Origin of the sequence: Virgibacillus dokdonensis, assembly GCF_900166595.1 — a bacterium.
In the GTDB taxonomy this organism is placed as follows: Bacteria; Bacillota; Bacilli; order Bacillales; family Amphibacillaceae; genus Virgibacillus; species Virgibacillus dokdonensis.
Genome location: NZ_LT745763.1, coordinates 1,672,474 through 1,730,144 on the forward strand (window position 1 = coordinate 1,672,474; position 57,671 = coordinate 1,730,144).

The 57,671-nt window shown below is 35.3% G+C and carries 60 protein-coding genes and 2 pseudogenes (1 of these 62 running past the window's edge); 45 read left to right on the plus strand and 17 right to left on the minus strand.

Annotated elements, in window-relative coordinates; translation table 11 throughout:
• Nucleotides 1–84: the 3' portion of a serine hydrolase gene (locus B2C77_RS09280; RefSeq protein ID WP_077703358.1), read on the plus strand. Its footprint begins 993 nt before the window's first position; the window shows 84 of its 1,077 coding nt (coding positions 994–1,077); the start codon falls outside the window, past its left edge; the stop codon is at nt 82–84.
• 124 nt (nt 85–208) lie between these two features.
• Here the strand turns inward: B2C77_RS09280 and B2C77_RS09285 are convergent, their stop codons facing one another.
• Together B2C77_RS09285 and B2C77_RS09290 are read right to left on the minus strand one after the other, a co-directional pair.
• Nucleotides 209–1,180: an IS30 family transposase gene (locus B2C77_RS09285; protein WP_077702006.1), complete on the minus strand. Its 972-nt coding sequence runs from the start codon at nt 1,178–1,180 to the stop codon at nt 209–211.
• 115 nt (nt 1,181–1,295) lie between these two features.
• Nucleotides 1,296–1,682: a YhjD family protein gene (locus tag B2C77_RS09290; protein ID WP_077703359.1), complete on the minus strand. Its 387-nt coding sequence runs from the start codon at nt 1,680–1,682 to the stop codon at nt 1,296–1,298.
• Nucleotides 1,683–1,839: 157 nt separating this feature from the next.
• Between B2C77_RS09290 and B2C77_RS09295 the strand changes: the two genes are divergently transcribed.
• Both B2C77_RS09295 and B2C77_RS21645 read left to right on the plus strand, forming a co-directional pair.
• Nucleotides 1,840–2,649: a hypothetical protein gene (locus B2C77_RS09295; RefSeq protein ID WP_077703360.1), complete on the plus strand. Its 810-nt coding sequence runs from the start codon at nt 1,840–1,842 to the stop codon at nt 2,647–2,649.
• 229 nt (nt 2,650–2,878) lie between these two features.
• Complete coding sequence (locus tag B2C77_RS21645) at nt 2,879–3,043, plus strand: hypothetical protein (RefSeq protein WP_170875258.1); 165 nt, start codon at nt 2,879–2,881, stop codon at nt 3,041–3,043.
• A 233-nt stretch (nt 3,044–3,276) separates the two neighbouring features.
• Here the strand turns inward: B2C77_RS21645 and B2C77_RS09300 are convergent.
• From B2C77_RS09300 to B2C77_RS21650, 3 genes are all read right to left on the minus strand, one after another.
• A protein-coding gene (locus B2C77_RS09300) for an IS3 family transposase (protein WP_101933566.1) occupies nt 3,277–4,637 on the minus strand; the annotation gives its coding sequence in 2 pieces (ribosomal slippage) (nt 3,277–4,181 and nt 4,181–4,637; 1,362 coding nt in all).
• Between the two features lie 140 nt (nt 4,638–4,777).
• A complete protein-coding gene (locus tag B2C77_RS09305; RefSeq protein ID WP_077703361.1) occupies nt 4,778–5,512 on the minus strand; it encodes a Fic family protein in 735 nt (244 codons plus the stop codon).
• A gap of 297 nt (nt 5,513–5,809) precedes the next feature.
• Nucleotides 5,810–5,959, minus strand: coding sequence for a hypothetical protein (locus B2C77_RS21650; RefSeq protein ID WP_176087306.1), 150 nt, complete (start codon nt 5,957–5,959; stop codon nt 5,810–5,812).
• 542 nt (nt 5,960–6,501) lie between these two features.
• Here B2C77_RS21650 and B2C77_RS09310 point away from each other — a divergent pair.
• Nucleotides 6,502–7,296 (plus strand): ArdC-like ssDNA-binding domain-containing protein, encoded by a 795-nt coding sequence (locus B2C77_RS09310; protein ID WP_141130713.1) that lies wholly within the window; start codon nt 6,502–6,504, stop codon nt 7,294–7,296.
• Nucleotides 7,239–8,183 carry an ImmA/IrrE family metallo-endopeptidase gene (locus B2C77_RS09315; RefSeq protein WP_077703363.1) on the plus strand — a complete coding sequence of 315 codons (945 nt, stop codon included), beginning with the start codon at nt 7,239–7,241 and terminating at the stop codon, nt 8,181–8,183. Before B2C77_RS09310 ends, B2C77_RS09315 begins: the two co-directional genes overlap by 58 nt.
• Nucleotides 8,184–8,233: 50 nt before the next feature.
• Here the strand turns inward: B2C77_RS09315 and B2C77_RS09320 are convergent, their stop codons facing one another.
• Together B2C77_RS09320 and B2C77_RS09325 are read right to left on the minus strand one after the other, a co-directional pair.
• Nucleotides 8,234–8,512, minus strand: a complete 279-nt coding sequence (locus B2C77_RS09320; RefSeq protein WP_077703364.1) for a hypothetical protein — start codon at nt 8,510–8,512, stop codon at nt 8,234–8,236.
• 92 nt (nt 8,513–8,604) lie between these two features.
• The gene (locus B2C77_RS09325; protein ID WP_077703365.1) at nt 8,605–9,663 is read right to left on the minus strand and encodes a ParM/StbA family protein; all 1,059 of its coding nucleotides are present in this window, start codon (nt 9,661–9,663) and stop codon (nt 8,605–8,607) included.
• Nucleotides 9,664–9,928: 265 nt separating this feature from the next.
• On the opposite strand from B2C77_RS09325, the gene B2C77_RS09330 reads away from it, so the two are divergent.
• From B2C77_RS09330 to B2C77_RS09345, 4 genes and pseudogenes are all read left to right on the plus strand, one after another.
• On the plus strand, nt 9,929–10,825 hold the full coding sequence (locus tag B2C77_RS09330) for a ribonuclease YeeF family protein (protein WP_077703366.1): 897 nt from the start codon (nt 9,929–9,931) through the stop codon (nt 10,823–10,825).
• Nucleotides 10,826–11,278: 453 nt separating this feature from the next.
• Nucleotides 11,279–11,653 (plus strand): annotated as a pseudogene (locus B2C77_RS09335) (polymorphic toxin type 50 domain-containing protein); the annotation flags it as partial.
• A 23-nt stretch (nt 11,654–11,676) separates the two neighbouring features.
• Nucleotides 11,677–12,009, plus strand: coding sequence for a YxxD family cognate immunity protein YxxD (locus B2C77_RS09340; RefSeq protein WP_077703367.1), 333 nt, complete (start codon nt 11,677–11,679; stop codon nt 12,007–12,009).
• A 267-nt stretch (nt 12,010–12,276) separates the two neighbouring features.
• Nucleotides 12,277–13,800 (plus strand): recombinase family protein, encoded by a 1,524-nt coding sequence (locus B2C77_RS09345; RefSeq protein ID WP_077703368.1) that lies wholly within the window; start codon nt 12,277–12,279, stop codon nt 13,798–13,800.
• Nucleotides 13,801–14,482: 682 nt separating this feature from the next.
• Here B2C77_RS09345 and B2C77_RS09350 read toward each other — a convergent pair.
• Complete coding sequence (locus B2C77_RS09350) at nt 14,483–15,712, minus strand: IS4 family transposase (protein WP_077702295.1); 1,230 nt, start codon at nt 15,710–15,712, stop codon at nt 14,483–14,485.
• A gap of 340 nt (nt 15,713–16,052) precedes the next feature.
• On the opposite strand from B2C77_RS09350, the gene B2C77_RS09355 reads away from it, so the two are divergent.
• The 5 genes and pseudogenes from B2C77_RS09355 (at nt 16,053) to B2C77_RS09370 (ending at nt 20,006) form a co-directional block, all read left to right on the plus strand.
• Nucleotides 16,053–16,502 carry a hypothetical protein gene (locus tag B2C77_RS09355; protein ID WP_077703369.1) on the plus strand — a complete coding sequence of 150 codons (450 nt, stop codon included), beginning with the start codon at nt 16,053–16,055 and terminating at the stop codon, nt 16,500–16,502.
• 711 nt (nt 16,503–17,213) lie between these two features.
• Nucleotides 17,214–17,387, plus strand: a complete 174-nt coding sequence (locus tag B2C77_RS21655) for a hypothetical protein (RefSeq protein WP_176087307.1) — start codon at nt 17,214–17,216, stop codon at nt 17,385–17,387.
• Between the two features lie 47 nt (nt 17,388–17,434).
• A complete protein-coding gene (locus B2C77_RS09360) occupies nt 17,435–17,701 on the plus strand; it encodes a CPCC family cysteine-rich protein (protein ID WP_077703370.1) in 267 nt (88 codons plus the stop codon).
• A 71-nt stretch (nt 17,702–17,772) separates the two neighbouring features.
• Nucleotides 17,773–17,862: pseudogene (locus B2C77_RS09365) on the plus strand (helix-turn-helix transcriptional regulator); the annotation flags it as partial.
• A 533-nt stretch (nt 17,863–18,395) separates the two neighbouring features.
• The gene (locus B2C77_RS09370) at nt 18,396–20,006 is read left to right on the plus strand and encodes an IS1182 family transposase (protein ID WP_077703372.1); all 1,611 of its coding nucleotides are present in this window, start codon (nt 18,396–18,398) and stop codon (nt 20,004–20,006) included.
• Nucleotides 20,007–20,176: 170 nt separating this feature from the next.
• Here the strand turns inward: B2C77_RS09370 and B2C77_RS22360 are convergent, their stop codons facing one another.
• The 4 genes from B2C77_RS22360 to B2C77_RS09385 form a co-directional block, all read right to left on the minus strand.
• Nucleotides 20,177–20,311, minus strand: a complete 135-nt coding sequence (locus tag B2C77_RS22360) for a hypothetical protein (protein ID WP_257790346.1) — start codon at nt 20,309–20,311, stop codon at nt 20,177–20,179.
• A gap of 27 nt (nt 20,312–20,338) precedes the next feature.
• The gene (locus B2C77_RS09375; RefSeq protein ID WP_077703373.1) at nt 20,339–21,400 is read right to left on the minus strand and encodes a methyltransferase domain-containing protein; all 1,062 of its coding nucleotides are present in this window, start codon (nt 21,398–21,400) and stop codon (nt 20,339–20,341) included.
• Nucleotides 21,401–21,418: 18 nt separating this feature from the next.
• Nucleotides 21,419–22,303, minus strand: a complete 885-nt coding sequence (locus B2C77_RS09380) for a permease (RefSeq protein WP_077703374.1) — start codon at nt 22,301–22,303, stop codon at nt 21,419–21,421.
• A gap of 88 nt (nt 22,304–22,391) precedes the next feature.
• A complete protein-coding gene (locus B2C77_RS09385; protein WP_077703375.1) occupies nt 22,392–22,703 on the minus strand; it encodes an ArsR/SmtB family transcription factor in 312 nt (103 codons plus the stop codon).
• Between the two features lie 1,813 nt (nt 22,704–24,516).
• Here B2C77_RS09385 and B2C77_RS09390 point away from each other — a divergent pair.
• The 4 genes from B2C77_RS09390 (at nt 24,517) to adhP (ending at nt 28,419) form a co-directional block, all read left to right on the plus strand.
• On the plus strand, nt 24,517–25,080 hold the full coding sequence (locus B2C77_RS09390; protein WP_077703376.1) for a hypothetical protein: 564 nt from the start codon (nt 24,517–24,519) through the stop codon (nt 25,078–25,080).
• A gap of 232 nt (nt 25,081–25,312) precedes the next feature.
• Entirely contained in the window at nt 25,313–25,579 is a 267-nt protein-coding gene (locus tag B2C77_RS09395) for a hypothetical protein (protein ID WP_077703377.1), read from the plus strand.
• Nucleotides 25,580–25,909: 330 nt separating this feature from the next.
• Nucleotides 25,910–26,881, plus strand: coding sequence for an IS30 family transposase (locus tag B2C77_RS09400; RefSeq protein WP_077703378.1), 972 nt, complete (start codon nt 25,910–25,912; stop codon nt 26,879–26,881).
• A gap of 515 nt (nt 26,882–27,396) precedes the next feature.
• Nucleotides 27,397–28,419, plus strand: coding sequence for an alcohol dehydrogenase AdhP (gene adhP, locus B2C77_RS09405; RefSeq protein WP_077703379.1), 1,023 nt, complete (start codon nt 27,397–27,399; stop codon nt 28,417–28,419).
• A 215-nt stretch (nt 28,420–28,634) separates the two neighbouring features.
• Here the strand turns inward: adhP and B2C77_RS21660 are convergent, their stop codons facing one another.
• Nucleotides 28,635–28,805 carry a hypothetical protein gene (locus tag B2C77_RS21660; RefSeq protein ID WP_164085515.1) on the minus strand — a complete coding sequence of 57 codons (171 nt, stop codon included), beginning with the start codon at nt 28,803–28,805 and terminating at the stop codon, nt 28,635–28,637.
• A gap of 219 nt (nt 28,806–29,024) precedes the next feature.
• On the opposite strand from B2C77_RS21660, the gene B2C77_RS09410 reads away from it, so the two are divergent.
• The 6 genes from B2C77_RS09410 (at nt 29,025) to B2C77_RS22060 (ending at nt 32,589) form a co-directional block, all read left to right on the plus strand.
• Entirely contained in the window at nt 29,025–29,423 is a 399-nt protein-coding gene (locus B2C77_RS09410; RefSeq protein ID WP_077703380.1) for a GntR family transcriptional regulator, read from the plus strand.
• Entirely contained in the window at nt 29,404–30,249 is an 846-nt protein-coding gene (locus tag B2C77_RS09415; protein WP_077703381.1) for an ABC transporter ATP-binding protein, read from the plus strand. The genes B2C77_RS09410 and B2C77_RS09415 overlap by 20 nt, the downstream gene beginning before the upstream one ends.
• Nucleotide 30,250: 1 nt before the next feature.
• Complete coding sequence (locus tag B2C77_RS09420) at nt 30,251–30,898, plus strand: ABC-2 transporter permease (protein WP_077703382.1); 648 nt, start codon at nt 30,251–30,253, stop codon at nt 30,896–30,898.
• Nucleotides 30,899–31,197: 299 nt separating this feature from the next.
• Nucleotides 31,198–31,611, plus strand: coding sequence for a DUF4064 domain-containing protein (locus B2C77_RS09425; RefSeq protein ID WP_077703383.1), 414 nt, complete (start codon nt 31,198–31,200; stop codon nt 31,609–31,611).
• 148 nt (nt 31,612–31,759) lie between these two features.
• Nucleotides 31,760–32,353 (plus strand): apurinic/apyrimidinic endonuclease family protein, encoded by a 594-nt coding sequence (locus tag B2C77_RS09430; protein WP_254843964.1) that lies wholly within the window; start codon nt 31,760–31,762, stop codon nt 32,351–32,353.
• Entirely contained in the window at nt 32,332–32,589 is a 258-nt protein-coding gene (locus tag B2C77_RS22060; RefSeq protein WP_254843965.1) for a hypothetical protein, read from the plus strand. The genes B2C77_RS09430 and B2C77_RS22060 overlap by 22 nt, the downstream gene beginning before the upstream one ends.
• Nucleotides 32,590–32,955: 366 nt before the next feature.
• Here B2C77_RS22060 and B2C77_RS09435 read toward each other — a convergent pair whose 3' ends face one another.
• A complete protein-coding gene (locus tag B2C77_RS09435) occupies nt 32,956–34,149 on the minus strand; it encodes an IS256 family transposase (protein ID WP_077703384.1) in 1,194 nt (397 codons plus the stop codon).
• Between the two features lie 194 nt (nt 34,150–34,343).
• On the opposite strand from B2C77_RS09435, the gene B2C77_RS09440 reads away from it, so the two are divergent.
• The 8 genes from B2C77_RS09440 to B2C77_RS09475 all read left to right on the plus strand — a co-directional run bounded on the left by B2C77_RS09440 (nt 34,344) and on the right by B2C77_RS09475 (nt 42,191).
• Nucleotides 34,344–34,751 (plus strand): MarR family winged helix-turn-helix transcriptional regulator, encoded by a 408-nt coding sequence (locus B2C77_RS09440; RefSeq protein WP_077703385.1) that lies wholly within the window; start codon nt 34,344–34,346, stop codon nt 34,749–34,751.
• A 76-nt stretch (nt 34,752–34,827) separates the two neighbouring features.
• Complete coding sequence (locus tag B2C77_RS09445) at nt 34,828–35,409, plus strand: hypothetical protein (RefSeq protein WP_077703386.1); 582 nt, start codon at nt 34,828–34,830, stop codon at nt 35,407–35,409.
• Nucleotides 35,410–35,676 (plus strand): hypothetical protein, encoded by a 267-nt coding sequence (locus B2C77_RS09450; RefSeq protein WP_077703387.1) that lies wholly within the window; start codon nt 35,410–35,412, stop codon nt 35,674–35,676.
• Between the two features lie 377 nt (nt 35,677–36,053).
• Nucleotides 36,054–36,935, plus strand: a complete 882-nt coding sequence (dsrO, locus tag B2C77_RS09455) for a sulfate reduction electron transfer complex DsrMKJOP subunit DsrO (protein WP_176087308.1) — start codon at nt 36,054–36,056, stop codon at nt 36,933–36,935.
• Between the two features lie 12 nt (nt 36,936–36,947).
• The gene (gene nrfD / locus B2C77_RS09460; protein ID WP_077703389.1) at nt 36,948–38,240 is read left to right on the plus strand and encodes an NrfD/PsrC family molybdoenzyme membrane anchor subunit; all 1,293 of its coding nucleotides are present in this window, start codon (nt 36,948–36,950) and stop codon (nt 38,238–38,240) included.
• Nucleotides 38,230–41,331, plus strand: a complete 3,102-nt coding sequence (locus tag B2C77_RS09465; RefSeq protein WP_077703390.1) for a molybdopterin-dependent oxidoreductase — start codon at nt 38,230–38,232, stop codon at nt 41,329–41,331. Before nrfD ends, B2C77_RS09465 begins: the two co-directional genes overlap by 11 nt.
• Before the next feature lie 24 nt (nt 41,332–41,355).
• On the plus strand, nt 41,356–41,946 hold the full coding sequence (locus B2C77_RS09470; RefSeq protein ID WP_077703391.1) for a molecular chaperone TorD family protein: 591 nt from the start codon (nt 41,356–41,358) through the stop codon (nt 41,944–41,946).
• Between the two features lie 65 nt (nt 41,947–42,011).
• Complete coding sequence (locus B2C77_RS09475) at nt 42,012–42,191, plus strand: twin-arginine translocase TatA/TatE family subunit (RefSeq protein WP_077703392.1); 180 nt, start codon at nt 42,012–42,014, stop codon at nt 42,189–42,191.
• Between the two features lie 184 nt (nt 42,192–42,375).
• On the opposite strand, the gene B2C77_RS09480 is transcribed toward B2C77_RS09475, so the two are convergent.
• On the minus strand, nt 42,376–43,080 hold the full coding sequence (locus tag B2C77_RS09480; protein WP_077703393.1) for a Crp/Fnr family transcriptional regulator: 705 nt from the start codon (nt 43,078–43,080) through the stop codon (nt 42,376–42,378).
• A gap of 521 nt (nt 43,081–43,601) precedes the next feature.
• Between B2C77_RS09480 and B2C77_RS09485 the strand changes: the two genes are divergently transcribed.
• The 7 genes from B2C77_RS09485 (at nt 43,602) to catA (ending at nt 49,060) form a co-directional block, all read left to right on the plus strand.
• Complete coding sequence (locus tag B2C77_RS09485) at nt 43,602–44,621, plus strand: ThiF family adenylyltransferase (protein WP_077703394.1); 1,020 nt, start codon at nt 43,602–43,604, stop codon at nt 44,619–44,621.
• Between the two features lie 28 nt (nt 44,622–44,649).
• Nucleotides 44,650–45,906 (plus strand): molybdopterin molybdotransferase MoeA, encoded by a 1,257-nt coding sequence (locus B2C77_RS09490; protein WP_077703395.1) that lies wholly within the window; start codon nt 44,650–44,652, stop codon nt 45,904–45,906.
• Complete coding sequence (gene mobB, locus B2C77_RS09495) at nt 45,903–46,415, plus strand: molybdopterin-guanine dinucleotide biosynthesis protein B (RefSeq protein WP_077703396.1); 513 nt, start codon at nt 45,903–45,905, stop codon at nt 46,413–46,415. Before B2C77_RS09490 ends, mobB begins: the two co-directional genes overlap by 4 nt.
• Entirely contained in the window at nt 46,409–46,849 is a 441-nt protein-coding gene (locus B2C77_RS09500) for a molybdenum cofactor biosynthesis protein MoaE (RefSeq protein ID WP_077703397.1), read from the plus strand. The genes mobB and B2C77_RS09500 overlap by 7 nt, the downstream gene beginning before the upstream one ends.
• A 145-nt stretch (nt 46,850–46,994) precedes the next feature.
• Nucleotides 46,995–47,432 (plus strand): Dps family protein, encoded by a 438-nt coding sequence (locus B2C77_RS09505; RefSeq protein ID WP_077703398.1) that lies wholly within the window; start codon nt 46,995–46,997, stop codon nt 47,430–47,432.
• Between the two features lie 191 nt (nt 47,433–47,623).
• Complete coding sequence (locus tag B2C77_RS09510) at nt 47,624–47,944, plus strand: magnetosome magnetite crystal formation protein family (protein WP_077703399.1); 321 nt, start codon at nt 47,624–47,626, stop codon at nt 47,942–47,944.
• A gap of 462 nt (nt 47,945–48,406) precedes the next feature.
• Nucleotides 48,407–49,060 (plus strand): type A chloramphenicol O-acetyltransferase, encoded by a 654-nt coding sequence (gene catA / locus B2C77_RS09515; protein WP_077703400.1) that lies wholly within the window; start codon nt 48,407–48,409, stop codon nt 49,058–49,060.
• A gap of 217 nt (nt 49,061–49,277) precedes the next feature.
• Here the strand turns inward: catA and B2C77_RS09520 are convergent, their stop codons facing one another.
• Complete coding sequence (locus B2C77_RS09520) at nt 49,278–50,108, minus strand: YitT family protein (RefSeq protein WP_077703401.1); 831 nt, start codon at nt 50,106–50,108, stop codon at nt 49,278–49,280.
• A gap of 538 nt (nt 50,109–50,646) precedes the next feature.
• Nucleotides 50,647–52,029 (minus strand): metallophosphoesterase family protein, encoded by a 1,383-nt coding sequence (locus tag B2C77_RS09525; RefSeq protein ID WP_077703402.1) that lies wholly within the window; start codon nt 52,027–52,029, stop codon nt 50,647–50,649.
• A gap of 302 nt (nt 52,030–52,331) precedes the next feature.
• On the opposite strand from B2C77_RS09525, the gene B2C77_RS09530 reads away from it, so the two are divergent.
• The 6 genes from B2C77_RS09530 (at nt 52,332) to B2C77_RS09555 (ending at nt 57,193) form a co-directional block, all read left to right on the plus strand.
• Complete coding sequence (locus B2C77_RS09530; protein ID WP_077703403.1) at nt 52,332–52,568, plus strand: glutaredoxin family protein; 237 nt, start codon at nt 52,332–52,334, stop codon at nt 52,566–52,568.
• Between the two features lie 425 nt (nt 52,569–52,993).
• Nucleotides 52,994–53,653, plus strand: a complete 660-nt coding sequence (locus B2C77_RS09535; protein ID WP_077703404.1) for a Crp/Fnr family transcriptional regulator — start codon at nt 52,994–52,996, stop codon at nt 53,651–53,653.
• 74 nt (nt 53,654–53,727) lie between these two features.
• A complete protein-coding gene (locus B2C77_RS09540) occupies nt 53,728–54,222 on the plus strand; it encodes an OsmC family protein (RefSeq protein ID WP_077703405.1) in 495 nt (164 codons plus the stop codon).
• A gap of 564 nt (nt 54,223–54,786) precedes the next feature.
• Nucleotides 54,787–55,191: a MarR family winged helix-turn-helix transcriptional regulator gene (locus tag B2C77_RS09545; RefSeq protein ID WP_101934289.1), complete on the plus strand. Its 405-nt coding sequence runs from the start codon at nt 54,787–54,789 to the stop codon at nt 55,189–55,191.
• A 21-nt stretch (nt 55,192–55,212) separates the two neighbouring features.
• The gene (gene racE / locus B2C77_RS09550; protein ID WP_077703407.1) at nt 55,213–56,040 is read left to right on the plus strand and encodes a glutamate racemase; all 828 of its coding nucleotides are present in this window, start codon (nt 55,213–55,215) and stop codon (nt 56,038–56,040) included.
• Nucleotides 56,041–56,128: 88 nt separating this feature from the next.
• Complete coding sequence (locus B2C77_RS09555; RefSeq protein ID WP_077703408.1) at nt 56,129–57,193, plus strand: GerMN domain-containing protein; 1,065 nt, start codon at nt 56,129–56,131, stop codon at nt 57,191–57,193.
• Nucleotides 57,194–57,671: the final 478 nt, after the last annotated feature.

The following is a 57,671-nucleotide window of genomic DNA, read 5'->3' on the forward strand; positions in this document are numbered from 1 at the left end:
ATCTTTAATAATTTCATATTCAGTATAGCCACCGACATTGATTTTAAGAATAAAGTAAAATCAATATTTAAAGAAAATATGTGAGTGAATACAATTCAAAGCTCAAGAAAAAATAAAAAAGAGAAAAACTTAGTCTTTCTCTTTTTGCAAATCTTAAACATAGATTCTTTTGGAAAAAAATGAAATAATAATTTTTAATTTTGATTTGTCAAATTAAGCGAGACAACATGCTTTTATCAAAATCCTGACCGACATAATCTATGAAACACTCCATTGGTGTTTTGTATTTCAATGATTTCCTTGGTATGTTATTCCGTCGGAGTGCAACCTCAGAAATATACTCTTGTGACACAGGATTAAAGTCCATTTCTTTTGGTAGCCCATTCTTTCTCAGAAGACCGTTGGAATGCTCATTTAGCCCCCTTTGGGATGGCGTTCCAGGATCTGCAAAATAAATATCAACATCTTGTTCATTGCTGATGGATTTCCAATTGGAAAACTCTTTCCCGCAGTCAAAGATAATGGACTTAAATAAGTGTTTAGGTAATCGCTCAAACCATTGATTGAGCGATGTTTCAATATTGGTTGCCTGTCTACCAGCTGGTTTAATTGCGATGATGCATTTTGTTAAACGCTCAACAAGCGTGATGACAGCGCTCTTGTGATGACGTCCCACAATGGTATCTCCTTCTAGATGACCAAATTCTTTCTTGTAATTTGGGTGATCGTGATCACGATCAAGGATGGTGCGGCGAAATTTTTGTTTTCCTCTTCTTTCCTGGTGACCATTTGGTTTGCGTTTGCCTTGCATAGGTAAATCATTTTGGTTAAATTCGCCTGATGAAAACTTTCGATAAAGCGTGCGCATGCTGCAGGAGATAGTCTTTTCGTTTCGTCCGATTATTACATCAGGCGTCCAGCCATCGCGGACTTTTTCATGAATATAGGCTTTTTCGTTAGGTGTTAATTGAATCTTTTTACGACCACATGTCGCTTTATTCGCTTGATATTGTAGATAAACGTCTATCGCAGTAAGTCCTTCTTTCAGTTGTCTAATAACACGATAAACAGCTTCATGGCCACGCTTTAATTTATTGGCAATTTTTCGACCAGAAAGGCCGAATTCATGATATTCCTCTATGAATACCAGTTCTGTTTTGGTAAGATGGGTGTAGGACATGTCAGATACACTCTCCTTAACTTTGGTTGGTTATTCGTTGAGTATATCATGACATGTCTTTTTTGGTGTCTCGCTTAATTTTACAATCTAGGAATTTATTAAATACACCATTTTATTACTCCACATCCGGCGGTATAAAATTAACATAAGTCGCTCTCTTTTGCTCAAAGCCCACAGCCTTATATAAATATCTGGTACAAATTTTAGCGGTCATTTCTCGCAGTTGATGTGGCGTATATTCCCAAACCCCGGTTTTATTTTTATGCTGCCACTTATATGTGGCTTTGCCAATCCTTTTAATATCCAAATGGTATTGGCTATACAGTTGCCTTTTAGTGGCAGCTAAATCTATTCCAATAAGTCTAATGGCTTCATCCGTAAAGTCCAGATAAAAGTCGGGATCTTGAAAACCATCAAAATATTGTTGGTCGTGTTTAAATACAGCTATTGCAAGAGGCATGGCTATAAAGTTCACAGCGAGTTGTTTGAGTTCTCTATTCATTTTATCACCTTTTAGAACGTTTGTTCTTATTATAAGTAACTAATTAATTTTTATCAATTACAATAAATGGTATACGTAAAGTATGAAGCAAATTAACGTGGTATCATTTTCATAAAATATGGATCTTGAGTAAGATGATGGAGAGGAATATGTAAAAATGAATAGAAAACTAAATATTTTGATGTTTTATAATACAGTTTTTCATATAAACAATTTTATTCTGATCCTACTTGTATATCTCTTTGGATTAAATAGCATTGCAGCTCTGTGGTTTTTTACCCCTTTTATCTCTATTCTCTTTACAACTTCAATGATAGAGAATTCAAAGAAGATACTAAGTGGAACGGTTAGGAAATTGTCCATTATAGATTTTATGTCACGGTGTTTTGTTTTATTTTTTAATTTTTTTGCACTAAGTAACTTAGTTCATATCCCATATATTTATCTATTTGGTGTAGGCATCATTTTCATGATGATAAATATTTATGTTGAAGTGAGGATGAAAAAGCTGTTAAGTCATTTTCAACAAAAAGATGTAGAAGAGGATTGCTTAACAAAGGAAGAATTTAATGATTTGATTGATGATTACTTTAATGATAAATCTTCTAGTGAAACTAGTAAAAGTGTTCAATCTGTTGTTTATATGGGGTATTCTAAAGTTTTAATAATTGTATTAGTATTTGGAGGCATTATATCGTTTGATTTATTCGGAGTAAAAAACAGGTGGATTGTTCTTTTAATTGTATTTCTATTTTTGGCGATTTATTTATATTTAACAGCAAAAAAGATTAGATCTTATTATAACGATGAAAAAAGAATAAAAGCAATAAATATAAGAGATAATATCACGCTTGTAGTAGGATTATCAATCATCTATATATTGCACGGAGTGGTTTATATCGGGGAATCAACCTTTAATTTTCTTTGGTATTTTTCTGGCTTGCGCATTCTTTTTGCCAACCTTTAAAACAAATCAAGCGATTCGGTCTAATTTTCATAAAACAAATAAAAATAAACATGAGTAAAAACTCAGGATGAAAATCGTGTTTCTAAACATTCAATACATAGCAAGCTTTTGCTCATAATAAAAACACCTCCTGCAATCATAATCGAGACGAGTTAAAGGCATGTGGTGATCTTTGTAAGAAAAGAAAGATTTCAATTGTTACAATTAGGGAAAAAGGAGGTGATTAACATTGAAAGAGGGTTCTATACAAGCGATTCTAGGAAATGGTACTTTTATTATATTTGCGTTTTTAACTGTTAAATTAAGCGGTAGAACCTTGCTAGAAAGTTTTATAGTATCTTTAATGGCGTGGGGCATTTTCAAATTAGTGACATCCAAGAAAATGAAATTATAATTTTTAAGCTAGTGATTGTTTTACTACTTCACATCCCACGGCACAAAATAACATAAGTCGCCCTCAATGGTAGGTGAACATGATACACGTCTTTCGCTAGTTTTTAAACATTATGTTGATAAAACTAGATACCCTTGCTTATTTTAGATGAAAAAGCCTATTCATTTATGTATAGGGCTGGGTCAAACCACCAGTTTCTGAAGTGACCCCATAAAGTTAGACAGATAATTTTACTAAGCAGCTATTAAAGTCTGAATTCGGTATTGTACCGGGCTCAGGCCTTTTAGTTTTGCCTTGATTCGTTTGTTGTTATAGTATTCTATATATTTTTCTAGCTCTTGCTTAAAATGCTCTATACTTTCGAATTCATTTAAATAAAGAAATTCTGATTTCATAATGCCAAAGAAGTTTTCAATAACGGCATTATCATAACAGTTGCCTTTACGTGACATACTTTGCGTAATCAATCTTTCTCTCAAGGCGTGCTGATATTGTTTCATTTGATAATGCCAGCCTTGATCCGAATGAATAAGCAGTGCATCTTCCTCTGATAACCGTTTAAATGATTTCTCCAACATTTCCGATACAAGTGAATAAGTAGGTCTAGAGTCGATTGTATAGGCAATGATTTCCCCATTATATAAATCCAGTATAGGTGAAAGATAGAGTTTCTCCCCAAATAATTTAAACTCTGTAATATCCGTTACCCATTTTTGATTTGGCTTTTCGGCATTAAAGTTCCGATCTAAAATATTTGGTGCGATATTGCCAACCTTTCCTTTGTAAGAGCGATATTTTTTCATTCGAACTAGGCTTTTTAAACCTAATTCTTTCATGATGCGTTGGACTTTTTTATGGTTTACCTTATGCCCTCGATTCCATAGCTCGTCCCGGATACGGCGGTATCCATAACGTCCTTGATGCTCATCGTAGATAGCTTGAATCAGCTTTTTCAACTCCACATCTTTATCCGGAAGTCCGAATTTACTTACTATATAGTAGTACGTGCTACGTGGAATCTCTGCCAGCTGCAGAAGTGCCTTCACAGGGAATTCATGCCTTAGTTCATAGACTACTTGCGCTTTGTCCTGTTTGGTAATTTCTCCTTGTTTTGAACTAAGGCATTCAACTTTTTTAAATAGGCATTCTCCATGCGTAAACGATCTATTTCTGCTTGTAATGCTTCCGGAGTCCCTTCATCCGGCTTTTGCTTTTTAGATGTATGATCAGAACTTTTTTTCATGGATGGACGCCCCTTTTTCTTTGGTTCTAGGGCATCTATTCCTTCTGCTTCCAATTGCTTTTTCCATTGTAAAAGCGTGGAATGTGTAGAAATATTAAAGATCGCTGCTGTTTCCCGGATAGATGTCCCTTGTTCGTTCATATAATTAAGTACATCTAGTTTATACTGCAATGTGTAAGATGTATAGCATTTTTCAAAAGCTTTTTCTCCGTGATATTCATATTGTTTAATCCAATTTAAGAGGACTGAATGGTCAACTCCTATGGATTTAGCCATTGACTTTACGCCTTCTGCACCACTTTGATAGCGAATGACTGCTTGTATTTTTTCAACATTGGTGAATTTAGCCATAAAAAACTGCACCTCCATTTATTAGAGTTGTGTCTAAAAATTGGGGTGCAGTTCAGAACGGGTGGTCTGTAATTATATGTTGTATATATTTAGAATGCGTTTTGTATGCAATCAAAAACGTTTTTGAAGCTTTTTACACGCTATAATTCTAAATCATGATTCTTTGTACTTTTTGGATCGCTTATTGCCTTTTCATTCATATTCATGAAACGTTCTAAACGTTTAGACTCTTCTTGTATTCTTTGAGTAGCAAACTGAGTAAACTTAGCTATATCACTATTAGCTAGTATATTTACATATTCCGCCTTGTCTTCTGCTCTTATAATTAATGGAGGACTCCCCTTTTCAAGTAGCGAATAATTCATTAACATTCGACCTGTTCGGCCATTACCATCAGAAAAAGGATGTATGCGTTCAAATTGGATGTGAAAGTCACCAACAACACTTATTATATCTTTCTGTTTCAACTGGTAATTCAAGTTATCTACCCATTGTTTCATTAATGTAGGAGTTTCCCGGGGGCTTGCTGTAGGGAATTCAGCCCCCAAAATAGCATTCTCTGATTGTTTAAATTGTCCTTTATCTACTAATAAGCGATCCGTTAGTCTTTCATGTATGTCCTTAATAACGGTAATAGACATCTCTACTCCATTTGCAACATGATCAATGACATATCTAAATGCTTCTCGATGGTTTTCTATTTCAAAATATTCTCTTTTTGAAGTGTTTCCTGGTATTGTATCGTGAAGAATAATGGAAACTGTATCAGCTAAACTAATTGTGTTCCCCTCTATTGCAGATGAATGATGAGCCAACCTCACTAAGACATCTTGTAAATACTCATCAGTTAAAATGTATTTTTTACTTTTTTTCATATGTTACACCACCTTGTATCCATATTTACAAGCCTAACTCCAATTCAATTCCTCTATCTGTATCACTAACTCTAGGGTTTCGATCAATATGTCGGAACGCCATCTCCGTCCGTATCAGGTTTTACTGGATCTGTTCCCATTCTTATTTCTTGTAAGGATGTGATACGAATGAAACTTTTTATTTCAACAATTTTTATTATCACAATTATACTATTAGGAGGTTGTGTTGTGAACTCAAACCATGAAGATTTTGATGATGAAACAATTCGTAAAGCTGAAGAATCAGTTGAATGTGAACTACTCACCACTTAGCTTCGCTTGAAGTGGGAGCTTCTCATTTCCACGACGAAAGCAACCTTTCGTCTCCATGAGCGTTACTTCGGGAAGTTCCTGCCCTAGATGTCCGACGAATCGGAGTTTCTTTCGTACCTTGGATATTTTACGCATGGAAGGATTCGCTTGGTTTTCGCATTATTAGTTTCTCCATGCAACCTCATATATCCAGTTTTCAAAGAACACTTCATGCTCTTATGGTAACTTGTGTTCGGTCAATTAGCACGTCTAAAGACGTACTTGACCGAAAGCCAATTCATCTCCACCTTACCGCTGGGATTTCACCCTTCACACGCTTGAAGATGACGACTTCTTGGCTAAAAACGTTAAAAAGTTAAATTAACAAAAGTAAAAATAGATATATTATCCCCCTAAAAAGCTGTGAGCAAGGTACTTCCTGTTCACAGCTTTTTTTCACAAAATGCAGGGATGAAATTTTAAAGGAGATTTTTATCTTTAATAACAATGAAAGGGAGAGTAAGGATATGAACACAGAAAAAAATTTAAGAAGAAAGTATAGCGAGCTTCTATTTGCCAAGCAAAATGAACAGAGGTATCCAGAACAAAAAGGCTATGTAAAAGAGCGTGAGAAAATAGAAAGGCAGTATTGGGATGCCGTACTTAAATCGAAGTTACCAAAAGAGCAGTTAGAAACAATGGAAAAACAGGTGATCAATGAGCTTGAAGAATTTGCTGGCTTGTACAAGCAAAATGTGGAGAATGATTTAGACAGTGATAAAGACAGAGAAGCTTTTAAAAAGCTGTTCATGCAAAAAGTTTTGGAAGAGTTAAGTGAGCCTGAACCAAATCAGCAAAAAGAAGCGACTCCATTTAACAAGCAGCAATACGAAGCCAAAGCGAAGGAATTCGAACAAAAATATGGTTATGATGTTGTTTATGCGCTTAAGAGAGAAGTATTGGATGAAATCAAAGAAATGGATCTATCGCCAGCTCAACGGGAAAAACTTCAGCATATAGAAACAGAATTAGAAAAAGAAAGAAAAATGCATCAAGAATTAGCGGAAAAGCAAAAAAACAGCAAAAAAGAAGCAAGTACTCAAAGGACTAATAATAGAACGATGGAAGCTCGTTACAAGCAGAGCGAGTTTTTAACTGGAGTTGAAAATAATTATACGCGTAATAATAAAATAGATAAAAAGCAACAAGTTGAACATTTGACGAATGAAATAGAGCAGGATATTGAAGATTATTTTGCAACTCCTGAACGTCTCAAAGAATATTTATCATTTATAGGAAATTTTCATCAGTATTCCTTTAGAAACACAGCATTGATTCACAGCCAATTTCAGGGAGCAACAGCAGTAGCCAGTGCTAAGTTTTGGAAGGATAATGGTTTTCCGGTAAAGAAAGGGAAAAAGGGATTCAAATCCTCGTGCCAAATAAAACGGATCCCAAGTTTAAAACAGAGGATGGGAAATGGAAACGTATAGAGGATGCAACAGATGAAGAAAGAGAAAAATTAGAAGCAAATCAATTGGAGAAGAAAAGAAGCCGTCTTTCTTTTTCAGTGGGACATGTATTTGATATTAGTCAAACAGAAGCTACATCAAGTGATTTACCTCATATCTTTCCAAATAAACGGTTAGACGGACAGGTGGAAAACTATAAAGCTACCCTGGATAGTCTCAAAAATATGGCCAATGAAATGAATATATCAGTCGGAGAACCTTTTGAGGAACTAGGTGCTGCAAAAGGAGCTTTTTACTATGACAATTCTGGTAAAAAAAATGGGCACATTGGTTTAAATCCTCGGAATAGTGAATTGCAGAATGTTAAAACATTGCTACATGAATTAGCACATGCAAAATTACATCACGTAAAGCATAAAAATCACCAGAAGCTTTCTACTGCTGAAAAGGAATTCCAAACAGAAATGACTGCTTATACTGTAGCAAGTTACTTTGGTATGGATACAAGTGACTACTCCCTTAGTTATTTAGCAAATTGGACTCAGGGCAAGGATTTACACGACAAGGAAAAACTTTTACAAGAAGTAAGAGAAACAGCGACAGAATTTATTGGAGCAATGGAAGAAGGGTTTAATAAGCAAAAAACTAAGCAGCATGAATTTGAAGAAAATAAGGACACAATGAACAACTTATTCTGGTATGAAATGAAAGAAAGACCGATAGGGGACAACTCTCAACCCAAAGGATTTGTGGATTGGAAAGAAGGTGAAGGAAAGCATGGTATTGTAGCTTATGAGAGAAAGCTAACAGCTGATGAATTAGCTGAATTTGGGATGCAACCTTATGAAAAAAAGAAAACAAAAGAAAACAACAAACAAAAAGAAGCAGCTCTTTCTATGGAAGCTTAAAAGTATATTGTGCTACTGCTATATTAAACAGTAGTAGCACAATATACATCTTATTTTCCTAAATTAAGAATATCGTCGTTGTTTATAAAGGTATCATTACTTGATTCCTGATGTTGCGCTTTTGTATTCTCTTCTTTGCTTTCTGTGGAAGAGGTAGAGGATTTTGAAATGGGGCTGATTTCCCCTTTTTCCTCCATTTCCTTCATTAGTTTCCTAATAGCGATGCGAATATATTTGGAAGCTTGGCGATCGGGTAAAGATTGAAAGAATTCATGAATATCAGCATCTTCTAAGCTGTCATAGGAGAATAATTTCCGATGTGTAGTCATGCGTTTACCCCTTTCATTTTAATATGTAATACGTTTAATAGTATATACTATAGTTCATCCTAAAGCAAAATAGGGGAGAGATATCCCCTATTTTAACTAGCTTTTTCTTTACGACTAATGGTAGAAGCTAACTTGTAAAAGCCACTTAGATTTGCTTCCTGAGAGTTTTCTACTATAAGAACGGAATCCTCACCAAATGTGTCTTGAAAATAAGTGGATACGATGTGAACACCGCCTCCGGTTAATATGAATTTATCGATACTATCTCGATTTGTTAGTACAGCGTCCATATCAGAGATAAGCTTCTCGATAAAGTTTGTAATGATGTCTTTTGCTATGTCTTCAAAAGAGTATTTTTTTCGCTCGGATACGGTGGCAACCATTGTGTTATTGCGAAAGCCCTCTTCTACAAAGCTTGCATCTAAACCTTTAATGCCATGTTCACGCTCGATTCGTTTAGCAATTCGTTTATGAATATCGTTCATACCCACATAATATGTTTCAGATTTATCTTCTAGGCGCTTTACATTTTTAAAGGTGTCCATGATGGTTGTGCCTGCGCCGAAGTCAATGACGGTTAATGTGTTGTTTAAAAATTCCTTATGAACTTGTCCAGATTCATTCATGTATTGGTGAAGTAGAGTGCCTAAGGGCTGCTCAATAATACGTACATCAGTAACATGGATGAATAACTGTTTGCCATTAATCTTCACAATGTGTTTTTGTTGTAAAAAGCGCTTAAACTCTTCGGCCTCTGTTGTTCCTACTTCTTGTGACGGAAGCCCCGTTACAACAATAACATCACGTAGTTCATCTTCTTCATAATCGCTAGCAAGCTCAGCAAGAATGAAAGAGCACAGAAGTTTGAAACGCTTTTGCGTATAACGGTGGTTATGTGTATATGTAGGAAGTAATGAACATGGATCCACGACATCAGCAATTTCTTCTCCCCAAATATATGTTGTTCCGTCATCTAAGCTAGATTCAAATTCACGGTAACCAAATGAGACGTCAAAGCTCGAAGACATGCCTGTAATGCTTGAACTTCCCATGCTTTCTTTTTTAGCAATAGAACTTGGAGCAATCATACTCCTTTTATCATTTCTTGCCTTTACAAAACCATTCCCCACATCAAACGAAAAAGCTAACATATAAATTCCTCCCATGTCATTTATTTTTTATATACATTATAATATTCTGTAATATATAATTCAATATATAAAAGAAATAAAATATATCACAGTATATATTTAAAGGGATAAAGATTGTTGGTTTTAGTCGTTTATAACCAGTAGTATATATTGTTTGTTGCATAGAAAATGAATTGCAGATCAACCGTTTCATATTCCTTGTGCATTTAGTATAATGCAACTAAAAGGGTTACATTGAAATTATTACCAATGGGGATGGGAGGGGATGTTCATTAAGGCGCTTTATGTGAGCGACCTCCATAGCTATATTGACAAAACGATATCACGCCTAGAACAAATACATACACAAGTGAAAAACATCCAGAAGAGTATAGAAGCTATGATAGCTTTGGAGGATGAATTTAAAGGGAAACTGGCTAATTCCATTCGTGCCTTTTATCAAGAGGTGCACATGCCGTTTCTGTTGTTTCTAGAAGGATTTATTACGAATTACACCGATACTTTACAGAAAATGAAAAAGTCGATTCAGTACATGGAGCCAGATAAAGACGGGGTTATTCGAGAAGATTTTATTTCTCAAGATGTACGACGGGGATTAGAACGAATGGAACAAGTTACGATGGATTTAACAGATGAAGCGAATGCTATTATCCAATCGGTAAGTGATATTGTGGACTTACCTAAGATAGATGATAGCGAGTTCTTGAATAATGTACAACATGGAAAGAAAAAGACCCATAAGACTCTAGAAAAGTTGTATGAATTGGATCGTCATAATACAGCTAAGTTGGAACCGATTGAACAAGATATTCACATGATGAAAAACTACATTAGCCAAATCCGCGAGTTAGGAAATAATGGCCAAATACATATTGGCAGTTACCAAGCACGGCAATTAGCAGATCAAAGGTTTCATAAAGATCTAATAAGCGGCATTAGGAGTAAGGCTGTTCGAAATGCCGTTGGGCTAGAGACGGTGCTTGGTGAGGTTGGCAAGTATCTATTATCTCAGCATTTGCCACCAGCAAACTTGTTCGTGCATTATCTACAGAAAAAATTTGGGCTACAAACAATGGATTATAGCTATCGGGCAATGCAAGCAGCTGTGGCAGCATCAGGAGATAGTTTAACTACAAGGGAATTTACTACCATTGAACATTAAGTAGTTTCCTCAGTAAACATCTCCGACTATAAAAAAGTACACCAGGGAACTTACTATACGTTGACAGATGGTAGAATTATAAGGAAATATCAATCAGAATCCGGAAACGCTGAGTATGAACTAGTGGATGCTATTCCTTCTGATCGACACAAGCCAAAAGATCCGGAAAAGAATTGGATTGAAAAGACAACACAAGGAATAGCTAAAGCAGGTTTACACGTAGGTTTAGCAGGATATAAGACAGGAAAAACAGGCTTAAAACTTTCCAAGAAAGCGTTAGACTTTGTTATTGTAGATGATATAAAAACCGTTCTGGACTCAGAGGCCTCTACAGGTGAAAGATTATGGACTGGCGCTTCTATTATTCCAGCGGGCAAAGTCTTAAAGCTAGCTAAGGCTGGTGGAGTTATTAAATTTGCGGATAAGGGTAAGCAGACTGCGAAGAAAGTTAGGGATACGGAGAATAGAGCACCTTCTTATGGAAAGAAATCAGTACCTGCAGGACCTTATCGTGAAGTAAATGGCTTTCCAGTTAAAGTAAAGTCAGGAGCTCAGGAGAAGCATATTCTTAATACCCCAAACTATAAACAAGAATTAGCAAATGGGAAAAATAAGAGTATCTTCTACGGGGATAATAAAACTGTACAGGAAATGCTCGATAAGTTTGCGGGGAAGGGAACTTCGATTAACAAAAATAAAGAAAGAATAAACTTTGGTGAACCAATAGGCAAATACTATGATCGCAATACTGGTGAATATCATGAGACTACTAAAGGATTGATACATTATGGGAAAGACGGTGCTCATATAGTACCATCCAGACCATAAAAACATAAGAAAAGAGGATGTATATGGGGTATGACTTTTTAATAGGAGCATTAATAAATTATGAAGATAGAGACATGATACTAGAATGGGAAAATGGATTGAGGATTATTGGCGAACTAGATACAGTATTCGAAACAGACAATGGTTTAGAAGAGGATGATATAAATTATACAGAATATGATGCAGCTGTATTTAAAGTAAATAAAATTTTAACATATCCTTCTACTAATGAAAGTAGTATATATAATTGGTTAAAACAAGAGAAAAGTTCATTGGTTGAAATCTCTCTCTACGATGACCCACCAAGTGCGGTTTATTTAACTGACGAGCAATGTGTGTGGAAAAGAGATAGCTAAAAATAATACCGTAGTTAACATAGAACCTTGATTGGCCAATCCTTTCAAGGTTTTTCTTTTTCATAAATTCTCTTTATAAGTATTGGAACATTCGTTTGTAGCCTAAATAGAGTACAGAAAAAGTGTCCTCTACGTAGGATACAGAAAAAATAGTTTCTCCATTTATCATTTTGTGAAATAATAAACCTGTTACCGCAACTGCAATCATAACTCTTCCCGTAATGTTATAATGGAAGTACGCATATTTTGGTATGGGGGAGGGGCAATATGTTTAAACAGTCCGATGTAGAAATAACTAAATATAATGACTATAAATATTTAATTTACACTCGTGTTTCCAGTGATAAAGATAGCCAAAAAGAATCTGTTCCTAACCAAATTGATATATGTCGATACTGGCTGGAACAGAACCATTATGAATTTAATGAGAACGCTGTGTTAGTTGATGAAGATAAATCAGGGACACTATTCCTGGAAAGAACGGCCATGCAATTAATTCTCCAAAAAGCTAGAAATCGTGAAATAAAGATGGTTCTTTTTAAATCTATACATAGATTAGCTCGTGATTTAAAGGATGCTTTGGAAATTAAAGAAGTGTTGCTTGGTCATGGTGTAAGAGTAGTAACCATCGAAGAAGGCTATGATAGCTATGTAGAAGGAAAAAACGACATGAAATTTGAAATGTTTTCGATGTTTGCTGCACAATATCCAAAGTCTTTATCTGTTTCCATTAGCTCTGCTCTTGCAGCTAAAGTACGGAGAGGGGAGCATATAGGGAAAATCCCATACGGTTATGACCGTATTGATCAGAAGTTAGTTATTAAAGAAGATGAGGCAAATGTAATTCGGCAAATCTACAAATGGTATAACGAAGAAGGATTTGGCTTTAAAAAAATCACACACTTGTTGAACAAGGGTGTTCAACAAGGGGAGATTCTTCCGCCGAGAAGTGGAAAAGCATGGCAGATTACGTCTATTCAACGAATTATTAAAAATCCAACGTTTTGTGGAACTTTCATACTCAATCAATATACCACAATTAAAGTAGATGGCCGTAAAAAACAGATACGCAACCCAGAAGAAAAATGGATTGTTTTTGAAGATCATCACCCTGCAATTGTTAGTAAAGAAGATTGGAAACTAGCAAATAATAAAAAGAAGGTCAACATTAAAACGAAAATCACGCCATGGAATGAATTTCGTGGTCTTCTCAAATGTGGGAAATGTGGATCTAATATAGTGATTATTCAATCTTGGAACCAAAAACTAGATGGAACGAAAACCCATTGGCGATATTTAAAATGTAGTGCTTATAGGAGAAGTGGGAAGAGTGGATGCGACAATCATGTACCTATTCGCTATGAAGAATTTCGCCGTTTTATAGTTGAGCGCCTATTAGAAACTGGACAAAAAGTTTCGCTTGATTTTAACAATACTTTAAATAATCACTCTAAGCAGCAAGTGAAGCAATTGGAAAATAGTATTGCGAAGTATCAAGAGAAAAGCGAAGGTCTTGTTGATCTTTACCTTGATAGATTGATTGATAAAGTAGAATTTCAAGTTAGAAGAAAAGAATTTGAACAACAGATAAAAGAAGCCCAGGATAAACTGTTCTTGTATAAAAATGAAGAAGTACAGGAAGTATCTGTGAAAAACATCCAACAAGCTTTTAAAACGATCGAAAAAAAGGATCAGGATTTATACCATGTTTTAAAGGTAATCATTGATTATATAACAGTAAATATAGATGGCAGCGTGGATATCAAATATAATTTTGATTTGAATAAGTAGATTATAAAATCATGATATAAAGTACTGCATGTTAAATAATCAGAAGGGATGGGAGACCGTTTTATATTAAGTTAATATGTTACGTTATTAACTGTAGTTTCAGGTATGCTAAATAAGCCTTAATGATTGATGCGAAAGGAATGCTACTATCTATTATTAAAATGCGTCAGTATTAAGTGTTGACTTTTGAAAAGTAAAGCAATTCGCTGAAAAGCTATCTGGAATTTATTAAGTTGTTTGTCAGTAAGAGGATATCCGTTATGTCATGGTTGGTCGAGTTACCAATGGCAAAACTGATATCCTCTATCTCGATATAGCATACGTAGATGAGGTTGGAATAGATTTTTTACTAAAAGGAAAACGAAAATTTTCTGATCTTCACCAAAATTATAAAAACCATGACAAACGCCAAATCAATACATATTATCAGTTAATATACTAAAGAAGATTGTAATAAGAAAGGAGTGTTTAGAATGAATAAAATTTATAAAAAGCCTTGTAGTACTTCTTATATAAAATGTCACTAGCGTTGCATAAAAAGTAATGCTTCAAGTCAAGCGTTAATTTTCCATTTGAGACATAGGTAACAGAATTTTCTGATATATGTTATTTGTACACAATGAAAAAAAGACAACAGGCATGAGAGGTAGCCCTTCATCCATTTTTTGAATAGTATATACTTTTAAACGAATGGATCGTATGTTAAATCATCTAAGTGTAACACGTCTCCTGTCTCATATTGTGCTAGGGTCTCTGCAAAAATTCGCTCATTGTCCCACCTTCGTCGTCCACTGGACTCTCGCTCTGGTTCTTTACGTACTTTCAAAATAAAGGTTGCCATGGATTGATCGTAACCATCCTTTATCCAACGCAACATTTCCAACAAGGTTCCTTTGAAACCTATTTTATTTTTCATTAGGATGATCAGGCAAAAGGTAATCATTGCAAGATAGACTTGATTATAAACGGCATTTTCACTCTTACCATATAATGTTGTAATGACCAAGTGTTGCTTGATCCATTTGAAAAACAACTCTATTTTCCAGCGGTTTCGGTAGATATCGCTGATTTCTTGCGCACTGCGCTTGGCGTCGTTACACACAATCCGAATAGGCTTGCCATTACTATCTGTTGTCTCTATCAATTGTAATGGATGTTTCATGTTTCCGATTGTCACCATGGCATGGCGTGTGATGGGAGAAGATGGATCCACGAGTAACTCTTCCACGACGTGTACCACTGTATTGGCTTTGATACGCGTTGCAAATTTTATTCCTTTTTCCGAATAGGCATCGAACTTCGCAAAGTTGAAGTACCCGCGATCGAATACATGAAGCACATCTAACTGATAAACAATTAATTCATCCAGCTGTGTCTCATCCGCTGGTCGGGCTGGCGTTAGAATCATCTTATCTAGCGAGAGCGTATCATTGCACAACCTAATTGAAGTGTGCATTTTAATCCCGGCTTTTGTTTCTCGAAAATCAGCCCATTCATAGCCACTAAGACACATGGAAATAGTCGATGAATCAATCAAATGCAGCTGAAGCAATGCCTTTCCTGCTTTCACAGGTCCTAGTGTATACTGTACCTTTTGAATGAGATGACGAAGAATAGCTTCTGGTATTTCATGTGGGATTTGTCTATTCTTACGCGAGAGTTGTGACTTACTGATACTGTCTATACCTACTAATCGCTGCACCGTTTTTTTGCGTGAAACAGACTGACTGATTACTGCAAGATTTTCTGATTTTTTAAGTTGTGCGTAAATAAATAAGCGAATATAGGCAATGGTATCTAGCTTTTTCACATACTTGTCTACCCCTTCTATATCAATCATTTTTTGAATAACTTTTGTATCTAATGGATGAATGTATTCCTTGAATACCATTTTTATGGTATGATTGTCCATGAAAGACTCCTTATAATTTGGGATTTGGACAGGACTACCATTCCCTTATTATAAGGTTTTTTTATGCGTTTTTGTATTGATAATTCCTATTATTCTTAGTATTGACACAAGTTGTTTTTTCTTGACTACTTTATAAAAAGTTTATGCAACGCTAGTGATAAAATGTAAAAAACGGAAGAATTACCATTCTTGCTGTTTCCCATGTTCGTCTAAAAAAGCATGTACTTCAAAATTAGATAATCACCATTGTTGTTATCAAAAGAAAAAATGCACAAGTGATTTTGATTGCTCTCATTGCTGTAAAAAAGAAACTTCTTCTGCTTTTAGAGCTGTTAATAATATGTCTAATCAGACCGTAACAGCTGATACAATACTAAAAGTTATGTACCCAAATGAACAATACGATTTTGGAAATGAGTATAATCCTGGCGCTTCTACTTTCATCCCAAATTGTAGTGGTATTTATTCATTAATAGCTAGTATTCAATTTGACGTTGCGGAAGGTGTTCTTGAAGATTACAGGGTACGAATAATAATACGTGTAAATGGTGTAGATGTAGCTAGAGATAATGATTTTTTTACTTCAATTGACCTTGATTTTGATAATGATATAGCCGTTTCGACTATTATACAGCTTAATGCTGGTGACATAGTAGAGGTGTTCATAGATAGTTCAGAGACAGGCGATATAATGAATGAACCAGCGACCACAAGATTTGAAGGAGCTAAAATCAGTAACACCATTGATAACTGTCCTCCATATCATCAATCAATTAATTATTGTTATTAACTTTTTAATTAAAACAAGAGGAATTGATATATTCTATATAAAGCGCTATAGACTCCTTCTAAAATAATTAGTCAAATTATCAGTAATCAAACCACCAGTTCTGAACGGCACCCCAATTTTTAGACACAACTCTAATAATTGGAGGTGCAGTTTTTTATGACTGACAGCCTTTATTATGGCTTTATGACCCACGATCGTGGGTCCCTCTTATATTACATTTAATGCTGATTCTACAGAAGATATCTATTTTTGTCCTGTAAACTATTTCTATATAATAATTAAGAATCATCTGTAAAAAATATCCAACAAATTTTTAAAGAAATCGAAAAGAGGGATAGAGTTTACCATGCTTTAAAGGTAATCATTGATTATATAACAGTAAATATAGATGGTAGTGTGGATATCAAATATAATTTTGATTTGAATAAGTAGATTAGTGGAACATGAAAAAAGTGCTGCATGTAAGAGGTTCAGAAGTGAGAAGGGATGAGGAATGTTTTATATTAAGTTACTCTGTTATGTTATAGTATTTATAGTAGTGGACGTTTTGTTATTCAATCTGTTGCCTGATGATAGCCTTCTTTAAATATTTTTAAGTTTAGCCATCATACTAATTACAGTAGGCTTATTAATATGGCTTATAGAGAAAGGCACCCATAAAAAATAATTGTCGTTTCGGCGATGTTATACGTTTTAATGGAGAGGGATATCATGAATAAAAATTTATATTTGATTGTTTTAGTGATAGTTGCAGGTTCATTTTTTATAAATATTTTCGTAGACAATGAGTTTATTTCAACAATAATAAATACTATTGCATTAATTGTACTAATTGCTGTGGCTATTTATTTACGGTTTACGCTTGGTCGTAAATCCAGCAAGTAACTCCTAAAAAAACAAAAATATTTAGAAAGAGTTGGTAAAGGTTTGAAATGAAATATACTTGTCCTTGTTGTGGCTACAAAACACTAAACGAAGAACCACCGGGTAATTTCCAGATATGTGAAATATGCTTTTGGGAAGATGATTATACTCAATTTGATGACCCTGATTATGAAGGAGACGCTAATGCCCCTTCATTAAAGCAAGCGCAAAGGAATTTTATTTTAGTGGGAGCTTGTGAAGAAGAGTTTGTTGAGCACGTGCGGAAACCTAATGAAAAAGACCTCAAAGATCCTCGTTGGAAACGTATTGTATAAGAGCAATATTCACCTGGAATCAGTTCATGGCTTAAACAATGATAAGTAAATACTTCTATTTGCAATTGGTACACATAGCAAATGCTATGCAGAAGCTAGGTGTCAAGGGGCGATCACAGGCTGTTGTAGAGCTCCTTCGTATGGGGGAATTAAAGCTCTAATCGGCTCGGCTTTCCGTAATGGGAAGCCGGGTTTTCGTGTTTAGCGACTTTATATGTAGACGAAGGAATGTATAGAAAACCAAGGATGGATTTTGTTAGTATATAAGGATATGATTACCGAGAAGAGCAAGATGTCAATAATAAGATATCCCTTTTATCACAATTCTGTTCTGTTAGAAACAGTTAGGAGCCTAGTAAAAAATAAATATTCAGTCAACAGAACCTCTAGCTTTACAGCATATTGAAATCATCCCTTACATCAAGTCGTGTATTTCCTCCCGTGTATATCAATTTACCATTCATTGTATTTTTTTGTGACGAGTCTGTTAATGATTTTGCAATGCCATACACCGAAAATATCTACTTCAGAACAATCCAAAAATGTTACGCCTAATACATTCAGACCTAAAGATATTTTCCCTATAGTTAAAAAGGGGCTGTTGCACAATCAGGTAATTGATTGTGTGACAGCTTTTTTGTGTATACACAAAAAAACAGACCACAAAGGGCCTGTTCTCATGTATTATTGATTTATGACAAATAAAAGAATAATACAAGCCCAGTATACGCAAACTGCAGCAAATTATCAATTATATTTACCGATGGATGTAGAAGAAATGATTCCTATGGATGATTCGGTCCGGCTCCACTGCCTCTTATGTGAAAGGATGGATTATAGAGAACTACTACAGGCATACGCTTCCAAAGGGAGAAAACCAGCAGTCGATCCAGTCATTCTATTTAAGGTCATTACCTACGCAGCCTCGCAAAAAATCTACTCTTCCCGTGGGATAGAGAAAGCATGTCGTCGGGATATCAATTTCCGTTGGCTTCTTCAAGGGTATGCAGCTCCTGATCATTCTACTATCAGTCGTTTCAAGCAAAAATATCTGACCGATACGGTGATGGAACAGCTCTTCTTTCAACAAGTCGTGTGGCTTTATCAACAAGAAGCGATTACCGGTGAAACCATCTATATCGATGGCACCAAAATCGAAGCGTATGCCAACCGGTATTCTTTCGTATGGAAAAAGGCAATTACCAAACATGAAGCCAAGATGTATACCAAATGGCAAGCCCTGCTGGAACAGATCAATACAACATACTGTCAGATTTTCACCAGTCCTTACGAGACTTTTTTAGAAGATTTGAAAAAAGTGCTTGTTTTCCTGGAGAAAGTAAAAGCGAAAGAAAACATCACGTTCGTTTATGGAAAGGGGAAAAGAAAAACGGTCCTTCAACGTTATCATGAACAAGTAAAGGAAATGCTTCAACGTAAAGAACACTACGATACTTCCAATCAGATTATGGGAGAGAAACGAAACAGTTATTCTAAAACAGACCATAATGCCACGTTTATGCGAATGAAAGATGATCCTATGAGGAATGGTCAACTCAAACCAGCTTATAATGTCCAAGCTGCCGTGGATGCGGAATTTATCGTTGGGATCAATGCGTTTTCCGATCGAAACGACACAACAACATTGATTCCAATGCTTCAATACGTAAAGGAACATCTTCCCTTTACCTATCGCAACATCGTCGCAGATTCTGGATATGAAAGCGAAGAAAATTACGTGTATTTAAAGAAGCAAAAACAGACGGCCTATATCAAGCCGCAAAATCATGAACGCAAGAAAAAAGCTTCTTTCAAAAAGGACATCAGACACCGAGAAAACATGGCTTATGATAAAAGCACAGATACCTATACCTGTGCCAATAACCAGCAGCTGCATGCCATTAGAAACTACACGCGAACCTCGCAGACTGGCTATCAATCTCAGGTAACCGTCTACGAATGTGAAGATTGTACAGGTTGTCCGCTCAAAGAAAAATGTACAAAAGCGAAAGGGAATCGCCAACTGCATGTAGCCAAGGAATTTCTGGCATACCGGGAAACAGCGCAAGAAAATATTCTAACAGAAACAGGCACACTGTACCGTATGAATCGTTCCATTCAAGTGGAAGGAACGTTCGGCGTACTGAAGGAAGATTATCATCTGAAGAAGTTTCGTACGCGAGGAACAGGTAATGTACGAAACGAACTTTTAATCCTGGCATTTGGTTATAATCTCAATAAAATACATACGAAAATTCAAGCTAATCGCCTAAACCTCTATTATCATCCATTAAAGACAGCTTAAAAAAATAAAAAAAGGCGAGGCTTATTTAAGTGCGTCAAAAACCGATTAAATTTCCTTTTATCACCATAAATAAAATAATGCATCTTAAAACGAGCAATCTCATATATAAAAAGGAGCTGTCAGCAAATGCATAATATGCATTTTGCGACAGCTCCTCATGACATCCTTAATTAACAGCAGTTGTTGTTACTTTGTTCTTTCTTTGAATCAGATTCTTGCTTATTCTCCTCAATTTGAACAGAGCAACATTCTTGTTGCTTGGGTTTTAATCTAGAAATTGCTTTTTTAAAGATATTTTTTTCCATCTTAACACCTCCTTTAAATGCAATGCTTTAGCAATTACATGTTGGTGTACAACATTCATCATTGCTATCAACTTGACTTTTATTCTCATCTAAGAACTCAAAGAGTTGTGCATAAGGTTCTTGTTGTAAAATGTTAAATGTTTTTTCACATACAAAAGTCCTTTCACCCCTCTGATAAATATGATCATCGTCATCTTCAATGTGTTTAAAAGGACCTTTATATATAACGGATTGCCCTTTATTAATGCAAGGACCTTCTTTCCCCTTACGTGCTATAACAGTCATACTTCTAAAATCGATGTCATTAATAGTAGTCCATGTATCTTCCCGTTTGTCAATTTCAATGCCATAAAAACCAGCATTTTCAAATGCACTTATAAATTCATTTTCTTCCATTGCTCCTGAATAGCAGCTACTCCATAGATTTTCATCGTTTCTCATTTGTTCTGGAACAACGATGTTAGATACAATATCAGATATAATAGCTTTACCACCATCTTTTAAAACCCGATATATTTCATTAAACAATTGTTCTTTTTCCTTAGTTGAAACAAGATTTAACACACAATTCGAAATGACTACATCGATACTATTATCTTCAATCATTGGTAGTTTTTCTTCTAAGTAATGAATATGATCATTAATAGCATTAAAATCCTGTATATTGGTTGCTGGATTGGTTTCTATATATTTGTTCAATTCATCTAAATTTAATTTTAAATTTTGAATTTTACCTTTATGGAACGTAACGTTATCATAACCCAAAGTTTCAATTATTTCTTGCTGATACTTTTTAGCAAGAGCAAGCATATCGTCATTCATATCTACGCCAATAACTTTTCCGGTTTCGCCAACAATTTGTGAGACAATATAAGGAACTTTGCCACCGCCAGATCCTAAATCTAAAACAGTATCTCCTTCTTTTATTTTACCTAATGGATCACCACATCCAAAGTCCTTTTCTATGATTTCATCTGGAATAATCTTTAAATATTTAGTATCATATTCTACTGGACAACAAAGATTAGATTCATTACTCCTTGCTGCATTACTATAACGGTTATTTACTGAAGATTCCACATTATTCATTAAAATATCACCATACCTTTAATAGATTGAATTAATTATAAGACCAGTACTTATAGCTACAATTAAAATAGTTGCAATGAATGCTACTAAAAACTTCTTTTTAAATAATTTGGATAACATAATTACTTCTGGAATACTTGCGCCTGCACCGCCAATAACTAATGCAATAACAGTTCCCATTGTCATACCTTTTGAGACCAGCGCTTCCGCAATCGGTAACATCGTTTCAGGGCGAATATACATGGGAATCCCAATAACAGAAGCAATCATAACTGAAAATATACCATCACCACTGGCGTATTTTGTAATGAAATCTGCCGGGATAAATCCATAAATAAACGCTCCGATAAATACCCCTATAAATAAGTAGGGAAGCATTGGAAAAAGAAATGCCCATGCATCATTCAAAGCTCGCTTCATTTTAGACCCTTGGTGATTACTGAAAAAGCCGTCTCCTTTAACCGTTACACCTTTATATGTTTCTAACAAATGAAATTTTGAAAATACAAGCCCTGCTAAAATACTGAAAATACTTAGTATAATAAAATATACAAGTGCAATTTTCCAGCCCAAGAGTGCCCAAAGCATGAAAATCATAACTGGGTTCATTAATGGTGAAGCTATTAAAAAACTCATCGACGGACCAAATGGCACTTTTGAATTTAATAATCCAGCAACGATAGGTATAGTTGAACAGGAACAAAATGGTGTAACAGCGCCAAAGAATGTGCCGAGTATATAATTCACAGCTTTGTTTGGCCGGTTTAAGAATCGTTTGATTTTTTCCTCTGATACAACTTGTTGAATTAAACTCACAATGAAACTAACGACAATAAATAAGGCGAGTAATTCAACAGATAGCATGAGAAATGTTTTTATAAATTCGATAAGGGAATCTGCCATGAGTATAACTCCTTACCTGATTATTAATCAAATTATCTTGATCTATAAATCAATTTTATTTGATTTAATGAGAAAAAAAGGATACCTATTAAAAAATCTTACAACAAGTATTTTCGGATAAAACAACTTGTATTTGTTCTTCATTAATTCGATAGTAATTCCAAGTGCCATGTTTTTCAGGTATAAGTATGTTGGCATCAACTAATTTCTTTAGGTGATAAGATAACCTGGATTGTTGTAATTCTAATTTTTCTTCCAAATCACAGACACATAAATTCATGTTTGGACTTTTGCTAATTTCATTAATAATTTTAAGCCGAATTTTATCAGCTAAAGCACTAAACATCTTTTCATAAAAATCGAGTGCTGTATCTTCATTTAAATTTTTTGTAAGTTCCATTTTCCCCCTCCTCATAATACATCAATTTTTTTTGATTTATTAACAGTATACTATCAGTCAAAAGAAAGCGCAACCTTCATTTTCAAAAAAATTAATTGTCATACAATGAACTGCTCATAGGGAACGGAGCAAAACATGCTTTCTACTGATGTGATAATTGGGCTGTATATTAGTAATTGTTAGCATTAAAAGTGAAAATTTCGGTGTTAGTACATATTGCATGCCATACTCAATGCCTACAATAAAATGAGCTTACATTTAAAATTGATTATAACTGTGTAAATATAAAACAGGTGTCACGGCATTGAACAATTTCAATCTTAAGGTAGAAGAAGGAGAGATATGCTCTTTACTTGGTGAAAATGGCAGGAAAATCATCATTAATTAATATTTTAAGCACTTATAGTTTACCTACAGATGGTCAAGCACTATTTTTGGTTAAAATGTTTGCTTAAACGCACCACTTGTGAGAGAGAATATCTCATGTGTATCACAAAAGTGGTGCATATCTGAAGCAACATACACCAAAAGGGCAGCATTTACCCTGATAGCTTTGCTATACATGAAAAAACAATATCCGATAATGTTCTTAATAACTAATTAACCATTATTTATGCACATTCCAATGACGATCTTAAACATGTTAAAAAAGCAATATCATGTGCATTAAGGGAAATTGGCAAAAAAGATTTTAATTATCAGGAAAAAGCAATCCATTAGCGTATAATTTACTACAAAGTGGAAATAAGGATCAAATTTGGATAGCAAAAGATGCATTAAAGCAACTTGAAAATTTAGTGAAAGTTGAAGGTAGAAGGCGTTTAATATCTTCCAAATCGCAAATGGGGGAATAGAAATCTCTTTGTCTATAAAGCACCATAATTAATAGGCAATAGATTAATGTCCAATATATTACTATGAAAAAGTTTTGAGCAAGGATAATCATTTTTTCAAAACTTTTTCGTGGTTTTTCCTAAAGGTAGGATGAAGAAACATTCATTTACTAATTATGTGGATAAGTAGTTACCTTTTATAGCCTAAAATGAGAAGAGGGAAGGTTGTTTATAATAAACTGCTGTCACAATAAGATAACAGTTAACAGATTTCATCATGGAAAACAAAAGACAAAGCAATAATGAAATTTACTCAAATTTGTGATAACCAAGGAGGAGGCAAAATTGACTAGTTATTATTATATTGCTTCAGATATAGAACTTCCATTTAGTATATATAAGAAAAACGTGTTTGAAGAAAATAAAGGTAAGGTATTGGGGTAGTAAGCATAGATAACTCCTTAGATCTTGCTCGAAGTAAAGAAAATGTACAAGGTTTCCAATATCCTATTCAACTTGAAATAGTCAATTGACTATGTGAACCAGTTACATTAGAGTCTAATACATACTATGAACTAACATTACTCTATAAGTATATTTATGAGGTTACAAGAGAACACAAGTCATGCACTATTGAAATTGCTCACATATGGAAAGAGCATCGACGAACTCTCCAGATAAAGCAAAAGAAAAAAATATTACTAAAACAATTACAATCTCTCAAACAGTTGCTCCTATATGAAGGGAATTTATTGATAGATGAGGTGTAACTGTTGTACCAGAAAACCATTTTTTGCTAGAAATGAACACTTTTTTAAAAATTTTACAGGATTCAGTACTGGATTTCTAAATAAAATACGAAACGTTTACTTAAGTCAATCGTAAATAGTGTGATCAATGAACTAGAAGTTATTAAAAAATGTGTGAGAGAATGTTTTTTTGTTGTTAAATGGCAATTTAACGACTAGGGAGGTAAGAAAATGATGGGTGTACATATTATGCATGATGTAGAAAAAAACCAAGACTGGGTAGAAGTCAAAGGGGATTATGAGCAGTTTTATGTGTATGGTGATAATGAAGATTATGTGGAAGATACTAAGTTGCTAATGCAAAAGATGGCAATTACATGTTTTACATTTCCACTTTATGTTCATTTCGAAGGATATGAAGATGAAGTGGAGTCGGTATTGTCCCATCAGGATACATTTGACATTTATTATCAACCATCAGGGAGAAAGGTTCTTACGATGTCTGGATTGAAGATTTATCGTGCAGAGATACCGTCTTTTATGGTTACCATCCCCAACAAGAAAGCATTAGAAAATGTATTTTCTCAGTGGTTTCACTTGGCAATGGAAAATAATATGTGGTTAATATCACAAGAAGCAAATGTATTATACTATGAAAATAAATTTGCAACTATTGAATTGAAAGATCAAGCTATTATTTTGGTCACCGAACACGATGCACAAGGATTTTCAGTTATCACCAATTATCCTTTGTATCAAGATTTAGAATATTTGCGATTAATTTTTGATAAGTAATAAATAGCATGTGCTAGATTTATCTTTTATTGAACACTTTACCAATAGTCTCAGCCTTTGTTTGCTATGTACTTTTGGAACGGGAATAATAACAATAATATTCAAAATATTATTGTTATAATCCGCTTTAAGGGGTGAACTATTTGAAAAAGTATGTTGTTGCTATTAGTATGCAATGTTGTAATCCTTTAAAGAAGCTAAAAAACAAGTTCCGACATCTGGTGGAGTTATTGTGGAATCACATAAGTATGAAATAATCACGGGTAATTATGTTTCTGAAGGGAACCCAGAGATTCGATCTGTAGAAACCCCTTTGGTAATGGAGTTTGCTCAAGAGTTTAAAACGCTTACGGTTGATAAATATAGTACTGTAGAAATCATCATAGAAGAAAATCCCTGTTTAACCGTTTTTGAATGGACCAAAGATGGAGAAACAAACGAAGTTACTATAAAAGATAACAAAATTACTGTTCCAGCAGAAATGGGTGTCTATATTTAAGAAGTGCAAGCAACATGGGAGGATGGAGAAGCAACGTTCATATTTGATGTAAAAGTTAAATAGATTAGTTTTTATTCTTTCGTATTAGCATTTCATCCATGCGCATGTTTCACTTAAAAAATTGGCTAAAGGCAACCATCTTACAATTAGGGTCGTTCGCCTTAAACTATTCCCTATTTGTAAAAGAACGTTTTCTGTTGTCATAGTCCACTATGATCACACCGTCAGGCTTTTTAGTCCTAGATTGTAAAATTAAGCGAGACACCAAAAAAGACATGTCATGATATACTCAACGAATAACCAACCAAAGTTAAGGAGAGTGTATCTGACATGTCCTACACCCATCTTACCAAAACAGAACTGGTATTCATAGAGGAATATCATGAATTCGGCGTTTCTGGTCGAAAAATTGCCAATAAATTAAAGCGCGGCCATGAAGCTGTTTATCGTGTTATTAGACAACTGAAAGAAGGACTTACTGCGATAGACGTTTATCTACAATATCAAGCGAATAAAGCGACATGTGGTCGTAAAAAGATTCAATTAACACCTAACGAAAAAGCCTATATTCATGAAAAAGTCCGCGATGGCTGGACGCCTGATGTAATAATCGGACGAAACGAAAAGACTATCTCCTGCAGCATGCGCACGCTTTATCGAAAGTTTTCATCAGGCGAATTTAACCAAAATGATTTACCTATGCAAGGCAAACGCAAACCAAATGGTCACCAGGAAAGAAGAGGAAAACAAAAATTTCGCCGCACCATCCTTGATCGTGATCACGATCACCCAAATTACAAGAAAGAATTTGGTCATCTAGAAGGAGATACCATTGTGGGACGTCATCACAAGAGCGCTGTCATCACGCTTGTTGAGCGTTTAACAAAATGCATCATCGCAATTAAACCAGCTGGTAGACAGGCAACCAATATTGAAACATCGCTCAATCAATGGTTTGAGCGATTACCAAAACACTTATTTAAGTCCATTATCTTTGACTGCGGGAAAGAGTTTTCCAATTGGAAATCCATCAGCAATGAACAAGATGTTGATATTTATTTTGCAGATCCTGGAACGCCATCCCAAAGGGGGCTAAATGAGCATTCCAACGGTCTTCTGAGAAAGAATGGGCTACCAAAAGAAATGGACTTTAATCCTGTGTCACAAGAGTATATTTCTGAGGTTGCACTCCGACGGAATAACATACCAAGGAAATCATTGAAATACAAAACACCAATGGAGTGTTTCATAGATTATGTCGGTCAGGATTTTGATAAAAGCATGTTGTCTCGCTTAATTTGACAAATCAAAAGTTTTAAAAATAGTAGTACTAATAGGAGCTGTAGATGCAGTTCCTTTTTTGCTTCGCCTATTCTTTCTTCTTTGCAGATTTCTTTTCCTCTACCCAATATTTTTCAAATAGAATGATGTCTGCATTTGGGTGAATAGTCGAAACCTTTACTCTAGAGAGTTTTCCATCATAAATATTGTTGCAACTTATTAAATTGCTATACAAACGAAAAAGTTTGAGTATGTGCATCCTTTTAATTGCCCTTCATAATATACAAAGTCAAATAGAAGTAGAAGAAGCGTGTTCTTTCTAAATATATAAAAAAATTTACATGGAATTAGCAGAACAAGGAACAATTGACGTACACAACAGCAAATTCGCATATTAGATGGGCGAATTAATGAATAAATAGTTGCTAAACTAAAATGTTTTTGGGTAAAACTTGAAATTAAGGAAACACCATCATATAATAGAATCCTAATCTTTGTGAAAAGGTTATCATATTAGTGTGATGGAGGGGTTAAATATGAAAGCAGCAGTTGTAAGTTCTGAAAAAACCAAGCTTGTTGATGTGAAAGATGTTACGTTGCGTCCGTTAGAAACTGGTGAAGCGCTTGTAGATATTGAATATTGTGGTGTGTGCCATACTGATTTACATGTTGCTAAAGGTGATTTCGGGGAAGTTCCTGGACGTGTTTTAGGGCATGAAGGTGTAGGTATCGTAAAAGAAATTGCAGATGATGTAACATCTTTAAACGTAGGGGATCGTGTCAGTGTAGCGTGGTTTTTTGAAGGATGTGGCTCTTGTGAATATTGCGTGACTGGTCGAGAAACATTCTGTCGGGATGTAAAAAATGCTGGTTACAGTGTTGATGGAGCCATGGCTGAACAATGTATTGTTGCAGCCGATTATGCAGTGAAGGTACCAGAAGGTCTAGATCCACAGCAAGCGACAAGTATAACATGTGCAGGTGTAACTACTTATAAAGCAATAAAAGTATCTAATGTAAGCCCTGGTGAATGGATCGTTATCTTTGGAGCTGGAGGGCTTGGAAACCTCGCTATCCAATACGCAAAACGGGTTTTTAATGCGAAAGTTATCGCTGTTGATATTAATGACGATAAATTACAGCTGGCAAAAGAGGTTGGCGCTGACGTAACATACAACGTAAAAAACGTTGCTAATGTTGATGAAGTGATTCAAAAGGAAATCGGTGGAGCTCATGCAGCAGTTGTGACAGCTGTATCGAAAGCGGCATTTAATCAAGCCGTTAATGCTGTACGTCCAACCTCCAAAGTCGTTAATGTTGGCTTGCCTCCTGAGAAAATGGATTTAGACATTATCAAGAGTGTGCTAGACGGCATTGAAATCATCGGCTCGTTGGTCGGAACTCGAAAAGATTTAGAAGAGGCATTTATGTTCGGTGCAGAAGGAAAAGTAGTACCAGTTGTTCAACCTCGTAAGTTAGAAGAAGTTAATGATATTTTTCAAGAAATGGAAGATGGAACGATTCAAGGTAGAATGGTTATTGATATGTACTTAAAATAAGCATAATGGATAAAAGTGGAGTTTCTGCTTATAACAGTTGCTCCATTTTTTTGTTGACTTATATCCTATGGATCAGAGATAAGTTTTATGTTCATTTCTTTGAAAAATCTGTCAAAGTATTATATTTGTAAGTCAAAGAAAGGAATAAAATGTATCTTTCCAAGTTATTTTTCTGTTTTTAATCGGTTTCTTGTTTATTTATTACTGGAAAGTGGTCACATTTTTAATTGTCCTACAACCCCATTAAATTCCTTATCATTACTTCCTTTTCCATGCGTTTTATTTTGGTCACATTTGTGGAGTAATAAAATATTATGAATCCTTCGTTGCTTTCCTTCATTTAAACCATACCTAATATAAGAATAAAAATTTTTCCTGCTCCCCACGCTAAACATCCTAGTAATAATTTTTGGTAGGTTGCTGTCTACACGAATAATACAATTTCCGACTTGCTTTAGATTGTATCTAGTAGAGGAACAATATTTGAAGTTATTATATAAGCAACCATTTGAGTGTGCCTCGTCATCGAGACTTGATTTTAATAAAAAATGAACCTATACTGTACTTATTGAATAAGTACAGTTATTACACTTGGTGGTGAATGGATGGATATTTTTATAATAAAAAATAGTCAATTGCCAATCTATGAGCAAATTATTGAACAAATTAAAAAACAAATATCAGAGGGAGATTTAGAACCTGGGAGTCCCATCCCTTCCATGCGCGCTTTAGCGAAGCAATTACGTATTAGTGTAATTACCGTGCAGCGTGCTTATGATGAACTTGTAAAAGAAGGTTTTATAGAAAAGATACCAGCTAAGGGTTCATTCATTTCTGAGAATTGCCATGTTTTTTTTGAAGAAGAAATGACCAAGAAACTAGAACAACATTTACATGCAGTTATTAAAATATCTAGAAAAATAGACGTTAGTATCAACCAAGTGCACGATTTATTAGACTATTTTAATCAAGGAGAAGATATACATGAAGGAGATAGAAGTTAAAAACCTAAAAAAAGAAATAGGAACACTTCGCATAGAAGGGTTAAATTTTACAGTGCCTCAGGGAAGAATTGTTGGTCTCGTTGGTGAAAATGGTGCTGGCAAAACAACCACGATTAAACTTATGATGGATGTTATGGAAAAAGATGAGGGAGAAGTTCTTTTCTTTGGGAAAACTTTAAATAAAGCCATTAAAGAAGAAATTGGGGTTGTATATGATGAAATCAATTTTTATGAAAAAATAAATGCAATAAAGATTGACAAAGTTTTAAAAGGCATTTTTCAATCTTGGGACTCAGATAAATATTTTCAACTGCTTGATCGCTTTAAACTCCATAAAAGTCAATTGTTAGGGAATTATTCCAAAGGGATGAAGATGAAATTAAATATCATTATTGGTTTAGCGCATTCTCCTAAACTATTAATTTTAGATGAGCCAACTAGTGGCTTAGATCCGTCTGCACGTATGGAAATGTTGGATTTGTTTTTGGAGTTTATTCAAAATGAAGAACATTCCATTTTGATATCCTCTCATATCACTAATGATCTTGAGCGAATAGCGGATTATATAGTTATGATTCATGATGGGAAAATTATATTACAGTTAGACAAAGATGAATTGTTGTACAAGTATGGGATAATACGCTGTTCAGAAAAGCAGTTACAATATATTCCTAAGAATGTCATTTTTGCTTATCATAAAACTAACTCACTCTGTGAGGTTGTGATCAAAGATGCACCTGGAATGAAAGAGGCATACCCAGAGTTAACTATAGATGGATTGTCTATTGATGACATGATGGCGATTTATATTAAAGGAGAGAAATGAAATGAAGGGATTAGTGTTAAAAGATGTTTATAATGTATTAAATAACGGAAAAGGGTTATTAATGATGATGCTCATTCTTGCGCTTGCTATTGTTCCGACACAAGGTTTTATAGGTTTTATTGTTACGGGTACAATCGTGTGCAGTATGATGAGCACGACGTCTTTTGCTATCGATCATAATAGTAAATGGGAGCAGTTTGCTATTGCACTTCCTATAGATCGTAAAGATATTGTAAAAGGAAAGTTTGTGACACTGCTTTTGTTCACACTGATTGGGCTTACCCTTTCTATTGTTTTAGGGAGTTTGGCAACAGTAATTTTTCAAATGACATTGTCTAGTAAAATGGTTATAAAAGAAATGGGGCAAATGATAATTTTAAGTGCCTCTGTAGCTTTAATATTTGGAACGAACTCTATCTTATTACTGTTGAAATTTGGAGCTGAAAAAGCGCGGATGTTTTTAATTCTAGGCTATGTTATTCCTGGAGCACTGATCATTTTTATGCTGAGCAAACTAAATGAATTAGGTGTTGTCTTTACAGAGAAGATGTTGAATCAAACGCTCATGATGCTTCCCTTCGTCGTTATTATTTGGCTTACCATTGGCTATAGCTTGTCTGTTGTAATCATGAATAAAAAGCAATACTAAAACGATTTGCAACAAAAAAGTTGTTACATTTATCTTGCGTTAAAGCTATAGAAATATGTTAAATTAATCTAGCAACATAAAGTAAAATTTTTTTGTTTTTTGAAACTAAATACATCGCTTATTCGTATAAGAATTAAATGGATACTCACTTTCATAAAGGGGGGGATGTTTCATTGCTTTGATATCAACCGGACATGTAGATAGCTTTTTAAACTACAAATGGTTGGTTATATGGATTCCTATACATATGTCTATATGACTGTATTTGTTTTTTACAAAAAATTATTGGAGGCTTAACTATGAAACGAACAGGAGAAATAGTTTTTACGGTTATCGGAATTTTACTTTTTGGAATTTTAATTTTTGGATCTGCAACGTATTTGTCAGCAGATAGCGGCGAAATACAACAGCTGTTTGAAGAAGTTTTACAAGAAGAAGGAACTAATGAGGTAAGTGCAGAAGATCTATCCCAGACAGTGGAGTCTGCTGCTACAACCATGTTAATTGTTTCTATCGTTAGTGTTATTTTTGGTTTGATTTCCATCTTCTTGCTTGTCGGAAATAAAAAACCAAAGATAGCAGGGGTTATCTTACTTATTACTGCAATAGGGGGAACCTTTCTGACGATGTTTTTTGGGAGTTTTGGCGGAGTTGTTTATTTAGTTGCTGGAATCATGGCACTAGTACGTAAAGAGAAGAAAATGATTGGATAATTCGTTTCATAAAGGCAATAACCTTCCTGTATTGGTTATTGCCTTTAATTGACTATAAGAAGTTTAAAATGATTAATACATTGCAAAACTGCCTTTTATTTTATGATTATAAATAATAGATAAGCTCTAAAAAAGGGGGGGGTTTTAGATGTATCACTGCGGAATTTCTGGTAGTACGATACTAACAAATTCTTCGAAGTTATATGAACTGTTTGCATATGACTTCGTTGATCATATAGAGATAGGAGAATTTTCTGACCAAACAGCTTTTGAAAAATTTAAGTCTTTAAAGGATAGACACGGGTTCAGCTTTGGCTTACATTCTCCGTTATATCGAACTAGAAGCAAATATGACCTTTTGCAGTATGTTAACATAGAGCCGGAAGTTGCTTGGTCACAGTTTGAAGAGGAAATAAATTGGATGTCTAAGTTAGGAGCGAAATATGTATTGGTTCATTTTCCTTATTTTAAATCTAAGGTTGAAGAACAAATGATGGTAAAAATGGAAAGTGGTTTAAGGCGGTTACAACATTTACAATTGAAGTATGATATCCCAATTGTTTGTGAACCAAAGCTAGGGTTTAATCGTTCTCCTGCAAATATCGAATTACTCCATCATTTTTCCGTTGAAAGATGGTTCAAATACGACATAAAGCTCTGTATCGATATTGGAGATTATTTACTGGGAGCAAAAGAAAAAGCGCTATCTTATATCTCTAAATGGAGGAACATATTAAAGTAGTACATCTACATCATGTTGCATGTAAAGACAAAAAGTATTTTTGGCTACCGATCCATCCGACACAGGAGGAAGGTCAAAAATATCTTAAAGTCCAGCATGTTATAAAAGAGCTCGCCGGTATGAATGGCATCTATTTCATATTAGAGCATACACCTCATTTCACCCCCTCTAAACAATTTGTGCAAGAAGGCAGTGATTGGCTCTATAGCCTTTTGGAAAAACCAAATTATAGATAGAACTGGCGTCCCTGTTATAAGTAGGTACTTAATAGAATGGAAAAGAACTGTTTTTATTAAATAATCACTAGATTATAAGTTTTTTGGGGTGTGTCAATAATTTTGTGTAAATCCCCTTTTGTAGATGTTAACTCTGAATAAATAATCAGGAAATCTCTATAGCCACAGCGTTAGCTGCTTGTCCTTGACCTTGTGCCTCTTCTTTGTGATTCGCTGTGTTGGGCATAGGGGACCCTGCCAGCGAGAGCATAGAAGAGTACGGTCGTGGTACCATAAAAAAGCGGGTGGAGCCTTATGTGGCTATATTTTCTGCACCCGCCAGTAGATATACACCACGACCGTAAACAAGGTCAAGGATGGCGGGTTCTAAGTCCCATTTTCCAGAGATTCGAACAAGGCAACTAATTCAGATTTTGCCTGATCAAAGCCTCGATGGCAGCGCATGCTGAATTTATGATTATACTCTAGAAATCGCGTGACAAGAAAACGTTCTAAAGCCTCCTTGTTTGGAAACTGCTCTTTTCGTTTGACGTATCTCTTTATTTCTTTATTGAAGGCTTCAATTAAATTTGTCGAATAGATACTCCGTCGAATAGAGGCAGGGAACTCATAAAATGTTAATAATTGTTCATTTTTTACAACTGCGTCAATGACACGTGGATATGTCTTTTCCCATTTGCTTTGAAACTGTTCTAACGCTTGTAGGGCTTCTTTTTTGTCTATGGCATGATAAACCGTTTTAAAGTCACTAAGTATCTCTGCACGGTCTTTGACACGAACCTTCTTAGCAATATTGCGGGCAACATGGACACAGCACACCTGATGCTTTGCTTTAGGATAGACACGGTGAATAGCATCTGTCATGCCAGTTAGACCGTCTGAGATGAAGAGCAGAACGTCTGCAACACCACGCTGATATAGTTCCTGCATCAATTCTTCCCATACGTGTGCGGATTCTGTTGGTGCAATAGTAAAGTCTAATACTTCTTTTATGCCGTCTTCCGTGATCCCAATTGCAATATATACAGACTCTTTCTCTACCGTGTTACGACGGATAGGGATTTGAGTAGCATCTAAGTAAATGCATGCGTAACGGTTTTCTAATTTACGTTCATGAAATGCTTGTACATCTTCTGCTACCAATTTTGTTAAGTTAGATACGGTCTGTTTGGTGTAATGATGTCCGTACATTCGTTCGATTAGATGTGCGATTTCATCTGTTGTGATTCCCTTTTCATAAAGGTGAATAACAAACTGTTCCAGCGTGTCATTAGAACGCTTATATGGAGCCACTGTTTGTTGTTGAAATTCTCCGTTCCTATCCCTTGGTATACGAAGTTGTAGCTGACCGTACTCCGTCTTAAAAGTACGGTCATAAAACCCATTACGAGAGTTACCTGAATGAACTCCCTTGCGTTCATACGGTTCGTAATCCAGAAATACAGTTAATTCATGCTTTAGTAATTGGTTAATAGCTTCTTCTAGATGACGGCGAAAAACTTCTTCAATATCTTGTTTTTTTGCTAGTGCTTCAATTAAATCTGTAGTAAGATGGTTCATAGGGAAGACCTCTTTTCTGTGAATTTTGTGTGCTAACTTTATTCTACAAAAAGGGTCTTCCTTTTTCTATGAACTTGTTTAATTGGTATTTCTATTTACACAAAATATTTTACACTCTCGTTTTTTGTTATTGGATTTTTATGTTTACATATAATATAATTTAGCTATTAAATTAACTAATAGGCAGTGATCGAATGAGCAATATAGAAACAATCATGCATGAGATTGTAGACATTCAATATAAATCGAAGCAGTTTATGGATGTGTTAGCATCTAATGGAGAATTGCCACCGTCACAAATCGTGTTGCTGATTAAATTAAAAACGAGTGGGGGATTAAAAGCAGCGGAAATTGCATCATTTGCTGGCGTCACGCCCGGAGCAGTAACATCCATGTGCGACAAGTTGGAAAAGACGGGGTTAATTACGCGCGTACGGGATACGACGGATCGGCGTGTCGTTAGGATGCAGCTAACATCTGAAGGGGATAAATATGTGCAAAAAACCTTTGCAAAGTATCCCCCTCATCAACTGAAAGAACTGGCGACGATTCTACATGAAGTAAATCAATTAATGAATAAAATAGTATCCAAGAGCTCTTAAAGGGCTCTTTTTTTATTGTAATATTAGTTCACATGCTATATAGTTTATTTATTAAAATATATAGGAGTTGAATTAATTGGTGAATCAAAACATTCGTTTCATTGGTCAAAGTAAACAATTAGAACCAATTTTTGCACGTACTATTACTGCACAAGGTCATCACCGCTTTTGTGAAGCTATAAAAGCGCATGAAGCAACTATAGTAGGCAGCTGTATTATTGATGATGTTGTGCAAATGAAAAAATTAAAAAGTGGTGGTCATTTAACAATGAATCGAGCAAAGCTTGAGGAGTTAATTGTTACAGGAACGTTAAGCGCAAAACATATACAAACGAAAGATATATTTGTTCGTGGCAAAATTAGAGTGGATCATTTAGAAGCAGAGCATGGAGAGATCATTATGAAATATACGTGTCATATTGGGAAAATGAATGTAGAAAAACTGCTTATAAAAAAAGGCTTTTCATTTTCTAGTCGGCTTGTAAGTGAGTTGATAACTGGAAAAAATATTCAACTAACACACACACAAGCTAATACCGTTCGTGGCGAGCATGTTGTTTTGGGGGAAAACTGTGAAATTAATACATTGTATTATACTGAACAGTATACGATTGCTAAAAGCTCGAGTGCAATACGAATTGTAAAGGAAGTTCTTTAAATGATCTTCTTCTACCGCTTTTTCGCCGCGTTAGCTTTACTTGTTTTTAGTGTGTTATACATTGGTTTAATTGTAAGTGTCATTATTGGAATAAGTGGTAGTGTTCTGCGCACTATAGGTCTAACTCAAATTGAAATTATTTTTCCACCTGATATATCACTTCCAGCATATCTAAGTATACCGATCATGTTCGTGTTTACAACTATCTTGCTGATTATTTCCAAATATGTAAAACAAATAATCCGTTTTTTGCTCCTTCCTTTTTAATCATCTTAATGAATGACGTATAGAGACGAAACTGTCCTAAGATAGGGCGAACAGTTAACGATATGCAGATGAGCGTGAGCAAGGCCATACCATTTCAAAATTATGATGTTAACATGTCATTTGAAAATAAAGCATGGCTTACAGTTTTCGCTCTTCTTTTGTTTTCCAATTTTATTTAGTCCAAGCTTTTATGGCGTACCGCGTATGTTGCCACATTTCCACAACCATAATTTTTTCTACAGTTGATTTGGATACACCATAAATTTACTTTAATTTGACGAATTTATCACAATTGGAAAAAGTGTGATAAATGTTACACCACCATTACCTACTAGTGCTTTACAATCGAAGAAAGAAAAGTGAAAGGGGTGGGAGAGGTGTTTTTAAAACAACTGCTGGAAGATGACTTTAATCAAATTGTGGATGAACGGCTGTCAAATGCCAGCGAAGAATTAGCGAATTCTCCTTATAATACGAAACTTGGATTAGATATGGCAGACGATGCTAGAAAAGTTGTTGCAGGTCAGTTGGATATTCAATCGTTTCATAAAAAATATCATGCTTCTCTGATGAAAGAGTTTGGCGAACATGTTGCGCAAGAAGCACCTCATACAAAAGGGAATAAAGGTGTGAAATGGGGCATGGTTATTGACCTTCAGAAATGTGTTGGTTGTGATTCTTGTACGGTTGCATGTAAGGCAGAGAATAGAACCCCTCCTGGAATTTCGTATAATGTTGTTTTAGAAAGAGAAGTCGGAGAATTTCCGCATTTATCGAAAGTAAACTTACCAATGCCTTGTATGCATTGTGATAATCCTCCATGTGTTCAGGTTTGTCCAGTTCGAGCAACGTTTAAATTGGATAACGGAATTGTAACAATTGATAATGACCGTTGCATTGGCTGCAGGTATTGTATTGTTGCTTGTCCGTACGGTGCACGGTCATATGATTTTGGTGAAAGTTATGAAGATGAGATGTTAGGATTTAATGATGTAACTAGCCCAGAATACGGAATTGAACGTGGCAAACGGGAGCCAAAAAAGACGCCAATTGGCACTGTACGGAAATGTAATTTTTGTTTGCATCGTTTAGAAAGAGGCGAAGAGCCTGCATGTGTAGAAACATGTATTGGAGATGCGCGTTTTTTCGGAGACTTAAATGATCCAAATAGCACAGTATCAAAACTTGCTAATAGTCCAAGAGCTTTTCGTTTAAAGAGCGATTTGGGAGCAGGTCCAAATGTAATTTATCTAAAGTAAGGAGGGATTAAAATGTCAACGGTTGCAAATGAAGCGAAGCAATCCCATTATAAATCAAAGAAAACGCAATCAATATGGTTTAAATGGTGGGTCGGAATTTTATGTGTATTATTTGCTATAGGTGCTTATTTTATTGTTGAACGATTGTGGCTTGGTTTAACGACGACAAATCTTTCTTCTATAACTCCATGGGGAGCTTGGATCGCATTCTATATTTTCTTTGTTGGTTTAAGTGCAGGTTCGTTTTTGCTCTCAACTATGATTTTTGTTTTTGGTATGGAGCGTTATGAAAAAGTAGGCAAGATGGCTTTATTTACTGCTATTGTTTGTATGATTGTAGCATTAACTTTTGTATTAATGGATTTAGGAAGGCCAGAGCGTGCATTTAGTGCCTTGGTTCACTGGAATGTAACGAGTATCCTTGCCTGGGAGATGCGATTTTATGTCATTTATATTACTTTATTAACGGTAGAATTATATGTTGCTATGCGAGCAGATTTTGTTCGTTTAGCCACTTACAATAGTTTAAAAGGCAAGATAGCCCGGCTCTTAACGTTTAAAAATAGCACTATTAATGACTATACGAAAAAGCGCGATCACCGTTGGATGAAAATATTAGGCACAATCGGCATCCCATTAGCTATTTTAGGTGTACACGGAGGGACTGGAGCTATATTTGCAGTTGTTAGTGCTCGGTCTTCTTGGAACAGCGGTATTTTTCCAATTATCTTTGTTGTGTCTGCAATGGTTTCAGGAACAGCGCTACTACTTGCCATATATATCATTAGGAGTAAAGCATTGAAACAGCCAATTGATCAAGGCATGGTAATTGGGCTAGCAAAAGTAATGATCGCTTTCTTGTTTATTGATTTATTACTTCAATTCTATGATTATTTAGTAGCTCTATACAGTTTAGCAGATTCTCATTTATTATCATTACAAACGATGATGCGAAGTTCCTATAGCTGGTCGTTTTGGGGGATACAAGTGTTTCTTGGCTCTGTTGTTCCTATATTTCTCGTTTATTATAAAAAGACAGCTAAAAATATAAATGCGCTACTTATCGCTGCTATACTTGTCGTAATTGGAATCATTGGTGTTCGATTCAATATTGTTGTCCCATCGCAAATAGTTCCGATTATGGAGGGAATGCCAGCAGGTGACTACTATCCAACCTATAATGAATGGCTTGTAAGTGTTGGAATTGTAGCAATGGGATTGCTTATTTTTACGATTGCTGATCGATTACTTCCGCTTGACCAAGCAGATGATGTAAGTGAAATGGGGGATCAAAATGGAAGATAAGCGCATGGATCGACGGAAATTTTTAAAAGCAATGGGGGCATTTGGTGCAGTTGCTGTAATTGGTCCTTCTTTCATTGGACCAGTGAAACAAGTAGTGAATGGCGTTTGGTTTAATGAGGGGCATGGGTACGGTACAGATTACCAGGATTATGGTGCTGAAAATGTTATTTTTACAACATGTGAACAGTGTAATACATTTTGTACAATTAAAGCTTATATAACAGAAGGAAATCAAGCGGGACCTTACACTTCCATGATTCGAAAAATAGCTGGAAACCAATACAGTCCTCTAAATATGGTACCCTATGGAGCTATTGCTTATCAGACGTCTGTAGATGATGCGATTAAAGGGACAGGTGATGTTAAAAAAGGGGGTCGTGGAGCTCGGGGTGGTCGTATTTGTTTAAAAGGGCAAGCTGGTATGCAAACGGCTTACGATTCCTATCGAGTGAAACAACCATTACGACGAGTAGGGGCTCGTGGTAGTGGAAAGTGGCAAACGGTTTCTTGGGAAGAAGCATATGACGAAATTGTAAATGGCAGCAAAACTTTAAGTACGCCAGGATTAAAGGAATTAGCTGCACATGCTCCACAAGAAGAAGTGATGCAAGATTGGGAAAAAGTAAAACAAGAAGAAATGACCTTTAATGATTTTGATCAAAAATATAAAGATGTGCTAATTGATACGGAACATCCTGATTTTGGGCCAAAAGTAAACCAAATAGCCTTTATGATTGGTGATCGACGTGATTTTATGGAGCGTTTTATCTTGCGTAGTCTAGGAAGTAATAACTATTATCATCATGGTGGAATCTGTGGTATAAGTTCGGTAGTAGGAAATACACGTTCGTATGCAGGAGAAAAGGCAAAAAAACGTCAGTATGCCGATGTGGATCATTCATTGTTTCTGTTAGTATGGGGAACGAATCCGATGGTTGCGAATAAAGGACCTACTTGGCTCGCTCCCAAGTTGACCAATGCCATTGAGAATGGAATGCAAATGGCTGTTGTTGATCCGCGATTTAGTAAAACAGCTGAAAAAGCGCAAATGTGGCTTCCGATTAAACCAGGTACAGACGCCGCATTAGCATTAGCACTCGGTCGAATTATTATTGAACGACAATGGTATGATGAGGACTATTTAACAAATCCAAATAAAGAAACTGCAGCGAGGGATGAAGAACCGACTTGGAGTGATGCCACACATTTGGTAAACATGTCTGATCCAAAGCGTCCTAAATTACGTGCCAGTGATATTAACATAGGAACAGAAGAACAGTTTGTTGTAATGGAGAATGGAGAGCCAGTTTCACATATTGAAGCTAAATCTGGCAAATTGGAAGTGGATACTACCATTAAAGGTATAAAGGTTAAATCAGCTTTTCAACTATACAAAGAGAGAGTTAAGGAAAAAACAATAGAGGAATATGTATCCATTACTACAATTCCAAAAGAACAAATGGTTAAACTTGCCCGTTCTTTTACATCGTACGGCAAACGTTCGGCAATTATGGCTTACAGAGGGCCGGCAATGCATGAAAATGGGTATTACAACCAACGTTTAATTGCGATTTTAAACCATTTGATTGGTTCGTATGATTGGAAAGGCGGGAACATAACTACTGGAGCATTTTATAAGGAATTTGAAGGGAAATATGACTTATTAACTGTCCCAAATGGACGTGCGCCTTGGGGAGTTAGAATTGCAAGAAATCAATTCAAATACGAAGACTCTACCTTATTTGAAAAAGATGGCTATCCGGCAAAACGTCCTTGGTTTCCTTTTAGCCCACAAACGGTTGGAGATGTATTACCAAGCGCATTAGATCAGTACCCATATCCATTGAAGGCGTTAGTCACGCATCGTATGTCACCCGTATTATCGGCGCCTAATGGGCAAATTCAAGAGCAGGCATTAAAAGATCCAGAGATTTTACCTTTATATGTAGCCTCCGATGTACAAATTGGTGACACATCCAAATATGCTGATTTTATTTTACCAGATACGGTTTATTTAGAGCGATGGGGTAGAGAAGCTATTTACCCAAATATAACGACGAAATTGGCAAGCGTTTATCAACCAGTAACTCGTGTTTTCCCGGATGTCCGTTCATTTGAAAATAGTGTCATTGAACTAGCTAAACGGATGGAGTTGCCTGGTTACGGGGATGAAGCATTTCCCGATGGCAGTTCACTGCATAGTGAAGAGGATTATTATTTGAAGCGAGTCGCAAACATTGCCTATGATGGGAAACCTGTGCCTGATGCAGTGAAAAGGGAAATGACCATTTTTGAAAATGCGAGAAAAAAAGCTTTAGGGAAGTTTTTTGACTTGAAAAAGTGGCAACGAGCAGTGAAACCAGAAGAGTGGGCTAAGGTAGTATACGTTTTGAATCGTGGTGGTCGATTTGAAGAGGCTGGTAATGAGTATAAGAGTAATCATTTGAAGTATAGTTTTGGTGGGCAAGTAGATTTTTATGATGAGGGAGTTGCAGCTGGTAAAAATTCGTTTGATGGTAAGTATTTTGAAGGAATGCCGATGTACAGAAATATTCAAGCGTATAATCAAAAAGATGTAGATGTGAAGCAACCATTACAATTTATTAATTGGAAAGCAAGAAATATGGGTACGTATCGAAATATTAGCAGTGCTTGGTTGCGAGAAGTTCGAGCAGATAATTACATTTGGATAAATCCAGTTGATGCAAAAAAACAGGACATTAAATCAGGAGACGCCGTAGTGATTAAAAAAGGGAATGTATCACTAGAGGGGACGGTTTATGTTACAGGAGGTATTGCTCCAGGCGTTATTGGTGCAGCATATAATATGGGGCAAACTGGATATGGTGCCACACCGCAAACGATTGATCAGAAAAAAGAAGCAAACTTACCAACGTATAATCATACGCCATTTAGGTTTAATACAGTCATGCATGAAGAATCGGGTTTTCCTGGAGGTCGTGCAGAAGGCTTTGTCGTAAATCAATTAACGGAAGTTGACCCCAATTTTGCTCATGGTGTTCTGTTTGATGAAGTAGGTGGTTCTCCGGCTCAGTTAGATATGTATGTAGACATTGTGAAAAAAAACTAAAATTATTATGCGGGGGTGGCGGTATTGCTCACAGCACAAGAAGAAACTTACGGGAAACTTATTCTAGCGCAAATATTTACCCATATTTGGTATGGTGATTGGGATAATTATGAACAGACAATGAATCAGTTGCCAGAGCGTCTTCTAAATGAATTTCCATTCCATGCTTGTTATGACCGAAAAGAAACGAAAATATGGCATGATAATTATTTTTCTATTCCTGGTATATATTTTGTTCCTCCATATATGTCCAGTTACCGTGAAAAATCAGAAACAGTGGAATTGGATACGAAACAAGATTTACTTTGTTTAATTGGAGCATATGAGAAGCTGGGGTTTTATTATCCATTAGAGCGTGAAGCTTTCCCTGATCATATTGGTAGTTTAACCGCCTTTATTACAGCTACATTAAAGGAAGAAGCAGTTGCACTTGAAAAAGGGGATAATGAACTTGTTATCGAATTAGCGGACGCACGTAAGGAAATGTATGATAAATATTTAGCGCCTTGTTTGGGTGTCATATTTAAGCAACATCAACATAAATTCTCGGATTCATTTTTCAAAATGTTTATTCCCTTTTATATGGAAGAGATCAAGGGTATAGCGCATAAATAAGTTCTGTTGCACAGCTTTAATGAAAATGTTTATTTAAAGTAAGAAATTTAAAAGGAGTGATTTGTATGTTTTCAAGTATTGGTATACCAGGGTTGATTTTAATATTAGTTATTGCGTTAATTATATTTGGACCTTCAAAGCTACCTGAATTAGGAAAAGCTGCTGGAAGCACCTTAAAGGAATTTAAAAATGCAACCAACGATTTAATGGAGGACGACGATACGGAGAAAAAGGAAAAAGAATAAGGTTAGAACAACGTAGCTTTACTACTAAGTTCCTATGGCAAAAATGTCTCAAAAGTAATATATGCCTTGACTGAGATATATCCCGGAAACATGTTCCCTGTTTCCGGGATGAATTTAGGTGCGTTCCTTATAGCTGCAATAGAATAATTGTAGAAGTGTGAAGTAATAAAAAAGGTATTCCATATTAATGAATTGTGCAAATATCAATGGGGCATTCCTCACAATGGATGGTTTCTTTTAAATATGCTAACTGATGAATGAGTATCTTATTATTTTCAATAGAAATAATGTTATTTTTGCGCAAATCACTTAATAATCGATTAATACTTTCTCGTGAAGTGCCACAAAAGTTGGCTAAGTCTTGATTCGTAAGCGACGTATTAATTAGGATGCCGGTTTCTTTCGTCTGCCCATAACTGTTAGCGAGACGAATTAACGTAGCATAAAGAGCCCCTTTTTTTCCATACATCACTAAATCGCGTAATTTCATCTGGTCACGAATTGCATTTTTGGATACATCTTGAAATAGGTATAACATAAATTTGCTCTCATTTGAAAAAAGTTCAGGTAATTTTTCTATAGATATAGTGATAATTTTACTTCTTTCTACGGCTGTCGCATGTAGTAAGTGTTTTGTAGGGGCGGTTAAAAAATGAGGCTCTCCAATTAAATCCCCTTGTTTACATATTCTAATTGTAAATTCTCGTCCATCTGCTGTTGGTTTATGAAGCATAATTTTTCCAAGTAGAACAATGTAAAAGGAATGGACGATATCATCAGAAGTGAAAAGGGTTTCATTTTTTTCTAGGTCCTTTTCTACGTTTGCATACTTTTGTAACACGGTTAGCTTTTCTTGAGATGACGGAGAGTAATAATTTAATTTACTCATAACATACCTCCCGCTGTGTAAAGAATAAAACACCTTGCTAACTATTTCATTTTTCACGTAGAATATGAGTATAACAAAATGACTATATCATCGTTGTTGTTTTAAGTATCATACATGTTAAAACACTGTTAATCGTACTTAATTTTGCACTATGTTATGCAAAAATATCACACGGAAAAGTAGATAGCAATTTATTTGCTTACTTTTACACTATAGGAAAATATAAGAATTTTTTGGTTTATAGTATTAAGAAAGTAAAGTGAGGAGCTAGTGAATAAGGAAATAACCGAATAGCTACGTCCGGCTTCATCGCCCTATGATAAGTCATCATCGGTTCGTGCCTCACCGTGGTTCCTTTATCTCAGTTGATTCGTTCCACTCGCTACGTTGCTAAACGGGCGCTTGCGCCTTTGTTCTTTGCTTCGTTGTAAAAAGGTCAAGAAAGAGCATATGATAAAAAACAAATGTGTTGTATGAATGGATGGTTTGTCTTGCTAGCTGATCTAGTAAGGAGGGGTACAATGAAAGAGAGATACGCACGTCAGATTTTGTTTTCACCAATTGGAGAACACGGACAAGCCATGTTAGCATCTGCGCATGTTGTTATGATTGGGTGTGGGGCATTAGGTACACATATAGCAGAGACGTTAATACGTGCTGGTGTGGGAACGCTAACAATAGCTGATCGTGATTACGTAGAAATGTCAAACTTGCAACGACAGCAATTGTTTACAGAACGGGATGCTCGAGAGGGCGTTCCGAAGGTAGTTGCTGCTAAAAGGAGCTTACAAAAAGTTAGAGAAGATGCAACCATTTTAACTGTTCTTGATCACGTAGATGGGCCTTTGTTAGAACAACTCATTTCAGACGCAGATATTATTATGGATGCAACAGATAATTTTGAAACACGTCTTTTAATGAATGATGCCGCTTGGAAGCGTGGAATACCTTGGATATATGGTGCTTGTGTGGGAAGTACTGGGGTAATGTTTCCATTTGTACCGCAAACGACAGCTTGTTTTCGGTGTTTACTTCCTATACTACCAACTGTAACACAAACATGTGATACTACAGGAATAATTGCTCCAGTCGTAAGTATGGTAGCCGCGAATCAAAGTGCAGAAGCTTTAAAATGGTTGACTGGAAATAAAGAGAAACTACGAAGCCAATTATTTCATTTTGATCTGTGGGATAATACCTTTGTGGAGGCGGGAATATCTCGATTGAAAAAAGATGATTGTTTAACATGCTCTTCACAAGCTACCTATCCAGCATTGGAAAAACAGGAACAAACGAATTTTGCAGTTTTATGTGGTAGAGATACGGTACAAGTTATTCCTAATGAAAAACGAAAGCTTACTATATCCGATGGTGAGCAAGTAGTGAAAAGGCTAGGTATCGAGTATCGCATCACTGACTTTTTTATTGAATTCTACATTGCATCCTATCGTTGTATTTTATTTGAAAATGGTAGGTTATTTATTCATGGTTTAAAAGAAATATCTAAAGGTCGGAAGTTGTATCATCAGTTATTTGGTTGAAAATGCGTAGGAAAGAGGGGGAGGACTAGTGATAGAGAGAAGAAGCCCAATATCCGTTTCACAAGCAATACAGTACGTGATGGAGCAAATTAAACCGTTACCAATAGAAAAAGTAAACTTAAGTAAAGCGAATGGTCGAATTCTAAGGGAATCCATTGTTGCGAGTCATGCTGTGCCACCTTTTAACCGTTCTGCATACGACGGTTATGCTATCCGATCAAAAGATACGAAAGGTGCATCAGCTCATCATCCCATTTCTTTTCAAGTTATAGGGGAAATTGGAGCAGGGACAGTGCCAAATGTACCCATTGGTAAGCGGGAAGCATATCGAATTATGACGGGCGCCATCTTACCAGAACAAGCAGATGCTATTGTTATGTTAGAAAAGACGACAAAGATGATAGACGGATTTACATTACAAGAGCCACTTCAAACTGGCGATCACGTCTCGTTTAAAGGAGAAGATGTTGAAAGAGGGGAAGTGCTTATAAAGTCTGGTACGAAAATTCACCCAGGTACAATTGCCTTGCTTGCGACCTTTGGCTATGCAGAAGTGGATGTGTCTAAAAAGCCAGTTGTAGGTTTGCTTGCAACAGGAACAGAATTGCTGGATGTAACGGAGCAACTACAGCTTGGAAAAATACGAAACTCTAATGGGCCAATGATTCAAGCGCAACTAGATAGATTAGGAATTGTAGGTCATTATTATGGTATCATGTCAGATAATTTACAAAAATGTACCCAAGTAATGGCACAAGCTTTACAAGAAACAGATATACTTATTACAACTGGTGGGGTATCTGTTGGTGATTATGATTATTTACTGGCGATTTACGATCGATTAGGCGCAGAAGTGTTGTTTGATAAAGTGATGATGCGTCCGGGAAGTGTTACAACCGTTGCGACTAAAGGCGATAAGCTTTTGTTTGGTTTATCGGGAAACCCTTCTGCTTGTTTTACAGGGTTTGAATTGTTTACTAGACCAGCTATTTTAACAATGATGGGTAGTAGCGAGCCGTATTTGCCCTCTATAGAAGCTCAATTAGGAGAAGACTTTATCAAGAAAAATCCATTTACTCGATTTATTCGTGGAGTGTGGGAGATGACAGAACAAGGTGTAGTAGCTAAGCCAGCGGGTTTTAATAAATCGAATGCAGTATCTTCCATAGCACGCGGAAATTGTTTGATTGTTTTGCCTAGTGGTTCTAGTGGATATCAAAAAGGAATGCAGGTAGATATTTTGCTTTTAGGCATGGAACAAGGGGAGGCTGTGTGGCGTTTATGAAAATTTTGCATGTAGTAGGTTTTAAAAATAGCGGAAAAACTACCCTAGTTTCTCGCTGGGTCCAATTATTAAAAACAAAAGGATTTTCTGTTTCGGTTATAAAACAACATGGCCATCATGGAGAGCACGGAAGTTTGAAAATGCCAGATGAAAATACAGACTCCATGCAATTTTTTCGAAGTGGTGCTGATTTGTCCATTGTGTCTGGCGGTGGAACGGTACAAATAATGTTAAATGAAACTCCAAGTTTTGAGCGCTTAAAAAAACTAGCTTCCATGGATCAACCTGATATATTACTTATAGAAGGATTTAAAGAAGAAGCTGGATCAAAAGTTGTGTTAGTGAGAAATGAAGTAGAATGGGATGAATTAAAGCGATTGAATAATATCGTATTAGTGGTAGGTGTAGAAAATAAATCTATTTCTTTTCCCCAAATTAGATCACGAGTGAACCTGTCTGCATTAGATAAGTGGTTATGGGAATGGTGTGGAGGGGAAGCATCATGCTAAAGCCGTTTGCTATTGTATCAGAACCTATTGAAGTTAAACCTTATATGGATTATGTGCTTCACCCCCATGCTGGAGCAGTTACAGTATTTACAGGGAATGTTAGAGAATGGACACATGGTGTTCGAACCCTTTATTTATCATATCAAGCTTATGTTCCTATGGCAGAAAAAAAATTAGTAGAAGTTGGAGCAGAAATGGAAGAGAAATGGCCCGGTATCAGAGTAACAATTGTTCACCGAATTGGAGAGTTACACATTTCAGATATTGCTGTTTTAATTGCTGTTTCTTCACCGCATAGAAAAGCTGCGTATGAAGCAAATGAATATGCTATTGAACGCATTAAACAAGTTGTTCCTATTTGGAAAAAAGAGATTTGGGAAAACGGGCAGCAATGGGTAGGTGCGCAGAAAAAATATCCAGAAAAAGGATACTAATAGAATAAGACTTCGTTGGGAAAACTGTAAAAAAAGAATATACTTTGATTAAATTATAATTGTTATTAAATGATAATATTATTTGATAAAAATAATGAAAAAGTGTATAATATAAATTGAACAAACACAGAAGGAGAGATATTAGATGAATCAACAATTAATAGACGCATTAAACAAACAATTAGCCAACTGGAATGTTCTTTACACAAAATTACACCATTATCATTGGTATGTGAACGGGGTTAATTTCTTTACATTACATGAAAAGTTCGAAGAGTATTATGATGAAGCAGCAAGTTACATTGATGAAATCGCAGAACGAGTGCTAACCATTAAAGGGAAACCACTATCTTCATTAAAAGGCTATCTCGAGGCTGCTACGATCCACGAAGCGGTTGGAAATGAATCTGATCATGAAATGGTTGCCCAGTTAGTGCTTGATTTTCAACAAATTGTAAATGAGTCGAATGAAATTATTGAAGTTGCAGAAGAAACAGAAGATCAACCAACAAGCGACTTGTTTATTGGTATAAAAGCATCTTTGGAAAAACATATTTGGATGTTAGAAGCTTTTAATGCTTAGAAAAAAATAAATCTATAGTGCATAAAGACTATACTTATACCATAGAACTATCTCTATATAATGAGAGATAGTTCTTTTTGTTTTCTGTTTCCTTACAAAAAAGTAAGCTTATGCTTTCGAAACCGTAAGAATACATTAACAATTTATGTGGTAAAATAATTACAACCAACAAGATAAAGTAGGTGAAAAACTTGCATCCAAATAATATTTTATCGTCCCTCTGTTACTTCAGTGTATTTTTCGCGCCGTTCCTATTTCCAATTATTGTCTATTTTGTAGCTGAAACGAACGTTAAAAAACATGCGAAAAGTGCTTTAGGGATGCACTTAGTACCGTTTATAACTGTTGTAGGATTAATTATTGTTACTATAACGTTAGGCTTTAGCAATTTGAGTGATACTGTGAATGGTGGTGTATTAATAGCTGTTGGTATGTTAGCTGTCATCATCAATATTTACTACTTCATTTTAAATATAATTAGAGGTATCAAGGTGTTAAATGAGAATGAATAAATCAGTTTCATTTCTCATAATATAAGGTTCTAAGAATCGAAAGTGGAACTGGCTTTGTTTTATAGTACATTAAAATAGGAGGAGTTCCTATAGCAAAACTGCGGTTTTGAAATAAAAATGTAGCGATAAACTAATTTTTCCTCAGGCAACTACAAGTTGTTAAGGGAATGAAGTTCAATGCTTGGAATATTCCACTGTACGAAAAGACTTTTCCCCTTGGTACTGCAAAGTATACAAGGGTTTTTCTTGTTATATATCTTGTACTATAAGAAAGCATAAATTTTAGGCTTATCGTAACGGTGTTTTATACAATGCTACATACATTTTATTTACAAGTAAATGAAAAAGAATGCATGAAATGCCTAGTCTTTGCGAAAATAGCAATTGTGGATGAAAGTGATCTTAAATATATAATGAAGTAATATCATTTTAAATAGGTGCATCTATACTGGAGGTAAGTTAATGTTTCATATAGTTAATCGAAAGGAATGGAAAAGAGAAGCATATTTTAACCATTTTTCTCAATTGCGTTGTACTTTTAGTATGACTGCGAATATAAATATTACAGAATTGCTAAAGCAGACGAGAGAAAGAAAAATGAAGCTTTACCCAGCCTTAATTTATATGGGCTCAAAAGTTGTAAATCAACATTCTGAATTTAGAATGTCTTATAATGATAAAGGAGAACTTGGTTATTGGGAGGTACTTCATCCAAGTTATAGTATTTTTCATAAGGAAGAAGAACTATTCTCTAATGTTTGGACGAACTTTTCTAATATATTCGTGGAGTTTTACAACCGTTTTATGCAAGATAGTGTAGACTATGGTGATCATCCTCGTTTGCAAGCAAAGGGAAATCCACCTACGAATATTCATCCAATATCTATTATTCCATGGACGAGTTTTACAGGATTTAATTTAAATATTAATAATGAAGGCAATTTTTTATTGCCTATAATTACATGGGGAAAGTATTTTAAAGAAGCAGAATCTGTTTTTATTCCTTTATCTGTACAAGTTCATCATGCAGTTTGTGATGGCTACCATTCTAGCTTATTAATAAATGAAATTCAAGCGTTAGCAGATCGATGTATGGATTGGTTAGATAAAGAGTAAAAGAGCTTGTTTTTACGCTACAACATTTTATCCACGTAAGGGCAAACACTTGCTATTTTCGTTTCACGAAAGAAAAGCAAGTGTTTGTTTTTATATCTATAGCATATCGTCATGGGTGATGGTGCTAGTTGCCATCTATTTTGTAAAAAAATTCTCTACTCAAGTAAATAATTGTAGTTCTGTTATTTTACACTAACTACAGTATAAGCCAAGGCTTTTAAACAAAACCAAATTTCCCGCCAACAACCTCTTTTACTTCATGAATGACAATAAAAGATTGAGGATCTAATAATTGCACTTCTTTTTTTATTTTTAACAATTCATTTTTTTTGATTACAATATAGATGATTCGCTTATCTTCATTAACATAGTAACCATATCCATAAAAGATGGTAGCGGCGTTGCCGAATTTGTGCGTAATACGCTTTGAGATTTCCTCATATTGTTCCGACATGATTGTCATTGCTTTTTTGTTATGAAAACCTTCAATAAACTGGTTAGCTATTTTTGTACATAAATAGACAAAAATAAAACTATATAATGTATGATACACTCCAATCGCTACAATGGAGCCTACAATGATCAAACTATCCATATAAAAGAGGCTTTTGGAAAAATTATACCCCTTCGTATAATTCAATAAATATGCAAGTAGTGTTGTGCCTCCGTTTGATGCATCAGCAATGAAAATTAGTGCCAAGCCTGCTCCCATTAATAGTGCTCCGAAAATTACTCCTAAAATCATGTCGTCAACTGCAAAAGGTATGAGATTCATAACACTTAATCCTACAGATGTCATAAACGCACCTACGACGGTATAAACGATGGTCTTTTTCATTAAAAACTTATAGGCAATTGCGATGAAAATTAGATTTATGATTAAAGAACTAATACTAGCAGGAACTTCAAATAAATAATATAAAATTAAAGACATTCCAATAGTACTACCATCGCCAAGTTTATTAGGAATAACAAAAAATTCAACAGATGCTGCGATGAGAAATGAACCAATAGTAATAAGGAGAATATCTTTTATAATAGCTTTCATATAATAACCTCCCGAATTGCAAATTGTGTCTGAATTGACAAGGTTGACTGAAGATATTTAACAATACAATGGTATTGATTATAGTAAGCTTTCCCAAACTAGTCAATGAGAATTGGAAATGTAACTTAAATGGTAATATTTAGTTAATTTAATCAATCGGTTCGTGATAAAAATCTTTGAGAAATGAAAAAAATAAGGGATTAAAAAACCCCCTGTCATGAAGATTGAAAGGGGTTAAGACAACATGCCAAATGGCAAGTTAATTATTTTTCTCTACTTTTGCTTCATCTTCAGAAACGAATCCATTGTTGACTTTTTAAATTCTTTTAATGTTACACCAACAGCGTTACCTAATTAAGGTAATTTGGATGGTCTGAATACAATTAATCAATACTTGGTATAAGTATCCAGAGATACCAATACTTTGTAACATATGAGTACTCCTTCTTTCATCTATTTGAAATTTAGAAATATTGCGGTGGAAGACATAGTTATTCTAACATTATTGACCTGCAAATTTTTAGTGAGAAAAAGACAGTTAATTATTTTGTGTTCTTCCAATTAGTTTTAAAGCATTTTTGCTTTTATTACCAAATGCATCTAAAGCGTGAATTTCTATGTCATAAGTAGTATTTGCTTGTAAGCGATCAATACTTAAACGAAGAGGATTTGGCATTGGGTCTTTATAAAATTCTGAAAAAGCTAGGTATTCTTTTTCAATTTTTCCAGTTTGTATATTTTTTAATTTTAGTTCGTAATCATGTACTAAAAGGTCATCTTCAGCTTGTGTTAGCAATATGGTTAAACTAGAAGCTGTGGTTGCTTCATGTAAGATAGAAACCATTGCATCCTTAGTAAAGTAAGGTGGCTTTTTGTCACGGTTTTCCGTGTACTTGAAATTTCGTTTGTTTATCGGGTAATTAATTTCAAAATCTTCGCCAGTCCAATCATTATTATGGATGTCACGGCGTTTAATGATCAATTTATTATTGTACACTTCAACAATAAGAGCTTGGTTTAGCATGTTCGCACCATCAGGAACTGCTCCTTGTATTCTTCCACCTTCCAGCCATGCATAAGCACCTGTAGAAGTTCCGATAGTTGTAAAATCTTTTTGATGGATAATTTTCGGATCGTCTAGCGGGTAATGAGTATGACCAGAAAATGTAATGACTTGAGGGAATTTCTTTAATGTATTGTAAAAAAGGTCCCTATTTTCAGAAAACCCCCATTCACTTCCATAGACAGTTTCTTTAATAGGTTGATGGTGGAAAACAAATATAGGTTTTTTCCAGTCATCATTACTTGCAATCTGTAATTTGTTTTCTAGCCATTTTATTTGGTTAGTGGAAAATGTTCCTTCTGTCTTTCCGTCTTCAGTTCCAAGGACAATGAAATGATAGCCTTTAATTATTTGATGATAGTAATGAGATTTCATCCCGGTTTTTTGACAAAAACGTTTTTGGGAATCTATGGGGGATAAACCATTCCAATAATCGTGATTTCCAATTGCAAAAATCGGGGTTGCATCTGGATTCTTATTTTTTTCATAAATCTCCATGAATATATCATATTCCGTTTCGGAACCATACTCTGTAAGGTCGCCAACCGCGACTAACGCATCCTGTTGAGGAACTACTTGGTTCAGTTGATTTAAAGTAGTTGTAAATTTTTTCACATTAGCTTCATCATTATATTTGATATGGACATCGCTAATGACTGGGAAAACCAAATCAGCTTTTCTTTTTTTTGCGTGTTTCACAGGTGATTTTGATACAGCGCTAACAGGAATGGTACTAAATGATCCTAATAACGTTAATCCCACAACTGTCCCGGTAACTTTGGAAGATTGTGTTAAAAAAGTTCGGCGATCCATTCTTTTATTCATGTTATTATCGTCTTTAAATTGCTTATCTGTCATCATCATTTCCCCTTTAAGTTAGTGTGCAGACTACTCAAGGTAGACCAATTATTAAAAGTCATAACTTACCCACGTTGAACTTGAACCATTAGTATAGTTTTATGGATGTAACGTTATAATGATTTCCCCACCTTCCATAGATTAGTTTACAGATTATTTGTTAAATGAAAATGACGCGAAAGTAAATTTTTTGGAACAAATATAATTTAGAAAAACACCCCCCCCGAAGCAACTTTATTGACTATATACGTTCGGGGGTATAAAATGAAGGTAAATAAAATGAATGAAAGGAGAATTTTATAATGAAGGCTACAGCAGAAGTATATGTTACATCAACATGTCCATTTTGTACAATGATGACAAATTATTTAAAGGAAAACAATGTTCCTTATAAGACGATAAATGTACAAACAGATCGTGAGGCAGGGCAACGTTTAGTGGAAACAACTGGACAAATGGGTGTACCGCAAACGAAAATTAACGGAAAGTGGATCATTGGCTTTGATCCAGATAAAGTTCAAGAAGCCTTAAAAAGCTAAATATGTTAAAAAAATTATGCAAACAAAAATGGACATGCAATAGTTGTTCCGTTCCTTATGAAAAGCAGAATAAAAAATCACTCTTTTCTATTTGTCCAGGAAATCTCGGGCTTTTAATTACAGCAATTGCTATTTTAATTATGCAAGTCATGCGGTGAAGAAAACAAGTAAGATGAATAAACCTGTCGTATGTAAATGAGCCATATGACAGGTTTTTTTACTTGCGCCATAGGGCTTTTGTCATAATGAATTGGCGGTAACTGTTGTAAGATGCCCATTGATGATTACTTAGAAAGTATAAGGGTGAGGATGACACAAAATCGCCACTGAATGGAAGTTCATTTTACAGTTGCTTTCATTTTTTTAACTCTAAAATTGGTTTAAAAACCCATATTTAATTTTTGACAGAGAAGGTGAAGTGAAAAATGATCGAAAAACATCCTTTATTATCAACTAAAGTAATTCACTTATTCGACCGTGAATTAAGAGATAGATGGAAATCAAGAAAACAATTTATCTTTGAAAAAGGGGAACAAATATCATCGCCGTATAAACAGAAAAATGAAATCTATTTAATTATTGAAGGTGATGTACGCATTTTCCAATTACATGAGGACGGTAAGGAATGCGTGCTAGGGATACTAACAATGGGAGACTTTATTGATATTGCCAGTGTGTTTGCAAATATGGATCGCGATCCTTTTGCTATTGCTTTAACCAAAGTTACAGTGGTTAAAGTGAAAAAGCAAGAAATCATCGATGCTGTGATCCATACCCCATCTGTATCCTTCGCTTTGTTAAAACACTTCTCTAATCAATTACGTGAGGTTGTAGGCATTTTAGAGCAGGTTGCTTATGACAAAGTAGAAGAGAGGTTATGGCGTTCTCTTCATAAATGGAAAGATGAGAAATGGAATCATAACGGTTGGCACCCACTACCGAAGTATTTAACTCATAAGGATATGGCTGGAATGATAGCGTCGTCGAGGGAAACGGTAACTTTTATACTCAATAAATGGATGAATAATGGTATTTTAAAAAATGAGCGCCAACAACTTTGGATTAAAAAAGGTGCTACATTGTAAGGAAGCTTACATTCAAGTAATACATCTAGGTGTATGATAAGGCTAGAATCAAACATCTAATGGAGGTAATATACATGAATGGTATGAATTTTGCAACAGTAGAAAAAACGATACAGGCAATGAAAGAAGATCATTCCCAAAAGATAAAATCTTGGCAGGCAAAGGTAACTTGGAAAACAGGAGTAAAAAATGTGGTGCAAATTCGTGATTTTGCACCTATTATAATGGATGAGCCACAACCATTAGGTGGGTCTGATGAAGGGGCAAACCCAGTGGAGATGCTTATTGGGACTGCAGGTAGTTGTTTTGCAATTACATTTGAAGTGTTAGCAAGCCAACAAGGAATCCATCTTGATTCCGTTGAGGTTATCGTAGATGCGGATTTAAATGCAGCAGTATTTTTAGGTTTGGAAGAAGGAGAAGGTGGCATTATCAATCCAACCATCCATCTTCATGCAAAAACGTCTGCATCTAAAAAACAAATAGAAGAAATTGCTAATATAGCTTTACAGAAGTCTCCGGTACTAGCAAGTATGAAGTCAGACTTGCAATTAGAAATTCGTGAATAATGGTAGGGAACCTGTGTGAAAAACAAAATTAGATTTTCTAACCAATCCCGCCTTCCTTTTTTATGGGGAGGCCGGGATTTTATTTTATACAACTTATATAACTAGAGGGGAAACGCAAAGATATTAGATAGCAAAGCTTCACTAACTCTGCAATGTCTTCTAGATTGTAAAAGAAATACTGGATGCAAGCTTTCTATTTTAATTGTATAATGAAAAAAGTTCTATATATAAAGTAAATCGTCAATGGATGTCGGTGTTGATTTTTCGTAACTGGGGTGTGTCTTTAAGGTTGTCTTAACAAAAATAAAATTTTAGCTCATGTTTCTTTTAACAATTTTTAATGATAGTTTTATGCAGTTACAACGAGAAACAAAACATGTTTCTTTATTTGAAGCAAAATAATGGATGTACATATAGGATAACAAAATTATACTTGTTAAAGACGATTGCTTTACGTAAAGGCGTTTCATTATGTAAAATAAATATGATACATAGGGGAGTAGGAGGTAACGGTCGTTGAAATCGTATGAAACGGAAGAAACCATTAACCGGATTGAGAAGCGAATGCGTTATATATCTGGAATCATTAAGAAAAATGGTCGAAAAATCCTGCACAATTATCCAATCACCTCTCCACAGTTTATTGCTTTACAATGGCTTTTGGAAGAAGGAGACTTAACAATTGGGGAACTATCAAATCGTATTAGTCTAGCCTTTAGTACTACTACTGATTTAGTGGATAGGATGGAAAAGAATGGGCTTGTTGAAAGAGTTCGTGATGCTAAAGATCGAAGAGTAGTACGTATCCATGTATTGGAGAAAGGAAAAACGATTATTCATGAGGTTGTAGAAAAACGGCAAGAATATTTAGGTCAAGTTTTGGAGGAATTTTCAGATGATCAAATCGATCAATTGCATGAATTGCTTGCATATTTGCATGAGCAAATGAAAGAAAAAGAACAGAAATAAAGTTTAAGATGAGGCGATATAGTGAAACAAGCGATAGGCGTTATTGACTCAGGAGTTGGCGGGTTGACAGTAGCTTATGAATTAATGCGACAGCTCCCTAAAGAAAAATTAATTTATGTTGGCGATACAGCGCGCTGTCCTTACGGACCAAGATCAAAAGAAGAAGTGCAGCAATTCACATGGGAAATGGTTAACTTTTTGTTAGCTAGAGATATTAAAATGTTAGTTGTTGCGTGCAATACTGCGACAGCTTTTACATTAGATTCTTTAAAGAAACATTTAGCCATACCTGTTATAGGAGTTATTCAACCAGGTGCTAGAGCGGCGATTAAATTTACAAAAAATAATAGTATTGGCGTCATCGGAACCGACGGAACCATCAGAAGTAATGCTTATACGAATGCACTTAAAAATATTAAAGGTGAATTGGACATCTGTGCAAAGGCTTGTCCTATGTTTGTCCCCATGGTAGAGCAAGGAATTATGGAAGGCTCAAAAGCAATACAAGTTGTTGAAGAAGCATTGCGACCGATGGTGGAGCAAACACAAATGGATACACTTATTTTAGGATGTACCCATTATCCTCTCCTTAAATCCACTATCCAATCAGTAGTGGGGGAAGATGTAACATTAATATCTTCTAGTGAAGAAACAGCCAGAGAAACGAGTACTATATTAGAAATGCAACATTTGTTAAATCATAATGGAATAACTCCCATCCATCAATTTTATACGACTGGTGATTTAAATATGTTCATGCAAATCTCTAAGCGAATTTTTAAAGAACAAAATTTACAAATGATAACCATAGAAAAAGCTGCTTTACATCAAATGCAAGATTCTAAATAAGAATCTTGCATTTTTTTATATAGCTTGGTCTATTTCGCTTCCTATGCTCGTATATATCTTAGTACAAACTATGGTAGGAGGGGAAAAAATGCAAAAGCGCGTCATGCTTATCGCGGGGGTAATGATACTTTCCATCATTTTAAGTGGATGTTTTCAAGGAGAACAGTCTTTAAATGAAGAAATGGATCCACCGCAAAATGCAGAACCCGTTGATAATCAAGGGGAAACGCAAGATGGTGAAGGAGAAACGGATGATGAGACGCAAGCGAGTACCGTTGCGCGTGACTTATATTTATTAGATGCTAATGGCATGGTAGCTTCACAAACGATAGAAATGCCAACGACAGAATCGCATACTGTTGCCAAGCAAGTAATGGAATATTTAGTAAAAGATGGTCCGGTGTCTCAAATATTGCCAAATGGATTTCAGGGAGTCATACCTGCAGGCACAGAAGTTTTAGGGGTTAATCTTCAAGAAGACGGTAAAATAATTGTTAATCTATCAAAAGAGTTTGCTAATTATGAAGCCGAAAATGAACGAAAAATACTAGAAGCTATTACGTATTCTTTAACGCAATTTGAGAATGTGAAACAGGTGCAGTTGCAGATGGAAGGTAACGCAATAACGGAAATGCCTGTTGATGGCACGCCGATAGGAAATGGCTTTTCACGCGCCGATGGTATAAATATTAGTGATACCGGTGCGAGTGATCTAGTGGATAGTAAAACCGTAACGATGTTTTACCCTGCCGAACATAATGATAATGCTTATTATATTCCTGTCACCCAATATGTAGATCAAGATAAAGAGGATGACGAGTTGATGACCATTGTAAATGCATTAATAGATGGGCCAGGAGTGGAGCAAAATGTGATGCAAGTGTTTAATCCGAAAACGACTCTAACAACACCTCCTTCGATAAAGGGTGGAACATTGCATTTGCAATTTAATCAGGAAATTTTAAAAGATGAAGATAAGGCAGTCATATCTGATCAAGTCATGGAAAGTATTGTTCGTACAATGACCGAAGTAAAAGGGATTGAATCCGTGCAAGTTAGTATAGATAATATAGAACAGTTAGTAAATGAAGAAGGGAAAGCATATACGGAACCTGTTACTATACAGCAATTTACACAAGCAGAAGAACTGTAGAGGAAGAGGCTGCCTGCTAGCCTCTTTTTATTTGTGCTATAGGATGGTTTTTTGGTTTATAGTTTGAAAGAACGTAAAAATTGATGATAAATAAAAAAGTGGATAGGAAGCTAAGCCTATGCAAAAGGCTAAAAATTAAAAGTAACAGCAACCCAAAGTTTCTTTAATTATTAATTTCTTAGCAGTTAATATCAACACATCCTCAGATAATCTTATAGTGAATAAAGCAGACATCGACTGTTTGCCACGTAATAAACTGGATTGTTTATACAAGGATTAGGAAAACGACAGCTCCCGCCATAAAAACTAGGCGATAAGTTAAGTTTTTCTCATTTTTATGTGCTAAAAAAGTCTCATGTGCCGTAAAGTCTTTCGTATAAGACTTGGTAACAAATGGTTATTGCATTTCTTATAACAAGGGAGATAGGATTAGTAATTGAAATTGCCATGTATTTAAATAGTCCTTTTGCTTGAAAAT

Excerpts from the sequence above, each read along its gene's own strand:
- B2C77_RS09285 (WP_077702006.1), bottom strand. The coding sequence starts at position 1,180 with ATGTCCTACACCCATCTTACCAAAACAGAACTGGTATTCATAGAGGAA.
- B2C77_RS09290 (WP_077703359.1), bottom strand. The coding sequence starts at position 1,682 with ATGAATAGAGAACTCAAACAACTCGCTGTGAACTTTATAGCCATGCCT.
- B2C77_RS09295 (WP_077703360.1), top strand. The coding sequence starts at position 1,840 with ATGAATAGAAAACTAAATATTTTGATGTTTTATAATACAGTTTTTCAT.
- B2C77_RS09305 (WP_077703361.1), bottom strand. The coding sequence starts at position 5,512 with ATGAAAAAAAGTAAAAAATACATTTTAACTGATGAGTATTTACAAGAT.
- B2C77_RS21650 (WP_176087306.1), bottom strand. The coding sequence starts at position 5,959 with ATGCGTAAAATATCCAAGGTACGAAAGAAACTCCGATTCGTCGGACAT.
- B2C77_RS09310 (WP_141130713.1), top strand. The coding sequence starts at position 6,502 with ATGGAAAAACAGGTGATCAATGAGCTTGAAGAATTTGCTGGCTTGTAC.
- B2C77_RS09320 (WP_077703364.1), bottom strand. The coding sequence starts at position 8,512 with ATGACTACACATCGGAAATTATTCTCCTATGACAGCTTAGAAGATGCT.
- B2C77_RS09325 (WP_077703365.1), bottom strand. The coding sequence starts at position 9,663 with ATGTTAGCTTTTTCGTTTGATGTGGGGAATGGTTTTGTAAAGGCAAGA.
- B2C77_RS09330 (WP_077703366.1), top strand. The coding sequence starts at position 9,929 with ATGTTCATTAAGGCGCTTTATGTGAGCGACCTCCATAGCTATATTGAC.
- B2C77_RS09340 (WP_077703367.1), top strand. The coding sequence starts at position 11,677 with ATGGGGTATGACTTTTTAATAGGAGCATTAATAAATTATGAAGATAGA.
- B2C77_RS09345 (WP_077703368.1), top strand. The coding sequence starts at position 12,277 with ATGTTTAAACAGTCCGATGTAGAAATAACTAAATATAATGACTATAAA.
- B2C77_RS09350 (WP_077702295.1), bottom strand. The coding sequence starts at position 15,712 with ATGGACAATCATACCATAAAAATGGTATTCAAGGAATACATTCATCCA.
- B2C77_RS09355 (WP_077703369.1), top strand. The coding sequence starts at position 16,053 with ATGTCTAATCAGACCGTAACAGCTGATACAATACTAAAAGTTATGTAC.
- B2C77_RS21655 (WP_176087307.1), top strand. The coding sequence starts at position 17,214 with ATGAATAAAAATTTATATTTGATTGTTTTAGTGATAGTTGCAGGTTCA.
- B2C77_RS09360 (WP_077703370.1), top strand. The coding sequence starts at position 17,435 with ATGAAATATACTTGTCCTTGTTGTGGCTACAAAACACTAAACGAAGAA.
- B2C77_RS09370 (WP_077703372.1), top strand. The coding sequence starts at position 18,396 with ATGACAAATAAAAGAATAATACAAGCCCAGTATACGCAAACTGCAGCA.
- B2C77_RS22360 (WP_257790346.1), bottom strand. The coding sequence starts at position 20,311 with ATGGAAAAAAATATCTTTAAAAAAGCAATTTCTAGATTAAAACCCAAG.
- B2C77_RS09375 (WP_077703373.1), bottom strand. The coding sequence starts at position 21,400 with ATGAATAATGTGGAATCTTCAGTAAATAACCGTTATAGTAATGCAGCA.
- B2C77_RS09380 (WP_077703374.1), bottom strand. The coding sequence starts at position 22,303 with ATGGCAGATTCCCTTATCGAATTTATAAAAACATTTCTCATGCTATCT.
- B2C77_RS09385 (WP_077703375.1), bottom strand. The coding sequence starts at position 22,703 with ATGGAACTTACAAAAAATTTAAATGAAGATACAGCACTCGATTTTTAT.
- B2C77_RS09390 (WP_077703376.1), top strand. The coding sequence starts at position 24,517 with ATGATGGGTGTACATATTATGCATGATGTAGAAAAAAACCAAGACTGG.
- B2C77_RS09400 (WP_077703378.1), top strand. The coding sequence starts at position 25,910 with ATGTCCTACACCCATCTTACCAAAACAGAACTGGTATTCATAGAGGAA.
- adhP (WP_077703379.1), top strand. The coding sequence starts at position 27,397 with ATGAAAGCAGCAGTTGTAAGTTCTGAAAAAACCAAGCTTGTTGATGTG.
- B2C77_RS09410 (WP_077703380.1), top strand. The coding sequence starts at position 29,025 with ATGGATATTTTTATAATAAAAAATAGTCAATTGCCAATCTATGAGCAA.
- B2C77_RS09415 (WP_077703381.1), top strand. The coding sequence starts at position 29,404 with ATGAAGGAGATAGAAGTTAAAAACCTAAAAAAAGAAATAGGAACACTT.
- B2C77_RS09420 (WP_077703382.1), top strand. The coding sequence starts at position 30,251 with ATGAAGGGATTAGTGTTAAAAGATGTTTATAATGTATTAAATAACGGA.
- B2C77_RS09425 (WP_077703383.1), top strand. The coding sequence starts at position 31,198 with ATGAAACGAACAGGAGAAATAGTTTTTACGGTTATCGGAATTTTACTT.
- B2C77_RS09430 (WP_254843964.1), top strand. The coding sequence starts at position 31,760 with ATGTATCACTGCGGAATTTCTGGTAGTACGATACTAACAAATTCTTCG.
- B2C77_RS22060 (WP_254843965.1), top strand. The coding sequence starts at position 32,332 with ATGGAGGAACATATTAAAGTAGTACATCTACATCATGTTGCATGTAAA.
- B2C77_RS09435 (WP_077703384.1), bottom strand. The coding sequence starts at position 34,149 with ATGAACCATCTTACTACAGATTTAATTGAAGCACTAGCAAAAAAACAA.
- B2C77_RS09440 (WP_077703385.1), top strand. The coding sequence starts at position 34,344 with ATGAGCAATATAGAAACAATCATGCATGAGATTGTAGACATTCAATAT.
- B2C77_RS09450 (WP_077703387.1), top strand. The coding sequence starts at position 35,410 with ATGATCTTCTTCTACCGCTTTTTCGCCGCGTTAGCTTTACTTGTTTTT.
- nrfD (WP_077703389.1), top strand. The coding sequence starts at position 36,948 with ATGTCAACGGTTGCAAATGAAGCGAAGCAATCCCATTATAAATCAAAG.
- B2C77_RS09465 (WP_077703390.1), top strand. The coding sequence starts at position 38,230 with ATGGAAGATAAGCGCATGGATCGACGGAAATTTTTAAAAGCAATGGGG.
- B2C77_RS09475 (WP_077703392.1), top strand. The coding sequence starts at position 42,012 with ATGTTTTCAAGTATTGGTATACCAGGGTTGATTTTAATATTAGTTATT.
- B2C77_RS09480 (WP_077703393.1), bottom strand. The coding sequence starts at position 43,080 with ATGAGTAAATTAAATTATTACTCTCCGTCATCTCAAGAAAAGCTAACC.
- B2C77_RS09485 (WP_077703394.1), top strand. The coding sequence starts at position 43,602 with ATGAAAGAGAGATACGCACGTCAGATTTTGTTTTCACCAATTGGAGAA.
- mobB (WP_077703396.1), top strand. The coding sequence starts at position 45,903 with ATGAAAATTTTGCATGTAGTAGGTTTTAAAAATAGCGGAAAAACTACC.
- B2C77_RS09500 (WP_077703397.1), top strand. The coding sequence starts at position 46,409 with ATGCTAAAGCCGTTTGCTATTGTATCAGAACCTATTGAAGTTAAACCT.
- B2C77_RS09505 (WP_077703398.1), top strand. The coding sequence starts at position 46,995 with ATGAATCAACAATTAATAGACGCATTAAACAAACAATTAGCCAACTGG.
- catA (WP_077703400.1), top strand. The coding sequence starts at position 48,407 with ATGTTTCATATAGTTAATCGAAAGGAATGGAAAAGAGAAGCATATTTT.
- B2C77_RS09520 (WP_077703401.1), bottom strand. The coding sequence starts at position 50,108 with ATGAAAGCTATTATAAAAGATATTCTCCTTATTACTATTGGTTCATTT.
- B2C77_RS09525 (WP_077703402.1), bottom strand. The coding sequence starts at position 52,029 with ATGACAGATAAGCAATTTAAAGACGATAATAACATGAATAAAAGAATG.
- B2C77_RS09530 (WP_077703403.1), top strand. The coding sequence starts at position 52,332 with ATGAAGGCTACAGCAGAAGTATATGTTACATCAACATGTCCATTTTGT.
- B2C77_RS09535 (WP_077703404.1), top strand. The coding sequence starts at position 52,994 with ATGATCGAAAAACATCCTTTATTATCAACTAAAGTAATTCACTTATTC.
- B2C77_RS09540 (WP_077703405.1), top strand. The coding sequence starts at position 53,728 with ATGAATGGTATGAATTTTGCAACAGTAGAAAAAACGATACAGGCAATG.
- B2C77_RS09545 (WP_101934289.1), top strand. The coding sequence starts at position 54,787 with ATGCGTTATATATCTGGAATCATTAAGAAAAATGGTCGAAAAATCCTG.
- B2C77_RS09555 (WP_077703408.1), top strand. The coding sequence starts at position 56,129 with ATGCAAAAGCGCGTCATGCTTATCGCGGGGGTAATGATACTTTCCATC.